The organism is Salinicola lusitanus (assembly GCF_003206045.1).
Classification (GTDB): Bacteria; Pseudomonadota; Gammaproteobacteria; order Pseudomonadales; family Halomonadaceae; genus Salinicola; species Salinicola lusitanus.
On sequence record NZ_PZJM01000002.1, the window covers coordinates 57,672 to 113,925 of the forward strand.

53 protein-coding genes and 1 tRNA gene (2 of these 54 only partly in view) are annotated in these 56,254 nt (G+C 65.8%); 35 read left to right on the forward strand and 19 right to left on the reverse strand.

Annotated elements, in window-relative coordinates:
• From DOM45_RS02065 to minC, 5 genes are all read right to left on the reverse strand, one after another.
• Positions 1-228 carry the beginning of an autotransporter outer membrane beta-barrel domain-containing protein gene (locus DOM45_RS02065; protein ID WP_110597867.1) on the reverse strand. 3,084 nt of this gene lie to the left of the window's left edge, so the window shows 228 of its 3,312 coding nt (coding positions 1-228); it begins with the start codon at positions 226-228; its stop codon lies beyond the left edge, outside the window.
• Between the two features lie 116 nt (positions 229-344).
• On the reverse strand, positions 345-1,838 hold the full coding sequence (sbcB, locus tag DOM45_RS02070) for an exodeoxyribonuclease I (protein WP_110597868.1): 1,494 nt from the start codon (positions 1,836-1,838) through the stop codon (positions 345-347).
• 90 nt (positions 1,839-1,928) lie between these two features.
• Positions 1,929-2,198 (reverse strand): cell division topological specificity factor MinE, encoded by a 270-nt coding sequence (minE, locus tag DOM45_RS02075; RefSeq protein ID WP_110597869.1) that lies wholly within the window; start codon positions 2,196-2,198, stop codon positions 1,929-1,931.
• On the reverse strand, positions 2,195-3,016 hold the full coding sequence (gene minD, locus DOM45_RS02080; protein ID WP_110597870.1) for a septum site-determining protein MinD: 822 nt from the start codon (positions 3,014-3,016) through the stop codon (positions 2,195-2,197). The genes minE and minD overlap by 4 nt, the downstream gene beginning before the upstream one ends.
• Positions 3,017-3,062: 46 nt before the next feature.
• Complete coding sequence (gene minC / locus DOM45_RS02085; RefSeq protein ID WP_110597871.1) at positions 3,063-3,803, reverse strand: septum site-determining protein MinC; 741 nt, start codon at positions 3,801-3,803, stop codon at positions 3,063-3,065.
• A 245-nt stretch (positions 3,804-4,048) separates the two neighbouring features.
• Between minC and DOM45_RS02090 the strand changes: the two genes are divergently transcribed.
• Positions 4,049-6,808, forward strand: a complete 2,760-nt coding sequence (locus DOM45_RS02090; RefSeq protein ID WP_110597872.1) for a DUF349 domain-containing protein — start codon at positions 4,049-4,051, stop codon at positions 6,806-6,808.
• 28 nt (positions 6,809-6,836) lie between these two features.
• Positions 6,837-6,913: transfer RNA gene (locus tag DOM45_RS02095), tRNA-Met, on the forward strand.
• Positions 6,914-7,039: 126 nt separating this feature from the next.
• Here DOM45_RS02095 and DOM45_RS02100 read toward each other — a convergent pair.
• Positions 7,040-7,846 (reverse strand): DUF3750 domain-containing protein, encoded by an 807-nt coding sequence (locus DOM45_RS02100; protein WP_110597873.1) that lies wholly within the window; start codon positions 7,844-7,846, stop codon positions 7,040-7,042.
• Positions 7,847-7,952: 106 nt separating this feature from the next.
• Here DOM45_RS02100 and DOM45_RS02105 point away from each other — a divergent pair, with 106 nt between their 5' ends.
• On the forward strand, positions 7,953-8,888 hold the full coding sequence (locus DOM45_RS02105) for a tetratricopeptide repeat protein (protein ID WP_110597874.1): 936 nt from the start codon (positions 7,953-7,955) through the stop codon (positions 8,886-8,888).
• 81 nt (positions 8,889-8,969) lie between these two features.
• On the opposite strand, the gene DOM45_RS02110 is transcribed toward DOM45_RS02105, so the two are convergent.
• The gene (locus tag DOM45_RS02110) at positions 8,970-10,121 is read right to left on the reverse strand and encodes a MalY/PatB family protein (protein WP_110597875.1); all 1,152 of its coding nucleotides are present in this window, start codon (positions 10,119-10,121) and stop codon (positions 8,970-8,972) included.
• A gap of 39 nt (positions 10,122-10,160) precedes the next feature.
• Here DOM45_RS02110 and DOM45_RS02115 point away from each other — a divergent pair, with 39 nt between their 5' ends.
• Positions 10,161-10,607 carry a hypothetical protein gene (locus DOM45_RS02115; protein WP_110597876.1) on the forward strand — a complete coding sequence of 149 codons (447 nt, stop codon included), beginning with the start codon at positions 10,161-10,163 and terminating at the stop codon, positions 10,605-10,607.
• Positions 10,608-10,613: 6 nt separating this feature from the next.
• Here the strand turns inward: DOM45_RS02115 and DOM45_RS02120 are convergent, their stop codons facing one another.
• Entirely contained in the window at positions 10,614-10,946 is a 333-nt protein-coding gene (locus tag DOM45_RS02120) for a hypothetical protein (protein WP_110597877.1), read from the reverse strand.
• Positions 10,947-11,031: 85 nt separating this feature from the next.
• On the opposite strand from DOM45_RS02120, the gene ybaK reads away from it, so the two are divergent.
• Genes ybaK through DOM45_RS02140 form a run of 4 tightly spaced genes read left to right on the forward strand, consistent with a single transcriptional unit; the run spans position 11,032 to position 12,957 of the window.
• Positions 11,032-11,520, forward strand: a complete 489-nt coding sequence (gene ybaK / locus DOM45_RS02125) for a Cys-tRNA(Pro) deacylase (protein ID WP_110597878.1) — start codon at positions 11,032-11,034, stop codon at positions 11,518-11,520.
• An 8-nt stretch (positions 11,521-11,528) separates the two neighbouring features.
• Positions 11,529-11,858, forward strand: coding sequence for a hypothetical protein (locus DOM45_RS02130; RefSeq protein ID WP_110597879.1), 330 nt, complete (start codon positions 11,529-11,531; stop codon positions 11,856-11,858).
• On the forward strand, positions 11,827-12,348 hold the full coding sequence (locus DOM45_RS02135; protein WP_110597880.1) for a DUF501 domain-containing protein: 522 nt from the start codon (positions 11,827-11,829) through the stop codon (positions 12,346-12,348). The genes DOM45_RS02130 and DOM45_RS02135 overlap by 32 nt, the downstream gene beginning before the upstream one ends.
• 57 nt (positions 12,349-12,405) lie before the next feature.
• Positions 12,406-12,957 carry an LOG family protein gene (locus DOM45_RS02140; protein WP_157958328.1) on the forward strand — a complete coding sequence of 184 codons (552 nt, stop codon included), beginning with the start codon at positions 12,406-12,408 and terminating at the stop codon, positions 12,955-12,957.
• An 8-nt stretch (positions 12,958-12,965) separates the two neighbouring features.
• Here the strand turns inward: DOM45_RS02140 and olsF are convergent, their stop codons facing one another.
• A complete protein-coding gene (olsF, locus tag DOM45_RS02145; RefSeq protein WP_110597881.1) occupies positions 12,966-14,708 on the reverse strand; it encodes a bifunctional ornithine lipid synthase OlsF in 1,743 nt (580 codons plus the stop codon).
• Between the two features lie 116 nt (positions 14,709-14,824).
• Here olsF and DOM45_RS02150 point away from each other — a divergent pair, with 116 nt between their 5' ends.
• A complete protein-coding gene (locus DOM45_RS02150; protein ID WP_110597882.1) occupies positions 14,825-15,796 on the forward strand; it encodes an NAD(P)H-quinone oxidoreductase in 972 nt (323 codons plus the stop codon).
• A 65-nt stretch (positions 15,797-15,861) separates the two neighbouring features.
• Here the strand turns inward: DOM45_RS02150 and DOM45_RS02155 are convergent, their stop codons facing one another.
• Together DOM45_RS02155 and DOM45_RS02160 are read right to left on the reverse strand one after the other, a co-directional pair.
• The gene (locus DOM45_RS02155) at positions 15,862-16,371 is read right to left on the reverse strand and encodes a 3'-5' exonuclease family protein (protein ID WP_110597883.1); all 510 of its coding nucleotides are present in this window, start codon (positions 16,369-16,371) and stop codon (positions 15,862-15,864) included.
• 125 nt (positions 16,372-16,496) lie between these two features.
• Complete coding sequence (locus DOM45_RS02160) at positions 16,497-17,012, reverse strand: tetratricopeptide repeat protein (RefSeq protein WP_110597884.1); 516 nt, start codon at positions 17,010-17,012, stop codon at positions 16,497-16,499.
• 317 nt (positions 17,013-17,329) lie between these two features.
• Between DOM45_RS02160 and DOM45_RS02165 the strand changes: the two genes are divergently transcribed.
• From DOM45_RS02165 to DOM45_RS02175, 3 genes are all read left to right on the forward strand, one after another.
• Positions 17,330-18,367, forward strand: a complete 1,038-nt coding sequence (locus DOM45_RS02165; RefSeq protein ID WP_110597885.1) for an NADP(H)-dependent aldo-keto reductase — start codon at positions 17,330-17,332, stop codon at positions 18,365-18,367.
• A 93-nt stretch (positions 18,368-18,460) separates the two neighbouring features.
• Complete coding sequence (gene yaaA / locus DOM45_RS02170) at positions 18,461-19,243, forward strand: peroxide stress protein YaaA (protein ID WP_110597886.1); 783 nt, start codon at positions 18,461-18,463, stop codon at positions 19,241-19,243.
• Positions 19,244-19,381: 138 nt separating this feature from the next.
• On the forward strand, positions 19,382-20,212 hold the full coding sequence (locus tag DOM45_RS02175; protein ID WP_110597887.1) for a Tim44 domain-containing protein: 831 nt from the start codon (positions 19,382-19,384) through the stop codon (positions 20,210-20,212).
• 104 nt (positions 20,213-20,316) lie between these two features.
• Here DOM45_RS02175 and DOM45_RS02180 read toward each other — a convergent pair whose 3' ends face one another.
• Both DOM45_RS02180 and DOM45_RS02185 read right to left on the reverse strand, forming a co-directional pair.
• Positions 20,317-21,078 (reverse strand): SDR family NAD(P)-dependent oxidoreductase, encoded by a 762-nt coding sequence (locus DOM45_RS02180; RefSeq protein WP_110597888.1) that lies wholly within the window; start codon positions 21,076-21,078, stop codon positions 20,317-20,319.
• Between the two features lie 133 nt (positions 21,079-21,211).
• The gene (locus DOM45_RS02185; RefSeq protein WP_205909377.1) at positions 21,212-21,991 is read right to left on the reverse strand and encodes a sulfite exporter TauE/SafE family protein; all 780 of its coding nucleotides are present in this window, start codon (positions 21,989-21,991) and stop codon (positions 21,212-21,214) included.
• A gap of 302 nt (positions 21,992-22,293) precedes the next feature.
• Here DOM45_RS02185 and DOM45_RS02190 point away from each other — a divergent pair, with 302 nt between their 5' ends.
• Positions 22,294-23,610 carry an aspartate aminotransferase family protein gene (locus DOM45_RS02190; protein WP_110597889.1) on the forward strand — a complete coding sequence of 439 codons (1,317 nt, stop codon included), beginning with the start codon at positions 22,294-22,296 and terminating at the stop codon, positions 23,608-23,610.
• Between the two features lie 128 nt (positions 23,611-23,738).
• Here DOM45_RS02190 and pdxR read toward each other — a convergent pair whose 3' ends face one another.
• Positions 23,739-25,289 carry a MocR-like pyridoxine biosynthesis transcription factor PdxR gene (gene pdxR / locus DOM45_RS02195; RefSeq protein ID WP_240612262.1) on the reverse strand — a complete coding sequence of 517 codons (1,551 nt, stop codon included), beginning with the start codon at positions 25,287-25,289 and terminating at the stop codon, positions 23,739-23,741.
• A 159-nt stretch (positions 25,290-25,448) separates the two neighbouring features.
• Here pdxR and DOM45_RS02200 point away from each other — a divergent pair, with 159 nt between their 5' ends.
• The 8 genes from DOM45_RS02200 to DOM45_RS02235 all read left to right on the forward strand — a co-directional run bounded on the left by DOM45_RS02200 (position 25,449) and on the right by DOM45_RS02235 (position 33,842).
• Positions 25,449-26,852 (forward strand): sodium/glutamate symporter, encoded by a 1,404-nt coding sequence (locus DOM45_RS02200; protein ID WP_110597890.1) that lies wholly within the window; start codon positions 25,449-25,451, stop codon positions 26,850-26,852.
• Positions 26,849-28,477: an amidohydrolase gene (locus DOM45_RS02205; RefSeq protein WP_110597891.1), complete on the forward strand. Its 1,629-nt coding sequence runs from the start codon at positions 26,849-26,851 to the stop codon at positions 28,475-28,477. Before DOM45_RS02200 ends, DOM45_RS02205 begins: the two co-directional genes overlap by 4 nt.
• Positions 28,470-29,426, forward strand: a complete 957-nt coding sequence (locus DOM45_RS02210; RefSeq protein ID WP_162302589.1) for a CobW family GTP-binding protein — start codon at positions 28,470-28,472, stop codon at positions 29,424-29,426. The genes DOM45_RS02205 and DOM45_RS02210 overlap by 8 nt, the downstream gene beginning before the upstream one ends.
• 206 nt (positions 29,427-29,632) lie before the next feature.
• A complete protein-coding gene (locus tag DOM45_RS02215; RefSeq protein WP_240612263.1) occupies positions 29,633-30,544 on the forward strand; it encodes a transporter substrate-binding domain-containing protein in 912 nt (303 codons plus the stop codon).
• A 97-nt stretch (positions 30,545-30,641) separates the two neighbouring features.
• Positions 30,642-31,283 (forward strand): amino acid ABC transporter permease, encoded by a 642-nt coding sequence (locus DOM45_RS02220; RefSeq protein WP_110597893.1) that lies wholly within the window; start codon positions 30,642-30,644, stop codon positions 31,281-31,283.
• Between the two features lie 23 nt (positions 31,284-31,306).
• Entirely contained in the window at positions 31,307-31,972 is a 666-nt protein-coding gene (locus DOM45_RS02225) for an amino acid ABC transporter permease (RefSeq protein WP_110597894.1), read from the forward strand.
• Positions 31,965-32,804, forward strand: coding sequence for an amino acid ABC transporter ATP-binding protein (locus DOM45_RS02230; RefSeq protein ID WP_110597895.1), 840 nt, complete (start codon positions 31,965-31,967; stop codon positions 32,802-32,804). The genes DOM45_RS02225 and DOM45_RS02230 overlap by 8 nt, the downstream gene beginning before the upstream one ends.
• A gap of 81 nt (positions 32,805-32,885) precedes the next feature.
• Positions 32,886-33,842 carry a D-2-hydroxyacid dehydrogenase family protein gene (locus tag DOM45_RS02235; RefSeq protein WP_240612264.1) on the forward strand — a complete coding sequence of 319 codons (957 nt, stop codon included), beginning with the start codon at positions 32,886-32,888 and terminating at the stop codon, positions 33,840-33,842.
• A gap of 110 nt (positions 33,843-33,952) precedes the next feature.
• Here DOM45_RS02235 and DOM45_RS02240 read toward each other — a convergent pair whose 3' ends face one another.
• Both DOM45_RS02240 and DOM45_RS02245 read right to left on the reverse strand, forming a co-directional pair.
• Positions 33,953-34,639 (reverse strand): glutathione binding-like protein, encoded by a 687-nt coding sequence (locus DOM45_RS02240; protein WP_110597896.1) that lies wholly within the window; start codon positions 34,637-34,639, stop codon positions 33,953-33,955.
• A gap of 130 nt (positions 34,640-34,769) precedes the next feature.
• Entirely contained in the window at positions 34,770-35,480 is a 711-nt protein-coding gene (locus DOM45_RS02245) for a glutathione S-transferase N-terminal domain-containing protein (protein ID WP_110597897.1), read from the reverse strand.
• Positions 35,481-35,715: 235 nt separating this feature from the next.
• Between DOM45_RS02245 and DOM45_RS02250 the strand changes: the two genes are divergently transcribed.
• The 6 genes from DOM45_RS02250 to DOM45_RS02275 all read left to right on the forward strand — a co-directional run bounded on the left by DOM45_RS02250 (position 35,716) and on the right by DOM45_RS02275 (position 44,824).
• Positions 35,716-38,067 (forward strand): FdhF/YdeP family oxidoreductase, encoded by a 2,352-nt coding sequence (locus DOM45_RS02250; protein ID WP_110597898.1) that lies wholly within the window; start codon positions 35,716-35,718, stop codon positions 38,065-38,067.
• Between the two features lie 343 nt (positions 38,068-38,410).
• Positions 38,411-40,108, forward strand: a complete 1,698-nt coding sequence (locus DOM45_RS02255; RefSeq protein ID WP_110597899.1) for an L-lactate permease — start codon at positions 38,411-38,413, stop codon at positions 40,106-40,108.
• A gap of 188 nt (positions 40,109-40,296) precedes the next feature.
• Positions 40,297-41,796, forward strand: coding sequence for a glycolate oxidase subunit GlcD (glcD, locus tag DOM45_RS02260; RefSeq protein WP_110597900.1), 1,500 nt, complete (start codon positions 40,297-40,299; stop codon positions 41,794-41,796).
• Between the two features lie 36 nt (positions 41,797-41,832).
• Positions 41,833-42,999, forward strand: coding sequence for a glycolate oxidase subunit GlcE (glcE, locus tag DOM45_RS02265; protein ID WP_110597901.1), 1,167 nt, complete (start codon positions 41,833-41,835; stop codon positions 42,997-42,999).
• Positions 43,000-43,014: 15 nt separating this feature from the next.
• The gene (glcF, locus tag DOM45_RS02270; protein ID WP_110597902.1) at positions 43,015-44,292 is read left to right on the forward strand and encodes a glycolate oxidase subunit GlcF; all 1,278 of its coding nucleotides are present in this window, start codon (positions 43,015-43,017) and stop codon (positions 44,290-44,292) included.
• A 130-nt stretch (positions 44,293-44,422) separates the two neighbouring features.
• Positions 44,423-44,824 (forward strand): GlcG/HbpS family heme-binding protein, encoded by a 402-nt coding sequence (locus tag DOM45_RS02275; RefSeq protein WP_110597903.1) that lies wholly within the window; start codon positions 44,423-44,425, stop codon positions 44,822-44,824.
• Positions 44,825-44,833: 9 nt separating this feature from the next.
• Here the strand turns inward: DOM45_RS02275 and rluF are convergent, their stop codons facing one another.
• Positions 44,834-45,898 carry a 23S rRNA pseudouridine(2604) synthase RluF gene (gene rluF / locus DOM45_RS02280; RefSeq protein WP_110597904.1) on the reverse strand — a complete coding sequence of 355 codons (1,065 nt, stop codon included), beginning with the start codon at positions 45,896-45,898 and terminating at the stop codon, positions 44,834-44,836.
• Between the two features lie 348 nt (positions 45,899-46,246).
• Between rluF and DOM45_RS02285 the strand changes: the two genes are divergently transcribed.
• Complete coding sequence (locus tag DOM45_RS02285) at positions 46,247-47,239, forward strand: Bug family tripartite tricarboxylate transporter substrate binding protein (protein WP_198655686.1); 993 nt, start codon at positions 46,247-46,249, stop codon at positions 47,237-47,239.
• Between the two features lie 92 nt (positions 47,240-47,331).
• Here DOM45_RS02285 and DOM45_RS02290 read toward each other — a convergent pair whose 3' ends face one another.
• Positions 47,332-47,997 carry an IclR family transcriptional regulator gene (locus tag DOM45_RS02290; protein ID WP_110597905.1) on the reverse strand — a complete coding sequence of 222 codons (666 nt, stop codon included), beginning with the start codon at positions 47,995-47,997 and terminating at the stop codon, positions 47,332-47,334.
• A 131-nt stretch (positions 47,998-48,128) separates the two neighbouring features.
• On the opposite strand from DOM45_RS02290, the gene DOM45_RS02295 reads away from it, so the two are divergent.
• The 6 genes from DOM45_RS02295 (at position 48,129) to DOM45_RS02320 (ending at position 54,784) form a co-directional block, all read left to right on the forward strand.
• The gene (locus DOM45_RS02295) at positions 48,129-49,289 is read left to right on the forward strand and encodes a CaiB/BaiF CoA transferase family protein (RefSeq protein WP_110597906.1); all 1,161 of its coding nucleotides are present in this window, start codon (positions 48,129-48,131) and stop codon (positions 49,287-49,289) included.
• Between the two features lie 14 nt (positions 49,290-49,303).
• The gene (locus DOM45_RS02300; protein WP_110597907.1) at positions 49,304-50,143 is read left to right on the forward strand and encodes a citryl-CoA lyase; all 840 of its coding nucleotides are present in this window, start codon (positions 49,304-49,306) and stop codon (positions 50,141-50,143) included.
• Between the two features lie 67 nt (positions 50,144-50,210).
• Positions 50,211-51,215, forward strand: coding sequence for a TAXI family TRAP transporter solute-binding subunit (locus DOM45_RS02305; protein ID WP_110597908.1), 1,005 nt, complete (start codon positions 50,211-50,213; stop codon positions 51,213-51,215).
• An 18-nt stretch (positions 51,216-51,233) separates the two neighbouring features.
• Complete coding sequence (locus DOM45_RS02310; RefSeq protein ID WP_110597909.1) at positions 51,234-53,135, forward strand: TRAP transporter permease; 1,902 nt, start codon at positions 51,234-51,236, stop codon at positions 53,133-53,135.
• Entirely contained in the window at positions 53,132-54,064 is a 933-nt protein-coding gene (locus tag DOM45_RS02315; RefSeq protein ID WP_110597910.1) for an SMP-30/gluconolactonase/LRE family protein, read from the forward strand. Before DOM45_RS02310 ends, DOM45_RS02315 begins: the two co-directional genes overlap by 4 nt.
• Before the next feature lie 30 nt (positions 54,065-54,094).
• The gene (locus DOM45_RS02320; protein WP_110597911.1) at positions 54,095-54,784 is read left to right on the forward strand and encodes a glutathione S-transferase family protein; all 690 of its coding nucleotides are present in this window, start codon (positions 54,095-54,097) and stop codon (positions 54,782-54,784) included.
• A gap of 135 nt (positions 54,785-54,919) precedes the next feature.
• Here the strand turns inward: DOM45_RS02320 and DOM45_RS02325 are convergent, their stop codons facing one another.
• Complete coding sequence (locus tag DOM45_RS02325) at positions 54,920-56,041, reverse strand: NADH:flavin oxidoreductase (protein ID WP_110597912.1); 1,122 nt, start codon at positions 56,039-56,041, stop codon at positions 54,920-54,922.
• Between the two features lie 99 nt (positions 56,042-56,140).
• Here DOM45_RS02325 and DOM45_RS02330 point away from each other — a divergent pair, with 99 nt between their 5' ends.
• A protein-coding gene (locus tag DOM45_RS02330; RefSeq protein ID WP_110597913.1) for a winged helix-turn-helix transcriptional regulator crosses the window boundary here: on the forward strand, positions 56,141-56,254 show its 5' portion. Its footprint extends 315 nt past the window's final position; 114 of the gene's 429 nt are visible here — the first part of the coding sequence; the start codon lies at positions 56,141-56,143; the stop codon falls past the right edge of the window.

Here is a 56,254-nt window from a genome sequence, read left to right on the forward strand (position 1 = left end):
CCCGTGCCACTCGATCGCCGTATCCCTGTCGGTGTCGAGCACGGCCCCGGCCTCGACGTTCACCCTATCCGTGCCGGTCACACTGCGAGGTGTCGCTTCGGTATGACCGCTGGCGATGGCGTAGACGTCGGCCATGCTCGCCCCGGACACCAGCGCCGAAAGCGTCGCCGCCGACAACGACACCGCCCTCAGCGCCGCGCCGCGACGCCGTCCGATCTCGCTTCCCATGAAGTTCCCCTGATCCAGACTTGTTGGTTGTGATCAAGGGAATGCAGGCTAGGCAGCGAGTGTGACAGGGCGATGACGCGCGACGGCTGCGCGCCGACTGTCAGGCAGGGGATATCTCAGTAGGCGTCGAAGGCCTGCTCCGGCATGATCGATTCGACGTACATCACCAGCTCCTCCAGCACCTGGCGTTCGCGATCCCCCAGCGGGGTCTGGTTGAGCCGTTCGATCTCGCGGGCGAACTCCTTGAGGGTGAAGGCGCCGCTCTGCGGGTCGTTCATGCGCGACCAGCGGAACGCATCCCACTGCGCCTTCTCCTCGCTCTCCAGCGTCTCGGGATAGCTGCGCGCGCGCATGCGGAACAGCATCTCCTCCAGCCGCGGATCCTGGAAGGCGAAGCCGGTCTGCCCCAGCTCATCCGGCGGCGTGGCGTGGACCCGCTCCATCGCCTGACGGTCATGCGGCGAGAAGAAGCCGCCGGAATAGAGCATCAGATCGGGGTCCCGCGGTGGATCGGCGGGAGGCTCGGCGAAGGCCATCGCCGCCTTGCGGGAGGACTCCGGATTCTGCACCAGCGCCTGCCAGTGGCGCTCGCACAGCGGCCGGTCGAGCCCCAGCCGCTGGGTCACGGTCTCGTCGGCCGTGGCGATCGGCAACAGCACCGGGCTACGGTTGAGGTGAACCACCTTCAATGGAATCCGCGTTTCGCCTTCGGCCAGCTCGCTGTCGCTGACGAAGATGCGCGCACGAATCTCCTCGGGCGTCAGCGAGAACAGCGGTGCCGGATCGACCGCGAGGTCATAGACGATGATCCCGTTGGGGTTCGAAGGGTGCGCTGCCAGCGGCACCACCAGCGCGCTACAGCCGCGACTGGCGGGATAGCGCCGCGAGATGTGAAGCATCGGCTTGCGCGCCTCGACATCGAGCAGCCCGGCCACCCGGCGCTTCTGACGCAACGACAGCAGGTAGTCGAAGAACTTGGGGTTCTGCGTCCGCAGCAGCCGCGCCAGGCCGATGGTGGCCCGCACGTCCGCCAAGGCGTCGTGCGCCCCCTCGTGCGCGATGCCGTTGGCGGCGGTCAGATGCTCGAGCTTGAAGCTGGGCGCGCCATCCTCGCGCTTGGGCCACTCGATACCCTCCGGGCGCACGGCATAGAACGCGCGCACCGCGTCGATCAGATCCCAGCGCGAGTTGCCGTTCTGCCACTCCCGGGCATAGGGGTCGAAGAGGTTGCGGTAGAACAGATGACGACTCACCTCGTCGTCGAAACGCAAACTGTTGTAACCCAGCGAGCAGGTGCCGGGCACGCTCATCTCGGCCTGGATACGGGCGGCGAATTCCACTTCGGGAAGACCGCGACGCATGGCGGCCTGGGGGGTGATGCCGGTGATCAGGCAAGCCTGGGGCGTGGGCAGGTCATCGTCGGCCGGGCGCGCGTAGAGCGTCAGCGGCTCGCCGATTTCGTTGAATTCGGCATCGGTGCGAATGGCCGCGAACTGCGAAGCACGGTGCCGACGAGGATCGGCGCCGAAGGTCTCGTAGTCGTGCCAAAGGAAGGTGGGTTCTGCCTGAGGCTGGGCTTTGCTGTTACGGACCGCTCCGCTGTTGGCCATTCCGCTCTCCGGCTGCGCAAAAGGCCAAGCCTAGCACAGCCGGTGGTGCGACTCATGCACCGCCAACCAGCGACTAATGCATCGTCGGACCTAGCCTTTGACGGTCTCGCCCTCGTTGGGCAGCGTGACGTTGAGTTCGAGCACCGAGCAGTCGTTGTCGCTGTCGAGACTGATATTGATGGCGTCCTGGTCGACCTTGACGTAGCGCCGGATCACTTCGAGCAGCTCCTGCTCGAGCATCGGCATGTAATCGGGTTGTCCCCGATGCCCACGCTGGTGCGCAACGATGATCTGCAGCCGCTCCTTGGCGACGGATGCGGATTTCTTGCGTTCGCCCTTGAGAAAATCGAGTAGCCTCACCGGCGGCCTCCTCCTCCGAACATGCGTGCGATCAGCCCGCGTTTCTGCACCGACTGGAAACGAAGCGGCACGTCTTCACCCATCAGCCGGGACACGGTGTCAGCGTATGCCTGACCGGCGTCGCTCTTGTCGTCGTGAATGACCGGCACCCCCTGGTTGGAGGCGCGCAGCACCGCTTCCGACTCCGGGATCAGGCCGACCAGATCGATCGCCAGGATCTCGCGGATGTCTTCCAGGTTGAGCATGTCGCCGTCATCGACCCGGTTGGGGTTGTAGCGCGTGACCAGCAGGTGCTCCTTGATCGGGTCCCGGTTCTGCTCGGCACGACGCGACTTGGAGGAGAGCAGCCCGAGGATCCGGTCGGAGTCGCGTACCGAGGAGACTTCCGGGTTGGTCACCACCACTGCTTCGTCGGCAAAGTAAAGCGCCAGCTGGGCGCCCCGCTCGATGCCAGCGGGCGAGTCGCAGATGATGTAGTCGAACTCCTCGGAGAGGTCCATCAACACCTTCTCGACGCCCTCGAGCGTCAGCGCATCCTTGTCTCGCGTCTGGGAGGCGGGAAGAATATGCAGGTTCTCCGAGCGCTTGTCGCGAATCATGGCCTGCTTGAGTCCGGCCTCGCCCTGGATGACGTTGACCAGGTCGTAAACGACACGACGCTCGCAGCCCATGATCAGGTCCAGATTTCTCAGACCGACGTCGAAGTCGATGACCACGGTCTTGTTGCCGCGCAGGGCCAGGCCCGTGGCAATGGCTGCCGCGCTGGTCGTTTTACCGACGCCACCTTTACCGGATGTTACAACGATGATCTTGGCCAAGATGAACTTCCTGTTGCCCGATAACTATTGATCGTTCCCGCGCCAATCAGGTCAGCGCCGAGATCCTTAACTGGTCTTCCTTGAGTTGCACCTGCACCGAGCACCCCAGCATCTTTGGATCGATATCCTCGAGGCGCTTGTAGGTACCCGCCACGGAGAGCAGTTCGGCATGCAGATCATGGCAGAAGATACCGGCTTCGCGATCACCGTGGATACCGGCCAGGGCCCGCCCCCGCAGCGACCCGTAGACATGCACGCTGCCCGCGGCCAGCACCTCGGCGCCGGGATTGACGGCGCCGATCACGACCAGATCGCCTTCCGAGGCGGAGATCTGCTGACCGGAACGCACCGTCCCGCGATGGATGCGCCCTCCCGCCTGCACGGTCGCCTCCGGCGGCGGCACTGGCAGTTCCGCCTCGACCGCGGCTTCCACGGGTCGGGTGTCGACGGCTCGCGGGCGGCTCTCCTGCGGCGGAAACCAGCCCAGCCCCAGCGCCCAGGCCGACTGCTTGATCGGGTCGGAACCACCACGCACCGCTACCGGCAGCAGCTTGTGCGCGCGGCACACGGCGCAGATTCGCTCGAGAGCGAGATGGGGTTCGTCGAGCTGCTCGACGCCCAACACCACTGGAGTATGCTGGAAAAAGGCCGGTGCCTGACTGACCTTGCCGGCCAGTTGCGCGCGAATGCGCTCCGGATCGCCGCTGGCCAGTTCCATGACTGTCATCGGCAACATGCCGCCTTTAAACGTAAAGGCAGTGTCTGCCCGATCCCTGTTGAGACTCATGACCGAACTCCGCAGCGGGGGAAATGGCGTTTACAGGCCCTAAGCTAAGCGAGGGCGAACGCCGCTGCAACCGATCATAAGGCTCCTCAGACCTTTTGTCAGGTGTCGCCACCCACCGACGCCACCGGCGAAACGGGCTTTTACCACCGGCCGTCAGATGGTTAGATAGACAGTTGCCGTCGATTCCGCGAAATTGCGTGATCGACCTCTGCCAGCCCGTCGTTTTTCAGGATGCCACACCGGCCATGCCAGGACTTTTTCAACGCCTGTTCTCTCCCCGTTGGCGACACAAGGATCCCGCCGTCCGAGCCCAAGCCGCGTCGCAGCTGAGCCCGGATGAGCTCGACACACTCCGCCGGCTCGCTCTGGACGAATCGGCCCACGTCCGCCAGGCGGCGCTGGCTCGGGTGCAGGATCTCGACTCGCTGTTCCAGTGGCATGGCCAGTCGCCCAGCGAGGAGTCTTTCCAGCGTCTCGTCGATCTTCTTGGCGGCCGGGTCTCGCCCAGCCCGGACCTCAACACCCGCCTGGCGAAGGTCGAAGCGCTGCAGGATCTCGCGCTGGTCGATGCGCTGATCAGCCATGGCGACAACCTGACCCTGCGCTTGTCCGCCCTGGCCCGTATCGACGACGAGGACCGCCTGATTCACCACGCCTGTGAAAACGGCATCACGGCGGTGCGTCATGCCGCGGCGGAACGCGTCACCTCCCCCGAGGGACTGGCGCTACTGAGCAAGCAGGCTCGTCGAGACAAGCAGGTCGCCCGCCTGGCCCGCGAGCGGCTGGCGAGTCTGCGCGCCGATGCCGAGCAGCAGAGCCGGGAAGAGGCCGAGCGCGAAAAGTTGCTGGAGACGTTGGAAGCCCAAGCCCACCGTCCCTGGGAGCCGATGTTCGAGGCGCGCCTGAAACACTGGATCAAGGGCTGGGAGACGCTGACCGGCAACGCCGACGACACCCAGCGCGCGAGGTTCGATGCCGCCGTGACACGCTGCCGCCAGCGAGTCGCCGAACACGAGCATCAGCACCGCGAGATCGAACGCGTCAAGCGCGAGAAGTCCGAGGCGCAGACGACCCGCGAAGGCATTCTCGACGCCCTAGACCAGGCGTTGAAGATTGCCCTGGAGGCAGAACGCCTGACTCCCGAGGTGCTGCAAGCCTTGCAGGGTAAATGGCATCTGCAGGAGGAGCGCTGGCAGAGCATCTCGGACCACTACGGCGTCAGCAAGGCGTTCCAGCAACGCTATCTGGCCCTCGATCATCGCGCGCAGTCGATCTGGCAGGCCTGGGAGCGACTTCAAGCCGAAGCGCCCGCCCTGCGCGCGGGCCTGAAGGGCGAACAACCGCTATCGCCGATCCTCGACCGGTTGGCGTGGCCTGACGAACTGCCGCCGACCGAACTGGTGCTCGACGCCCAGCGCCAGGTGGCAGCCGACCAGCGCGGCGCGGACGCGGAGAACGCCGCCAAGGATGAAAGCCGCTGGCCGGATGAGGAGGTCGAGGCCCAACTCGAGGCACTGACGCAGGAGCTCGATCAGGGCCGTTATCGGCCGGCCTCGCAGTTGCATCGCCATATCCGCCAGTATCTGGAAACCAGCGGCCAGAGACTGACGCCAGCTCATGACCAGCGATACAAGCAGCAGACCGCCCGTCTTGCCGAGTTGAGGGACTGGCGGGGATTCGCCGCTGCGCCGAAGCGCGAGGCCCTGCTGGCCGCCATAGAAGCGCTGGCCGAGGCGCGGGAACGCTCCGATGGGGAGCGCCATCGCCACCATCAGCAACTGATTCGGGAATGGCGCCAACTCGGCGACGCCGCCGCGACCCGCGAACTGGCCCAGCGCTTCCGCGCCGCCTCCGATGCCCTCCACGAGCAACTGGCGGACTGGGAAGCCGAGCTCGAATCGCGGGAACAGGATAACCTCGCCGCCCGCGAGGCCCTGTGCGAGCAGCTGGAGGCCTTGCTGGCCAATCCCTCCGCCGATGCCGACCCGGATGGACTGCGCAAGGTCCGCGATGCCGCCCAGGAGCAGTGGGACCATCACTGGCCGGTGCCGCGGCGCCAGGCCGCCTCGACCGGCCGCCGCTACGCGCGCCTGCGCCGCCAGTTGCAGTCGCTGATCGATGAACGCGCCGGCGACGTCGCCGGACACAAGCGCGACCTGGTCGAGCAGGCAAGGCGGCTGGCGGAAGATTCGGCCCCGGCCAGCCAGCGCGCCGAGCAGGCCAAGTCGCTGCAACAGCGCTGGCGGGAGCTTGGCCGCGCCCCCAAAGGCATCGAGCAGACGCTGTGGCGCCAGTTCCGGAGTCATTGCGACGACATTTTCGCGGCCCGCGACGCCGCCCGCGGCGAGCAGCAGTCGCGTCAGCAGCAGCGCTTCGACGATATGCAGGCGCTGATCGATCGCGTGGACGCCTGGCAGCCGAATTCCGCCGGAGAGCGTGATGTACTGGATGCGGCCCTGGCGGAAGCGCAACGGCTGGCACCGCTGCCCCGAAGCCGGCGCAGCGAGGGCATGGAAAAGCGCTGGCAGGGCATCGTCCATGCCCGCGAGATCACGCTGGACCGTCTCGCACTGGTGGAAGAAGCGAAGCAGTGGCCGGACTACCGCCACTGGATGCGTCAATCGCTCCAGGGCGAACTCGACACCCGCCAGCTCGCCGGGGATCTGCGCCAGGCCATCGAGGGCCGGAACGAGCTGCAGTCACCGGCCCAGGCCGAGGAGACCCTGCAACGCTGCCTGGTCCAACTGGCGCTGCTGGCGGGGGACGCCATTCCCGAGGCCCTGGAGCCACTGCGCCTCGAGGTGCAGGTCGCGCGTCTCAACGATGCCCTCGGCCGCCCGCCGACGCCCCCCGAGGAACTCCGGCAGACCCTGCTGCGCCTGATGGCGACGGCGCCGCTGACGATGGAGATCTGGGAGCGCTACGAGCCCGCTTTCGATGGGGTGATGGCGCATCTGGGACAAAATGGTCGCCATCATGATGCAAAGGCCATTGACAGCGCCTAATCCATACGTATAATACGCCACACATTGATGCGGGGTGGAGCAGTCTGGTAGCTCGTCGGGCTCATAACCCGAAGGTCATCGGTTCAAATCCGGTCCCCGCTACCAAATTATTTAACCGGTGCCTTCCCCAGGCGCCGGTTTTTTTTGCCTCGACTTTCGCCCTACCCAGCGCCAGACAACGCCGTCCCCTCTTCGCTCAGGCCTGCTCACCGAACGAGCCCCCTCCCGTGATCATGGGATGTCCTGATCGACGCTCTCCTCTCCCGAACTCCCCGTCGGCTGGGCCATGCCGACACGGCCGATACCGGGCAGCTTCAGCGCCGGCGACTGACCGTCGAATCCGACCGTCAGCCCCAGCACGTTGAGTTCGAAGCCCTCGTCCCGGGCCAGCATCAGCCCGAACAGCCCGCCCAGCGAGAACTGATAGCCAGTGTGGGTGGGTGTCTGCGCCACGATCCGGCCCGGCAGATAGTCCTTGCCGATGGCGTTGGGCGGAAAGTCCACGGAGAGTTCCGGGACCTGTCTCACGACCCAGGCGATGAACGTATTGCTGTTGGGGCCCGGCCAGATCCGATAGCGATCGGACTCCGGATAGGCGGGCACGACCTCCTCGATCCCATCGATCGCTCGCGCCGCCCTCTCGCCCCGTAGCTCGGCGAGCAGCGTCGGCGGGTTGCCGTACCAGCGGCGGTCCGGCGGCGCATAGCCGGACTCCACCGTGGGCCGGCGCCAGCTCATCACCTGATAGACGCGATAGCGTTCGGCACCCTCGGCCTTGGTCGCGATCCAGGTGTGCACGCCGAAGGCGCCCCGCCATTCGAAAGCGCGCGCCGCGTAGACCTGGACCACCGCCTCGCTGACCTCGCCCGGATCGGGAGCCAATCCACTGGAGGAACGATCGGCATCGTGCCAGTTGGCATGCACCGGCACCTGCTGGGAGGCGAGCATGTAGGCCGGCCCCGACAGCAGGGCCAAGATCAGGACGATCAATACCGTCACGCTTGCCAGAACGCGCTTGAGTGGACGGGGAAGAGGCATCGAGGAGGCAGGTTCCGAAGCTTAAGTCGATCGCTGGGGTTGAATCGATACGGGACAACCCGCATAACAGTCCCCAATCTCGAATCGAACATCAAGGGTTTTTCGCATGGCTATCGTCGATCCTCGCACCGGGCAGCCGCTGACCGGCCCGGAAGAAAGCAGTCACAATGGCGCCGGCAGCAGTGTCGCCCCGGAAGACGTCATCGTCGACGTCACGCTGGAGAACTTCCAGCAGGTCGTGCTCGAAGGTTCGATGCAACATCCGGTGCTGCTGCAGAGCTGGGCGTCCTGGTGCGAACCGTGCAAGAACCTCAAGCCGGTGCTCGAGAAGCTGGCCCAGGAGTACGCCGGGGCGTTCGTGCTGGCCCGACTCGACATCGAGGCGTTCCCGCAGATCGCCTCGCAGTTGGGCGTGCGTTCGGTGCCGGACGTCAAGCTCATCTCCCAGGGCCAGCTTTACGACCAGTTCCAGGGAGCGCTACCGGAAAAGCAGGTACGCGAATGGCTGGGGAAATATCTGGAAGCGCCCGCAGAGGCATCCCAGAGCCCGGAAGAGATGGCAGAGGCAGCGCTGGCCTCCGGCGACAACGAGACCGCCCAGGCCATCTATCGGGAACTGATTCAGCAGTACCCGGAGTATTACGACTACCAGATCGATCTGGCCGGCGCGCTGGTGGCCGCGGGTCAGGTCGACGATGCCAAGCGCACTCTGGACGCGCTGCCGCCGGAACATCGCGACGCCGCCAAGGCCCGCGGCGTGCGGGCCCGCATCGAGTTTGGCGAGGAAGCCTTGAGCCAGGCCGAGATCGACGCTCTCGGGGAGCGCGACGACAGCGAAGCGCGCTATCAACGCGCGATGCGCCGGATCGCCGACGGTGACTATGAAGGCGGCCTCGAGGCACTGCTGGCGATCATGAAGAGCGACCGCGCCTACGGCGAAGACGCCGCCCGCAAGACGCTGCTGCGCGTCTTCGATGCGTTGGGCGCGAATCACCCGCTGACGGTCGCCTATCGCCGTCGCCTGTTCGCCATGCTCTATTGATCGACGCTGGCAACGGATGGCAGAACGCCCGGCGCCGAGGTCATCGGCACCGGGCGTTTTGCTGCCCGCCCCCGGGGAAAACTAGTCGGCCAGTAGACGGTCCAGGCGCAGCAGCGCCTCCTCCAGCCAGCTTCGCGGCATGCCGAAGTTGAGCCTGACAAATCCAGGCCAGCCGAAAGCCGCCCCATCGGAAAGCGCGACACGGGCCTCCTCGAGCAGCCGCTGCTGCGGGGCGTCGGCCAACGCACTCCGGCGCAGATCCAGCCACGCCAGATAAGTCGCCTGCGGCGTCGACATCGTGACCCCCGGCCAGCGCGAGACGTGCGCTTCGACCATGGCCAGATTCCCGCGCAACTCAGCGAGAAGCGCCTGGCGCCACGCTTCGCAATCCGCATAGGCCGCCAGCGATGCACTGAGCCCCAGCACGTTGACGCTGGGCAGGAGACCGGCCGCCGCGGCCTGGAACCGATGGCGCAGCGCATCGTCGCTGATGATCGCGCAGGCCGAGGACAAGCCCGCGATATTGAATGTCTTCGACGGCGCCCAGAACGTGATCAGTCGCGACGCCAACGCCGGGCAGAGCTGTCCCAGCGGCCGGTGTGGCAACGACGGATCGAGAATCAGATCGCAGTGCAGTTCGTCGGAGAGCACGATCAGGTCATGGCGCTCCGTCAGTTCGGCCAGGCCCTGAAGCTCGTCGGCACTCCAGACCCGCCCGGTCGGATTGTGCGGATGGCACCACAGCAGCACCCGCGTATTCGGCCTGATGGCGGCTTCGAGCGCTGCGAGATCGAGCCGCCACGGCTCGCCCGCCGCCGCCGGCTCCGCCAGCTCGAAGGTCTGGGCCTCGCGCCCGGTGTTTTTCGCCACGCTCAGGAAGGGCGGATAGATCGGTGTCGCCGTGAGCACGCCCTGCCCCGGCTCGCTGAAGGCCATGGCGGCCAGATTGAGTGCCGGTACCACGCCGGGCACCCAGTACTGCCACCCGGCTTCGATCGGCCAGTCGTAGTGATGCCGACTCCATTCGCAAAGGGTTTGCTTCAGCGCGGCGGAAACATCACCGTAGCCGAACACGCCGTGCTCGACGCGGGCCTCCAGCGCGGAGAGAATCGCCGGTGGCGAACGGAAATCCATGTCGGCCACCCACAGCGGCAGCACGTCCTCCTCATACTGCTGCCACTTCTTGGTCGGATGCTGGCGGCGATCGATACGCGTGGCAAAATCGAAATTCACGATAGTGATCTCATCATCGAAATGAATGGATTGACGAACATGTGCGAGCGGCCTGACGAGACTTCTTCCCGACCGTTCTACGCTCGGGTCCTGGCCGGCAGTTCGAAACTGGTCGGCCACTGGCTGATGCTGGGCCAGGCGGACCCGGACCGTCTGGCCATGATTCTGGCCGATACCGCGCGCATCGCCAAATTGGGCGAACCCGAGTCGACGCCGGACGGCGTGACGCTCACCCACTGGAGCGGTGACGCCACCCCGCCGCGCTGGGCGGCCAGAACGGCGCTGTTCCTGCTGGTGCAGATGCCCGCCAAGCCGCTGCCCCGGGATCACGACGAAGCCTGCGCCTGGGCCTACTGCTGGCTGCACAATCGAGAGTTCGAGGCCTGCGAGACGGCGCATGCCAGCTTGCCGGAGCACTTGCGCGACTGCCTGGCGGCGCCGCTGGCCGAGGCCTGGCAGGACTATCGCGGCCTGCGGCTGATTTGATGCCGGTCAGCGACCGGCACCGCGCGGCGGCGACTTCGGCACGAAACCCGCGGGCTTGCTGCCCAGCCATTCGGCGAAGGCACGAATATCGGGATGCGACAGCAGCGCCTCACGACTCGCATAATGGTCGGCGAGCTCGCGTTCGCTCAGCGTGCGGTGGAGATGGGAATGACACGGTCGGCAGACCCACAGCACCGCCGCGCGCATCCGCTCGAGGCCATGACGCTTGCGATAGCGCGGCTTGCGGTGCAACGTTCGGGGAATGAGATGATGACGCGTCAGCGGCGCGGCACGCTGGCACAGTGCGCAGCGCTCTATCATCCCGGCATCCATTACCATCGACAGGGAGTCTCCATAGCGTGATCAGCTTAGAAACCTCCGCTGGCTTCTCGCAACCCGTCCCGGCAACAGTGGCCGTCGCGCCATGACCCCCGCGATCCGCCTGCTCGAGTCACGCGGTGTGGCCCACCAGGTCACCAGCTACGAACTGGCGAGCGACGCCGACACCGCCGCCCAGGGCGCCTACGGCCTCAATGCCGCCCGGGCGCTCTCGTTACCACCGGCCAGCGTGTTCAAGACGCTGCTCGCCCAGCTCGACGACGACCGCCTGGTGGTCGCCCTGGTGCCCGTCGATGCCACGCTGGATCTCAAGGCGCTGGCCAAGGCCGCCGGCGTCCGCAAGGCGCGGATGGCGGATGTCCCGGTGGCCGAGCGTGCCACCGGCTACCTGGTCGGGGGCATCAGCCCGCTGGGCCAGAAGAAGCGCCTGCCGACCTTTCTCGACGAAAGCGCCTTGAAGCTCGAGACGCTGCACGTCAGCGGCGGCAGGCGCGGGCTGGAACTGTCGCTGGCGCGCCACGACCTGATCGCCCTGACCGCGGCCCGCACCGCGGATCTGGCGCGGCGCGGGTAGCCCTTCGCATGTCGATCGACTTCGACCTGTGGATCGACCCCGACGACCTCGATCGCCATCGCGCCGTCGAGCGCGTGCTGGAACACTACTTCATGGAGCGCCTGGCCGATTATCCCCATCTGCGTTTGCCGGGTCCCGACCCCTACGACTATGATGCGCCGTTCAATCGACTGCACACCGTGCTGGTCGAGCGCGCCCGCGACTATCTGCTGCGCGAATACCTCTACTCGCCCACGCCGATGCAACTGAGCCAGGCCTTCTACCGCGCCGTGGCTCGTTCCAACAAGGTCATACTGGATTCCCCCGATGGTGATTCACACCGATCAGAACCCGACTGACGCCCAACTGGCGATCATCGCCGAGCAGCTGGGCCGCCCGCCCCGCGGGCTCGAGGCGGTCGCCGCCACCGATGGCCAGGGGCGCCCGCTGGTCCTGCGCATGGCGCCGATCGTCGACGACGCGCCCTTTCCGACGCTCTACTGGCTCTCCTGCGAGCGCCTCAAGGTGGTGCTGTCACGCCTCGAAGCCAGCGGTGTGATCAAGGAGCTGGAGGCGCGTCTGCAGCAGGACCCCGAATGGCTCGCCAGCTACCACCAGAGCCACGCCGATTACGTCCGCCAGCGCTGGTCCTACATGACCGCCGAACAGCGCGCGGAGATCGAGCGGCGCGGCTTCACGCAACTGATGCGCGAACGGGGTGTCGGTGGCATCACCAACTGGGATCAGGTGCGCTGCCTGCATACCCAGTACGCCCACCACCTGTGCGGCGACAACGCCATCGGCCGCTGGCTCGATGCCGAGCACGACGTGGCCGCCAGCATTCCCTGAGCGGGGATACTGGCGGTACCTTTACACTTTCCATCGGTTTTTCTCAGGAGCGATAGCGTGCAGATCTGTGTTTACCTGGGTTCACGTGAAGGCAATGACGACCGCTTCGCCGCGGCGACGGAAGCGCTGGGTGCCGCGATCGCCAGACGCGGCTGGGGGCTGGTCTACGGCGGTGCCCGCAACGGTTTGATGGGCAGGCTGGCCAACGCCTGTCTCGCCGAGGGCGGCGAGGTGATCGGGGTGATGCCCGAGCACCTGGTCCAGCGCGAGGTCTCGCACCACGGTCTGACCCGGCTGATTCGGGTCGACAATATGCACGAACGCAAGGCCGCCATGGCTGCCCACGCCGATGCCTTCATCGCCCTGCCCGGCGGGATCGGCACGCTCGAGGAGCTGTTCGAGATCTGGACCTGGCGCTACCTCGACCTCCATCACAAGCCGATCGGCGTGCTCAATGTCGCCGACTTCTACTCGCCACTGCTGACCTTTCTCGATACCACCGTCGAACATGGCTTCCTCGATGCCTCGACCCGGCGCGTGCTGGTCGCCGACGCCGATATCGAACGCTTGCTGGACCGGTTGGCGGCGGATCGCGTCCCGGCCGCCTGACGCCGGGCTCAGCCCGCGCTCAGCGCCGGCGTCACCGCGTCGGCGCCGACATAGCGGCGCCGCTTGTCGGGCTTGAGCCGGGTGACGTCGACCACCACCAGGCCATCCACGCAGAAGCCGAAGTCGGTGTCCACGCCGAACCCCAGAAAACGCACCGCACCGGGTTCGGCGACCTCGCAGTACTGCTTGTAGAGCACCGGCACGCTCACCCCCATCGCCTCCAGCTGCTCGCGCAGGCGGCGGAAGTCCTCGTCGCGATCGCCGCCGTCGAACAGCCGCTCCGCCTCCAGCCGACCGGCGTCGGAGAGCACGAACGGGGCCCGCGGCCGCACGCCCTCCTCGGGATCGCCGTAGTAGTGGCGGTAGTAGCTGATCAACAGCTCGCGGGCGCGTAGCGGCAGCGTGGCCGAGAGCGAGACCGGGCCGAACAGCCAGCGCACCTGCGGATGATGGCGCAGGTAGGCGCCCAGCCCCTGCCACAGATAGTCCAGGCTGCGCCGCCCCCAGTAGCGCGGCTGGACGAAGCTGCGACCCAGCTCGAGCCCGTGGCGCAGCTCGTCCCAGGGTGCCGTCTCGAGGTGGAACAGGGTCGCGGCGTAGAAGCCGCCGGGGCCGTGGGCGTCGAGAATCGACCCCGCCTCGCCCAGGCGGTAGGCCCCGGCGATCTCCAGGTCACGATCGTCCCACACCAGCAGGTGGCGGTAGTAGTCGTCGAAGGCGTCGAGATCGCGCCGCCGACCGGTACCCTCGCCGACCCGGCGGAAGGCGATCTCGCGCAGCCGACCGATCTCGCGCAGCACCACCCCGTGGGGCGGCCCCTCGACCAATAGAATCTGCTTGCCATCCTTGGTTTCGCCCAGCCGGCGCGCCTCGCGCAGCGCTTCACGCAGCGCCTGCCGGCTCTCCGGATGGGCGATCGCCGCCTCGCCGCGGAACAGCCCCTTGCGGCCCTGCCCCAGCCGATAGACGTGCTTGCGCAGCAGCTTGAGCGTCGCCTCCGAGCGCAGGCCGCCGCGGGCCAGTTGCTCCAGCGGCAGCAGGTCGCCGATACGCACGCGGAGCTGGCGATCGCGCTGGCGAAACATCTCGTGCGGCAGCAGCAGGGTCCCGATCTCGTCGCGCAGGGCCGCCAGGGCGTAGAACAGCCAGGAGTTGCGTCCACCCACATGCAGCGGCAGCAGTGGCGCGTTGGTACGGCGCGCCAGATGGAGGACCCCGGCCTGCCAGCGGCGATCTCGAATGCCCCGCGGCCCGGCCCGCGAGACCTCGCCGGCGGGAAACACGATCACCGCCTCCTCGCGGTCCAGCGCCGCCTCGATCGCAGCCAGGCTGCGCCGATAGCCGCGCCGGTTCAGGTTGTCCAGCGGCAGCAGACAGGGCGCCAGCGGCTCGATCTGGGCCAGGATCGAGCTCGCCACGATGCGCACGTCACTGCGTACATCGGCCACCAGGCGCAGCAGCGCCAGGCCGTCGAGCGCGCCCAGCGGGTGGTTGGCGACGATCAGCACGCGCCCGAACACCGGGATGTTCTCGCGCTCCCGCGAAGAGACGGCGTAGCCGAAGCGGAAGTAGTCGAGCACCTGTTCGACGAAGGCCAGGCCACGGGTCTCGCGGTGGCGCGCCAGGAAGTCGTTGATCTCGCGCTCGTGGATCAGGCGACGCATCAGCGCCGTGGTGCAGTGCCGCAACCAGCCAGGCAGGCGACGAAAGCCGCCGAGGTGTCGTTCGAGCAGCGTGCCGGTGTCGATCATGAGCCATCCCCTCTCTCACTTGGGAGGCTGCCAGCATGGCGCTGACATATGACAACGGCGTGGCCATCGCCGGGCTGCTAGAGTGAGGGGATGCCACTATCGAGGAGAGCAAATCGATGCACGCCATCGCTATCGAATCCGGCCAACTGATCTGGCGCGAGCACGACGATCCCGGCGCGCTGGGCGCCAGTGAAGTGCGCATCGAAGTCGCCTGGGCAGGCATCAACCGGGCCGACCTGATGCAGCGTGGCGGCAACTATCCGCCGCCGCCGGGTGCCTCGGAGATCCCGGGACTGGAGGTCAGTGGAACGATCATCGAGATCGGTCGCGGCGTCGAGCGCTTCCGGCGTGGCGATCGCGTCTGCGCGCTGCTTGCCGGTGGCGGCTATGCCGAGCAGGTGGCGGTGGACGAGGCCCAGGTGCTTCCCATTCCCCAGGGCCTGGGTCTGCGGGAGGCAGCGGCCCTGCCGGAAGTCTTCGCCACCGCCTGGCTCAATCTCTACATGGAGGGCGCGGTGCAGAACGGCCAACGGGTCCTGCTGCACGCCGCCGCCAGTGGCGTTGGCACCGCCGCGATCCAGCTCTGCAAGGTCTTCGGCAACCCCTGTTTCGTCACCGCGGGCAGCGCCGACAAACTGGAGACCTGCTACCAGCTCGGGGCCGATGCCGGCTGGAACCGTCACGACGGCAGTTTCGTCGATGCGGTCAAGGCCTGGGGCGGTGCCGATATGATTCTCGACCCGGTCGGCGGCGATTACATCGCGCAGGATCTGGCCGTTCTCAACCCCGACGGCCGTCTGGTGCTGATCGGGCTGATGGGTGGAGTCGAGGCGCAGGTCAACCTGGGACGCATGCTGATGAAGCGCCAACGCCTGATCGGCTCCACCTTGCGCTCGCGCTCGGCCAAGGCCAAGGGCGCCATTCTCGATGCGCTCCATGCCCATGTATGGCCCAAGCTGGCCAGCGGCGAGATCAAGCCCCTGATCGCTGGCACCTGGTCGGTGCAGGAAGCGGAGAAAGCCATGCAGCATCTGTCCGACAACGCCAATACCGGCAAGATCCTGCTGAGCGTCAGCGGCGAGGGATGAACCGGCGAGGTACGCCAGAGCGGGTACGAAGCGTCGGCGAGCAAGGGCAGTGTTCGTGCCCGCCGCTAGTCGACGCCCAGCGTCGCCTTGTAGGTCAACTGCAGCAGCCGGGCGTCGTCGCCGGCACGATGGCGGCGGATGTCGTGCTCAGCAGCGATCCGCTCCTTGGTCTGGGCCCAGCACTCGGTCTGGGCCTCGCTCAGCAGGCGCCGCAAGGCCTCCAGCCGAAACCGCGGCAGCATGCGAGCCTGATCGAAAAGCAGCGATAGCCAGGTATTGTCGTAGCCCCAGCTATCGCTGTAGGCGATGCCGCTCGCCGCCAGTTCGTCGTTGAGCCAGCGTGCGACTTCGATCGGAGGATAACCCTCGCGGATCAGGCGAGCGCGGGATATCCCGTGCAGCAGTTCGGCCTTGGGGTCCCAATGGGTCCACTCCTGCACCGGCTGGATCAGGAATGCGCAGCGGCTGCCATCGGGTCGGGCCAGGCCGACCTCGATGGGATAACTGCCGCGGCCAAAACCGGAGGCCTCGATATCTAGCAGGGTGGGCAGCAACACGTCACGGGCTCCTTCCATGATGCCGTCTCATCTTGCGACGCCGATGATGCGCCATCATGACAGTGTTGAAGCGCGACTTCATCCCGCCACCAGGCTGCAGGAGAGGTCACGCGGCGGTAGGCCCGGATTAGGTGGCGTGCGTCTCAGTGCGCCGCGAGCGCGGCGGGTGCCTCGCCGGCGGGGCTCTCTTCGCTGAGCTGGCGGGTCCAGCGCTGCCAGTCGTCCGCACGAGCGGGATCACGGGGCAGGCCCAGCTCGCCGTGCCGGTAGGCATCGGCCAGCCGCTTGGCGGCCTGGACATGACCATTCTCCCCCGCGCGGGCGTACCAGGTCACCGCGTGATGCTCGTTGGGCTGGTACTGCGAACATCCCAGCTCGTAGATGCGTCCGGCCTGGTACTGCGCATGACGATCTCCCTGCTGGGCCGCCTGCAGGACGTAGCGCGCGCCAGTGGACTTGTCACGGGGAGAGATACCCCGGTGCATCAACACCCGCCCGTAGAGCGATCGCGCCGGAACATGGCCGGCATCGGCACAACGCTTGAACCAGCGCAGCATCAATCGCTGCTTGCCCGGCGACCGCGTCATCCAGCGCGTATGGCTGAGTTGCGTGGCCAGACGGAACTCGAATCGCGTAAAGAAAGAAAACGTCTGTGGCATAACTGACAGTGACCCTGGAGACTGGGACCCGTTAACGGTCCGAACTACCGTGTCGATCTGGACGCATCTTGTTTTCTATTACCGCAACACCAGGCAACGCTCTATGGCGCGTCGGAATCGACTCTTCACAGGCGCGCTCGGCCGAGGGCCGGGCGGCGAAAGGCCGCAAGGATACGCCTGCCCGCGTGGCGACTCAACCCCCCGCGCCCAGAGCCGGTTTGCCGCTTTCCGACGGCGCCAGTAACATACGATTTCCAACGGCTTTTTCGTGACGCCTCAGGCTCTTCAACATCCGTTTTCCCCATCTGGAGCGCAACATGCAGCGACGCCCCCTTGGCAAGACCGACATGCAGGTCTCGCGCCTGTGTCTAGGCACCATGACCTTCGGCGAACAGAACACCGAGGCCGAGGCGCACGAGCAGCTCGATCGCGCCATCGCCGCCGGCATCAACTTCATCGACGCCGCCGAGATGTATCCGGTGCCGCCGAAGCCGGAAACCCAGGGCCGCACCGAGGCCTATATCGGCAGTTGGTTGAAGCAGCGCGGCAAGCGCGACGAGCTGATCATCGCCAGCAAGGCGGCGGGTGCCGGACGCGGCATGGCCCATCTGCGCGGTGGTCCGCGACACACCCGCGAACAGATTCACCAGGCGCTGGATGCGAGCCTCCAGCGACTGCAGACCGACTACCTCGACCTCTATCAGCTCCACTGGCCGGACCGTCACGTCAACTGCTTCGGCCAGCTCGGCTACCTGCCGGGCGACGATAGCGACGCGACGCCGCTGGAAGAGACCCTGGGCGCACTGAAAGAGGCCGTCGACGCCGGCAAGATCCGCGCCGTCGGGCTCTCCAACGACACACCCTGGGGCGTCATGCGCTGCCTGCATCTGGCCGAGACCCAGGGCCTGCCTCGCGTGGCCAGCGTTCAGAACCCCTATAACCTGCTCAACCGCAGTTTCGAGATCGGCCTCTCCGAGATCGCCCACCGCGAGTCCGTCGGCCTGCTGGCCTACTCGCCCCTGGCCTTCGGGGTGCTGTCAGGTAAATATCTCGACGGTCAGAAACCGCCCAAGGGCCGGCTGACGCTGTTCGAGCGCTTCTCGCGTTACACGTCGGACCTGGCGCAGGAAGCAACCCAGGCCTACGTCGATATCGCCCGCCAGCACGGCCTGGACCCGGCCCAGATGGCACTGGCCTATGTGACTTCCCGGCCTTTCGTCACCAGCAACATCATCGGTGCGACCACGCTCGAGCAGCTCGATGCCAATATCGACAGCGATGGACTCGAGCTGTCCGCCGAAGTCCTCGAAGCGATCGAGGGGGTGCATCGACGAATTTCCAACCCCTGCCCATGAAACTCGGCCCTGAGACTCGTTTTCGAAACTCGGTCCTGATGGTCGCCGCCAACGACGACCGATAACGCCACCTCCAACACGGGTAAGCGCGCCATGCTCAGCATCCTCTCTCCGGCCAAGACCCTGGATTTCGAGACGCCCCCGACGACCCGGGACGTCACCCAGCCCGATTATCTCGACCTGAGTCGCGAACTGATCGACATCCTGCGCGGCTATTCCCCCCAGCAGCTGTCGGAGCTCATGGGCATCAGCGACAAGCTCGCCGGGCTCAACGCCGCCCGTTACGCCGACTGGAAGACCCCGTTCTCGCTGGATAACGCCAAGCCAGCGGCGCAGGCCTTCCAGGGCGATGTCTACGTCGGGCTGGAGGCGACCACCTTCAGCCAGGCAGACAACGCCTTCGCTCAGGATCATCTACGGATTCTATCCGGGCTCTACGGCATGCTGCGGCCGCTGGATCTGATCCAGCCCTACCGCCTGGAAATGGGCATCCCGCTGGACAATGCCGCCGGCAAGGATCTCTACGCCTACTGGCGGGAGCGGCTGACGCCCGATCTGGACCAGGCCGTCGCCGCCAGCGGCAGCTCGACGCTGGTCAACCTCGCCTCCAACGAATACAGCAAGGCGATCGACTTCAAGAAACTCCAGGCCGACGTGGTCTCGCCGGTATTCCAGGACGAGAAGAACGGCCAGTTCAAGATCATCAGCTTCTATGCCAAGAAGGCTCGTGGCCTGATGGCCGCCTGGCTGATTCGTGAACGAATCGAGGACCCCGCGGCATTGACCGGATTCGATGTCGCCGGCTACCGCCATGCACCCGACGAGTCCAAGCCGGGCAAACCCGTCTTCCGCCGCCGCGAACGGGATCGTGAGTAGAGACACACACGACCAAAGAATCGGAGCGAAGGTCACGCCGTTCAGCTTCCATTCACGCCCGTCTGCAACAATGCCCGCAGCAACGAGTGCGCGACGTCGTCACTCGACCCGCAATAACGCTGATTTCAGGAGAACGCCATGCGTCATCTGCTCGTCATGTTGATGGTCGGTATGCTCGGCTTTGCCGCCGCCGTCGACCACGCCGAGGCTCGCCGTATGGGTGGCGGCAAGAGCTTCGGTTCTTACTCGCGCTCGGTGCAGCAGCCAACCCCGACCACGACGCGCACCAACGCATCCGCCCCGCCCCGCCAGCCCAGCGCCGGACTGTCGCGCTTCGCCGGCCCGCTGGCGGGAATGCTCGCGGGTGGCCTGCTGGCGTCGCTGTTCTTCGGTGGCGCCTTCGACGGGTTCCGGATGATGGACTTCCTGCTGATCGCACTGGTCGCTTTCATCGGCTTCCGGCTGCTGGCGGGCCGTCGACGCCACGCCCCGGCCGGCCATCGCGATGACGCTCAGGCGCATCATGACACCAGCGCCCAGCCGAGCCCGTTCATGAGCACCGGCGGGTCGGGCACGAGCACCGGCGGCATCGCCTCCGAGCCGGAGTGGTTCGATCGGGAACGCTTCCTGGCCGGCGCCAAGGAGCACTTCACCACCCTCCAGCGCGCCTGGGACAACAACGACCTGAGCCGGATCCAGGAGTACGTCACCCCCGAGCTCTACAACCTGCTGAAAGCGGAGCGCATGGAGCAGCCGGCCAACAACCGCACCGAGATCGTGCGCCTGTTTGCCGAACTCGGCAGCGTGCAGGAGTTCAAGGACGAAGCCGAAGCCACGGTGCTGTTCCACGGCATCCTGGAGGAGAATGGCGAGGAGAACGAGTTCAACGAAACCTGGCACCTGAAGCGGGCGCTGCGTGACGGTGCACCGTGGTACGTCCAGGGCATCGAGCAGAATCCGAACGTCTGACAAGTTTCGCCCCATCCTCAACGAGAAGACCCGAGCCCTGCACTGACAGGCTCGGGTCTTTCTCATGGTGGCGCCATCAGCGCCGGGATGGCGACGCGCTCCCCTCAGTCGTCGCGATCGATCGCGAACGCCGACCAGGCCTGGCGTGTCGGCATCACTTCCAGACGGTTGAAGTTGATGTGCGGGGGCAGCGTCGCGATGTAGAACATCTGCTCCGCGATGTCCTGGGCAGTCAGCGCCGTCGTGCCCCGATAGAGGTTGTCGGACGCGGTCTGATCGCCGCCGGTGCGCACCAGCGTGAATTCGGTTTCGGCAATACCCGGGGCCAGGTCGGTGACCCGCACGCCGGTACCCAGCAAGTCGCAGCGCAGGTTATAGCTGAACTGCTTCACGAACGACTTGGAGGCGCCGTAGACATGGCTGCCCGGATACGGCCACTGGCCGGCGATGGATCCCACGTTGATGATCGTCGCGCCTTCTCCCACCTCGATCAGCGTCGGCAGCAGCGCATGGGTCACGTTGACCAGCCCGGTCACGTTGGTATCGATCATGGTGTGCCAGTCCTTCAGCGCGACCTTCTGGGCCGGCTGAGGCGCCAGCGCCAGGCCGGCGTTGTTGACCAGCGTGCGCACCCGCTTGAAGCCTTCGGGCAGATCGTCGACCGCCCTCTGCACGGCTTCGTCGTCGCGCACGTCGAGCACGATGGTATGCACCGCCACCTTGTCGGCCAGCTCCGCCTCGAGTGCATCGAGGCGTTCGCCACGACGCCCGGACAGCACCAGCGACCAGCCGGCTTCGGCGAAACGATGGGCCGCGGCACGCCCGAACCCGGAAGTGGCACCGGTAATGAAAGCAACATCGCTCACAGCATTCTCCTTGTCTGACTTCGAGTGACCGGACGCACGACCGCGTCCTTCGTTAACGACTGAAATTCATCCTGACACCCCCTCGCCACGCAGGGTCTACCCTGCGATCACGAGACGCGGGTGGCGGCCAGCCCTACAGGATTTCCCGGGCCAGCACCCATATCGATAGCACGATCAACAGCGGCGCCACGGTGACCTTGAGCGAGCGCGGCGGTGAACGCTCGAAGGCCCACTGCCCCAGTCCATTGCCGAGCAGGGCTGGCACCAGCAGCCACGCCGCCCGAGACAGCGTCGTCCCGTCCAACCCTCCGGCCAGCCCGAGCCCGATCAGCGACGCACCACTGCTGGCAGCGAAGAACAGGATAGCCGTCGCTCTCAGTGCCACCGGACGCATCCGCTGGTGCAGCAGATAGAGCATCAACGGTGGGCCACCGGAGGAGGCCAGGGTCATGCACAGCCCGGATATCCCCCCGGCGGCGATGCTCGATAGCCGACCGGGCGGCGGCGTTGCCCCCCCGCTCGTCGCAATATCGGTGGCCGCGAGCGCCTGGGACGGTTCACGACGCCACAGCAGCGCCAATGCCCCCGCCAGTGCCAACAGGGCGATCGAAATCCGCATGGGTGAAGCCGGGATGGAAGTGATCAGGCTCACGCCGACGACGGTCGCGACCAGCATGCCAAGCAGAAGGCGACGCAGGCGTGGCCAGTCGGCGAGACGACAAGCTCGCCGCCACAGCCCGACACTGGTGATCAGATCGAGCAGCAGCGCCAGCGGCACGGCCTCGATCGGCGGCAAGAACAGCATCAGCCCCAGCGCCATCAGCATCGCGAAACCGAATCCGCAGTAACCTCTGACGAGACCGGCAAAGCATGCCAGGGCGACGGCCGGCCACAACAGGGGCATCGATGACATCGGCGGAGCTCCCTCCTGTTGGCCGCAGGCAACCTTTCGACAAGGCAGCAACCATACTCAGGCGCTCCCGCTCTGGGTAGGGCCAGTTTCCCCGCCACCACGGGACATCCCGATGCGTCTGTCACGAGACCCGACACATTCTGGCTCTAAGAGATTCGTATGACGCCCCTTAGTCTCTGGGCTGTCGGCGCCTGGACTGTCGCTCGTAGCCGAGCGCTCACGGCTGACGGCTCGTCATCCCGACACTCACTTCAACGCCCACTCACGCGCCGCCCTCCGGCACCGATAACAGGAACCCTGCCATGACCGACATTTCCAACGACATCGTCCAGCAACTCGATCGCCAGCACGTGTTTCACTCCTGGTCGACACAGGGCAGTCTCTCGCCGATGGTGATCGCGGGAGGCAAGGGCTGTCGGCTGTGGGATTACGCGGGCAAGGAGTATCTGGATTTCAGCAGCCAGCTGGTCAACACCAACATCGGTCACCAGCACTCCAAGGTCATCGCCGCGATTCAGGCCCAGGCGGAACAGCTGACCACCGTCGCCCCTGCCCACGCCAACCTGGCCCGCGGCGAAGCCGCCAAGCGCATCCTGGCCCGGGCGCCGGCGGGTTTCGGCAAGGTGTTCTTCACCAATGCCGGCGCCGACGCCAACGAGAACGCCATGCGAATGGCACGCGCCGTCACCGGTCGCGACAAGATCCTCTCGGCGTATCGCTCCTATCACGGCAATACCGGTGCCGCGATCGTCGCCACTGGCGACCCGCGCCGCGTCCCCAATGAGTTCGCCCGCGGCCACGCGCACTTCTTCAACCCGTTCCTCTATCGCAGCGATTTCTGGGCGGGCAACGAGGAAGAGGAGTGCCAACGTGCCTTGCAGCATTTGAAGCGGGTGATCGAGTGTGAAGGGCCGAGCGCCATCGCCGCCATTCTGCTGGAGTCGATCCCCGGCACTGCCGGCGTGCTGATCCCGCCCAAGGGTTATATGGAAGGTGTCCGCAAGCTGGCCGACCAGCACGGCATTCTGGTGATCTTCGACGAGGTCATGGCGGGTTTCGGTCGCTCCGGCAAATGGTTCGCGTTGGAGCACTTTGCCGCCAAGCCGGATCTCATCGTCTTCGCCAAGGGTGTCAATTCCGGCTACGTCCCCGCTGGCGGCGTCATCATCTCCGACGAGATCTGTCGCCACTTCGACGACCACATGTTCTTCGGCGGCCTGACCTACTCCGGGCACCCACTGGCGATGGCGTCGATCGTGGCCACGCTGGATGCGATGAGCGAGGAAGGCGTCGTGGAAAATGCCGACCGGGTCGGCAACGGCCCGCTGGCCGCCGGCCTGCAGCAGCTGGCACAGCAGCACGCCGTCGTCGGTGAAACCCGTGGCCTGGGCGTTTTCCATGCGCTCGAACTGGTCAGCGATCGCGCCACCCGCGCGCCCCTGCCGGCCGCCGAGATGGGCAAGATCAAGAGTGCGCTGATCGCCAAGGGCCTGCTGCCGTTCGTGGTCGAAAACCGTATCCACGTGGTACCGCCGTGCATCGTCAGCGAGGCGGAAGTGGCCGAAGGGCTGGCGATTCTCGACACGGTGCTTGGCGAGGCCAGCGCTCGACTCGCCTGATCGTCCCTCAGTCCCGGTTCCAACGACAGACCGCCGTGGCCATGGCCACGGCGGTCTGTCGCGTTGCGGCGATCGATTGGCCATCACGCGTTGCCCCACCGGCCGAGCGGCCGGCGCTCGCGCCTCGTCTAGCCGAAAGCCCGCGCCAGGGATCGAATCCCCGGCTCGATTCGCTCGGCATCGATAGCGCCGAACCCCAGGCGCATGTAGTTGCGCGGCGGCGCCTGGTCGAAGAAGTGCTGGAACCCGGGTTCGATCAACACGCCATGCTGGGCGGCCTGCCATGCCAGCCGCTGAGTATCGACAGCCTCGGGCGCCTCGAGCCAGAACACGCTGGCATGGTCGCCGCCCACTCGGCGGCAATCGGCCAGCTCGCGGCCGATGGCGGCGTTCATGATCTCCCAACGCTGGCGCATCTCGTCGGCGAACAGCCGCAGATAGCGATCGTAGTGCCCCTGGGAGAGAAACTGCGCCAGCTGCTGCTGAAGGCCGGACGGCGGATGTCGATACATCAGTCTTCTCAGCGCGCGCAGTTCCTCGATGAGTTCCGCGTCCGCCACGACATAGCCCAACCTCAGCCCGGGCGAGAGCGGCTTCGACAGACTGCTCATGTAGATCACGCGGGAACCCGCTCGGCTCGCCTTCAGCGCCGGTTGGGCATGGCGGTCGAAGTTGACCTCTGCATCGTAGTCGTCTTCCAGCACGATCTGGTCGCGACGCTGGATCTGCTCGATCAACGCCTCGCGCCGGCGTCGGCTCATGGTCACGCCGGTCGGCCCCTGATGGCTGGGCGTCACGTAGAGATAATCGCTCTTCGCCGCCGCCGCATCCAGGCACATGCCCTCGCTGTCGATCGACTGATAGCGTAACTGCGCCCCTTGGCGCAGGAAGACGTTGGCGGCCTCGCGATAGCCGGGGTTCTCCATCGCAACCCGGGTTCGCGCATCGAACAGCAACTGGGCGATCAGGAAAAGCGCGTTCTGCGAGCCCAGCGTGATCAGGATCTCGTCACTGCGCGCATGGATGCCCCGCTTGGGCAGCACCCGGGTGCGTAGTTGCTCGATCAGCATCGGGTCGTCCTGATCGTAACGATCGCTCAGCCAGTGCCGCTCACGCCGGCCGCCCAGCAGCAGGCGTGAGGTTTCCCGCCACTGCTCCAGCGGAAACAGGCGCGTATCCAGTTGGCCGTAGACGAAAGGAAATTCGTAGTGCATCCAGTTGCTGGGCCGGAGAACACCCTGCAAATGGCTCGGTCGATGGGTAAAACGACTGCCCCAAGCGGGTGCATCGACGACCTCGTCGCGGGAACATCCGCCCGTTTCCGGTGCATCCGGCTCATGGTACGCGTCGTGGAGGTAGTAACCGCTACGCGGCCGACTGACCAGATACCCATCCTCCACCAACCCTTCGTAGACGAGCGCCACGGTGTTGCGCGAGATACCCAACTGCAGCGACAGCTTGCGACAGGAGGGCAGCGCCTCTTCGGTGGGGATCGTGCCGGTATGAATGGCATCCAGCAGCGCCTCGCGCAGCTGCTCCTGCAGGCCGCGCTGAACATCGAAATCGAGATGGAAGTAGTGGTCGAGCATGCCGAGCTCCCGCTGAAAGACGACATACCACTCCTGCAAGATTCGCGCCATCGCCGGCAGCGACGCGGGCGGGGAAGGTAGAGGCACCATCAACTGTCTCGACCACGGGGAGAATCTGTCCTGTAGCACCACGGTGACGGACTTTAGTATGACATCCACAACGTCACCCAGCCGACGCCGGGGTCATCGCAGCGCCGCCGAAGTGGCTCGGATATCCGACATAACAACATCAATCACGAGGACAAGATCATGGGCAGTACCTTCCACGGCGTCATCGCCTTCGCGCTGATCGCCGCCCTGCTGGTCGCCGGCAGCCTGCTGCGCAGCCGCCTCCCGTGGCTAAGAGCGAGCCTGGTCCCGGGCAGTATCGTCGCCGGCATCCTCGGCTTTGTCTGCCTCTCCACGGGGCTGATCCCCGGCTACGGGCCTTCCGACTTTACCGCCCTGGCCTTCCACTTCTTCACCCTGAGCTTCATGTCGCTGTGTCTGACGGGCAGCCCCAAGCCGGCGGCGGGCGAAAAACGTCACGGCATCGTCGGCGGCGGGCTGTGGCTGACGCTGATCTGGACCGCCAGCCTCGGGGCGCAGGCCGTGATCGGTTACGGCGTGATGGCGGGCTACGATCTGATCACCGGCAGCGATCTCAGCCCGCTGCTTGGCGCCATCGTCACCCACGGGTTCACGCAGGGGCCAGGGCAGGCGCTGACCTACGGCACGATCTGGGAGAATGACTACGGGATCGCCAATGCCGCCCAGGTCGGCGTGATCTTCGCGTCGCTGGGCTTCGTGGCCGCCTTCGCCGTCGGCGTACCCGCCGCGCGCTACTTTCTCAAGCGCGGCCTCAACGCCAATCGCACCTCGACGCTCGACGACGACTTCATCCGCGGTTTCCACACCCCGCGGACCCAACCCTCCGCCGGCAAGCAGGTCTCGCACTCGGGCACCGTGGACTCGCTGGCCTGGCATCTCGGCCTGCTGGGCGTGGCCTACGTCGTCACCTACGCCTGGCTGACCATGATGCAGCCGCTGGTGGCGGGCAACCAGGTGCTCTCGGTCTTCTTCAGCTACAACCTGTTCTTCATCCACGGCCTGACGGTGTGCGTGTTGATGCGCATGGCGATCGATCGCTGCGGCTGGACGGACAAGGTCGATGACGACACGCTCAAGCGGATCACCAGCGGCTCGGTGGATTTCATGGTCGTCGCCACGTTGATGAGCATCCAGATCGCGGTGCTCTCCGCCTTGCTGATCCCGATCCTGCTGGTCGCGGTGGTCGTGACGCTGGTCACCTTCCTCGGCGCGATGGCGATCGGCAAGCTCAGTGGCCGGCTCGGACCGGAGCGTGCCGTCACCGCCTTTGGCTGCTGCTGCGGCTCGACCGGCACGGGCCTTTTGTTGCTGCGCATGCTGGACGCGGACTTCAGCACCTCGGTGCCCAAGGAGCTGGCGTTCTTCAACATTGCCATCATCGTGGTCAATATCCCGACGCTGTTCTTCGTTGCCCCCATCGCCCCGACGCTCGGCACCTGGAGCTATCTGGCGATCTTCGGCGGCTACCTGCTGCTGATGCTGATCTGCATCCCGCTGCTGCTGAAATGGCAGCGCCGCCGGGACGACCGGACACCTTCGGTTCAGGAGCCGACTCCCTCATGAAGCCTCGTATCTTCTCCGCCCGGCGCATTCTGACCATGAATCCCTCACTGCCGGAGGCTACCCACGTCGCGGTGCGAGACGGTCGGATTCTCGGCGTCGGCTCGCTGGAAACGCTGGCCGATCTGGGCGAGTGCGAGCTCGACGAGCGCTTCGCCGACAAGGTGATTCTGCCCGGCTTCGTCGAGGGCCACAGTCACGCCCTCGAAGGAGTGCTGTGGGAATACCCCTACGCGGGATTCTTCCCACGCCAGGATCCCGACGGCCACACCTGGCCGGGACTGACCGATATCGCCCGGCTCCAGCGACATCTCCAGGAACAGCTGGCCAAGCTCGACGACGCCACGCCGCTGATCGCCTGGGGCTTCGATCCCATCTACTTCCCGGATCGGCGCCTGGATCGCAACGACCTCGACGCCGTCGACGACCAACGGCCGATCGTCGTGATCCACGCCAACCTGCACATGATGACCGTCAACAGCGCCATGCTGCGTCTTTCCGGACTCGAGTCTCATGCCGATATCGAGGGCGTGGTCACCTTCGACGACGGCCGCCCCAACGGAGAGCTGCGCGAGATGGCGGCGATGTTCGCGATCTTCGACACGCTCGACCTGGATCTCTTCGATCGCGGCAGCGAAGCGGCGACGCTGGAACGCTACGCGCGCATCGGCCAGCGCCACGGGGTGACCACGCTGACCGACCTCTATAACCCGCTCAGCGAGACCGGCGTCGAGAGCATGCAGCGCACCTGCCGCCGGGACGACGTCCCGATGCGTCTGGCGCCGGCCATGAGCGCACTGACCTATACACCGGACGATGGCATCGAACGGGTGCTGGGCTGTCGCGAGAAGAGCAGCGACAAGCTGCTGTTCGGCCTGGTCAAGCTGATGACCGATGGCTCCATCCAAGGCTATACCGCGCGCCTGAAATGGCCGGGCTACCACGACGGCTCGCCGAACGGGATGTGGAACGCCGAGCCGGAGCGACTGACCGAGATCGTCCACCGCTACCATCAGGCCGGGCTGCAACTGCACATCCACACCAACGGCGACGAGGCTGTCGAGCTGATGCTGGATGCCATCGAGTCGGCGCTGGAGCTCTGGCCCCGTGCCGATCACCGCCACACCCTGCAGCACTGCCAGATCATCAGCCACGCCCAGTTGAAGCGCGCGGCACGGCTCGGGGTGTGTCTCAACATGTTCGCCAACCACCTCTACTACTGGGGCGACATTCACCGCAGCCGCACGCTGGGGTTCGAACGCTGCCAGCGTCTCGAACCGCTGGCCTCGGCGGACCGCCTGGGTATCCCCATCGCCGCCCACTGCGATGCCCCGGTCACGCCGCTGGCGCCGCTGTTCACGGCGTGGTGCGCCGTCGCACGCCAGACCGCCGACGGCGAGGTGCTGGGGCCCAACGAGGCGCTGAGCGTGGACCGCGCCCTGCGCCTGATCACGCTGGATGCCGCCTACACCCTGAAGCTCGACGATCGCGTCGGCAGCCTGGAAGTGGGCAAGTTCGCCGACATGGCCGTGCTCGACGAGGACCCACGCGACGTCCCGCTGGATCGGCTGGCATCGATCCGCGTGGCGGCCACGGTCGTCGGCGGTCATGTCTTCGACAATGTCTGAGCCGACCGCCGACCCGATACCGGTGACCCTGATCGCCGGCTATCTCGGCGCCGGCAAGACCACCTGGCTCAACGCTCACCTGCGGGACGGCGTGACGCCCGGAACCCTGGTCCTGGTCAACGATTTCGGCACCATCAACGTCGATGCCGAGCTGATCGACTACGCCGGAGAACGGCTGCTCAAGCTCAGCAGCGGCTGCCTGTGCTGCTCGCTGAGCGACGAGCTGGGAACCCAGCTCTCGCGCATCGGCCGCTGGCCGGAACCGCCTGCCGCGCTGATCATCGAGACCAGTGGCGTGGCCCGGCCGCACCGGATCGCCGACATGATTCGGGTGGCCCGTCGCTTTCGCCTGGCGCGCACCGTGACCCTGGTCGATCTGGCAAGCCTTGGCCAGCGCCTCGCCGATGCGCGAGTCGCGGACCTGGTGGCCGGCCAGATCCAGAGTGCCGATCTCCTCTGCACCAATCGCGGCGAGCGCCTCGACGCCGACGAGCGGCAATGGCAAACGGATCGACTCCGCGCCCTCAATCCCGCGGCCCCCATCGCGTCCGGTCAATCTCTTCCAGCACGGGAGACGCCGAAGCCTTCCTCCGCGCCCGATCGAGGTACCTCAGCCTCGACGTCGGATCGTCACCCGGCGTGGCAACGCCGCCCCACCGGCACCAGGGTCCACGGCAACGAACCCGAGTGGCAACGTTTTGCGATCGACCTTCCAACGTCGCTGTCGCGTTCGGCGTTGGAGGCCATCCTGGCCGATCATGCCGTCGGCCTGGCCCGGGCGAAGGGATTTCTCGAGGCCGATGGGCGCCACTACGTCTTCCAGTGGAGCGGCGGTCGCGCCGAGTGGACGCCGACAACGCCACGGCCGGGCACAGGCACGCTCGTGGGCATCGGCTTCAGGGGTGAAGCCTTCGCGACCTTGATCCAGGCCCTGAAAGCGCTCGACTGATGGGCTGACGACAACGCCAATCTGGCCAGACGACTGTCGCCAACTGGCTCTATAGCCACCGCCTCGGGATTCTTTAGGGTGGAACCACGATACGCCGCCAAGGCGCCATGCCATGGCGTGTCCGGCCGATCAGCGATCGACACGGACCCGCGATCCATCAACTCCAACAACAATAGCGTTCAACAACAACATAGAGGGTGACCTACATGATGCGATTCTCCGCCCGCAAAACGACTTCCGGTTCGCGCCTGTCCCGGATGGCCGCGAAAGCCATGGCCGGCTCGCTGTTGGCCGTGTCACTGTCGAGCCTGTCGCTGACGGCACTTGCCGCCGACCTCCCGGAGATCGAGAGCCGCGGCAGCCTGAGTGTCGCGACCGAGGATAACTACGCGCCCTTCAACTATATCGAAAACGGCGACCCCGTCGGCTTCAATGCCGACATGCTGGAAGAACTGCGCCAATACGCGGACTTCGACGTCGATCAGGACATCCTGCCCTGGACCGGCCTGCTCGCGGCCGTCTCCACCGGCCAGTACGACATGGCGCTGACCGGCGCCTCCGTCTCCGACGAGCGCCTGCGCGTCTTCAACTACACCGCGCCCTATGCCTCGGCGCAGCACTTCGCGATCACCCGAGCCGGCGATGACAGCATCCAGAGCGTCGCGGACCTGAGCGGCAAGAAGCTGGGCGTGCAGGCCGGCAGCGTGCTGCTGTCCCGCCTGCCCGAACTCGAGAAGATGCTCAGGGAGAGTGGTGGCGAGCTGGGCGAGGTGGTGCAGTACGAATCCTACCCGGAGGCCTTCGCCGACCTGGCCAACGGCCGTCTCGACTTCGTCATCGACTCCGCCGTACCGGTCAATACGCTGGTGGCGTCCAAGCCGGATGTCTTTGCCAAGGGGCCAGCGGTGTCCGGTCCCGGATACGTCTCCTGGCCGATGCCGAAGTCGAGCCCGGAGCTGCTCGAGTACATGGATGGTTTCCTCGACCACATGCGTGACACCGGCCGTCTGGCCGAGCTGCAGGAGAAATGGTTCGGCGAGAGCTTCCCCGACCTGCCCACCGAGCCGCTGACCAGCGTCGACCAGTTCCACGAGCTGCAATTCAGCAACATGAAGTAAGCCATCGGCTCGTTGCGCCATCGCCAACGAACCACCGACATGACGCTGCGGCGGGCCCGCGGCGTCATTGGCTTCGAAGTCTCGTGGAGGATGCCTCATGAACGCCAGTGCCTGGCAAATGCTGCTGGACGGTGCCTGGACAACGATCTGGATCTCCGGCGTCTCCATCGCCATGGGTGTGATCGCAGGACTGCTCATCGCGCTGATCCGGATAGCCAGGATCCCCGTGGTCGACCAGATCCTGGTGCTCTACATCAGCCTGGCGCGGGCCACACCGCTGGTCACGCTGGCGCTGTTCATCTTTCTGAGCGCACCGACCTTCGGTCTCAGTCTCAATCGCAACGTCGCCGGCATTCTCGCCCTGACGCTCAACACCACCGCGTTCAACGCCGAGATCTGGCGCAGCGCGTTCCGCAACTTCTCCCGGGAACAGCGCGAAGCGGCCATGGCCACCGGCATGACCCCCTGGATCACCTTTCGTCGCATCATGCTGCCCCAGATGATGATCACGAGTCTCCCTGGGCTGATCAACGAAATGTCGTTTCTGATCAAGGGCAGCCCGGCGATCGCGGTGATCGGTATCGTCGACCTGACCCGCGTGACCAACCGCATTTCCGCGGTGACCTATGAACCTCTCCCTCCCATCCTGGTGGCCTGCGCGCTCTACATGGCGATCATCGGCTGCCTGGTCTGGCTGCAGCGGCTCGCCGAGCGCCGTGCCAATCGACTGGCCATGTGACCGGACAACGCCAAGGAGCGATCATGAGCAACTGGGAAATTCTGTGGGGCGCGCGGGAGCAGTTCTGGTCCGGTTTCGCCAGCACGATGGAGATCTTCGGCCTGTCGATCAGCGCCGCGTTCGCGATCGGCTGCGGCATGCTCTATCTGCTGGAGGGCAGTCGGCCCCGGCTCACCGTGCCGGTCCGGGTATTCATCGACGCCATGCGCATGCTGCCGTTCCTCATCCTGGTCTATCTGCTCTACTACGGCCTGCCGGCGTTCGATATCCGGCTGGACGCCTGGTGGTCCGGCGTAGGCGCGCTGGCGGTCTACCACGGCTGCTACTTTGCCGAGATATTTCGCGGCGCGCGGCTGACCTTCCCGCCCGGCCAGGTCGAAGCCGCCAAGGCCCACGGTTTCACCAAGGGCAAGATGTTCTTCCGCCTGATCCTGCCGCAGATCGTGATGCAGACCCGGCCGCTGCTCGGCAACCAGTTGATCTATGCGCTCAAGGACACCGCCTTTCTGGTGATCATCACCGTCCAGGAACTCACCGCCGCGGCCAACAGCCTGTCGGGAACCTATTTCATTCCCACCGAGGCCTTCATCGTGGTCATCGGCTTCTACTGGGCGGTCAGCGTGGTCATGGAAATCATCATCAAACAGTGTGGCCGCTTCAGCGCCAAACGGGGATTCGACCATGTTTGAGAAAAGCACGCCGGAACCTGCCGGGTCTGGACAAACCACGCCCGAACAGAGCGCGCCCGACGACACAGCTCGCAGCGACCGGATCGCGGTCTCGATTCGCCATCTTTCGAAGAGCTTCGATGGCGTCGAGGTCCTGCGTGACGTGGACCTGGAGGTGCGCGAGGGCGACGTGGTGACGATCCTGGGCTCCTCCGGCTCCGGCAAATCGACGCTGCTGCGCTGCATCAACTGGCTGGAGCGCCCCGACAGCGGCAGCATCCATATCGGCGGCCAGCGCATCGGCGTCAACGACGCCGGCCGGCCGATGCCGGTGCGCGAGCTGGCCAAGGTTCGCGCCCGCACCGGCATGGTGTTCCAGAGTTTCAACCTGTGGCCGCATCTCAACGTACTGCACAACGTCACCGAGGCGCCGATCCACGTGCTCGGCAAGTCGAAAGCCGAGGCCGAAGCGCTCGCCCGCGACCTGCTGGAGAAGGTCGGCATGTCGCCCAAGGCCGATGCCTATCCCAGCACCCTCTCGGGCGGGCAGAAACAGCGCGTGGCGATCGCTCGCGCCCTGGCGATGCAGCCGGAGGTGATGCTGTTCGACGAGCCGACGTCGGCGCTCGACCCGGAGCTGGTCGGCGAAGTACTGGCGGTGATCAAGGATCTCTCCGCCGAGGGCTACACCATGGTCATCGTCACCCACGAGATGGCCTTCGCCCGCGCCGTGTCCGATCAGGTGGTGTTCCTCGAGAAGGGGCTGATCATCGAGCAGGCCGACCCGGAGACCTTTTTCACCAACGCCAGTACCGAGCGGGTGCGGCAGTTCCTGGAGCGCAACGAGGGTTGAATCCAGGCCGCGAAAGCGACTCGACAGCCGACGGCGAAAGTGCCAACAATGCGACAACGCCATCATTTCGAGGGAGCTGCCATGTCGATAACGGTTACGGTCTTGGACGACTATCAGGGATGCTGTGCCTTTCTCGACGCCGCCCACGAACTCGACGGCAGCGATGTGCGCCTGGACATCGAACATCGGCATCTCGACGCCGAGGCGCTGCCCGCCCGCCTGGCCGCTAGCGACGCCATCATCCTGATCCGCGAGCGCACCTCGCTGACCCGCGAACTGCTGGAACAGCTGCCCAACCTGAAGCTGGTGGTCCAGACCGGGCGGCTCTCCTCGGCCATCGACGTCGCCGCCTGCGAGGCGCTGGGCATCGCCGTTCGCGACGGCGGCGGCTCCCCGGTCGCGCCGGCAGAGCTCACCTGGCTGCTGATCATGGCCGGCTGTCGACGCCTGGGCGGCTATCTCGCCCGCCAGGCCGAAGGCGACTGGCAGCGCACCAACGAGCGCCTGGAGGCGGAGTCGCTGGGCCACGCCGTCCATGGGCGTACGCTGGGCATCTGGGGCCTGGGCAAGATCGGCAGCCGGGTCGCCGGTTACGCCCAGGCGTTCGGCATGAACGTTGTCGGCCACGGTCGCGAAAGCAGCGCCGGGCGCGCCTTCGAGCTGGGCGTCGAATTCGAGCCCGATCGACACGCCTTTCTCGCCCGCTGCGACGTGATCACGCTGCATCTCAAGCTCAACGACGACACGCGCGGCATGATCACGCCGGCGGACCTCGCCGCGATGCGCGCCGACGCCCTGCTGGTCAACACCAGCCGCGCCGAGCTGATCCGACCGGGGGCGCTGCTCGACGCGCTAGACGCCGGCCGCCCCGGCGCCGCCGCGCTGGATGTCTGCGAGAACGAACCCGACGGTGCCACCGCCTATCAGGCCCACCCCCGCGTGCTGGCCACACCGCATATCGGCTTCGTCGAGAAGGACACCTACGAACTCTATTTCTCGACCGCGTTTCGCCAGGTCCGGGAATTCTTTTCACCCTGATCGGGCAAGTCAGAACCGATGGCCCAGAAACGACCCTCCCGGCCGCAGCCGGGAGAGTCGTGATCGAGTCGGATGCCTGACCGACCGGGTCGAACGCAGCGGCGTCGATATCACCGCCCGAACAGGTGCTTGCGCGCCTCGTCGGTCATCTCGACATTGTTGGCGGGATTGATCTCCTCCGCCTTGGCGTAGGCGCGTCTCACCGCATCGCGTTCGCCGACCTGCTCGAACCAGCGCTGCAGGCTCGGGTAGTCCTCCATGTCCTGGCCCTGCTTCTCGAACGGCTTGATCCACGGCCAGATCGCCATGTCGGCGATGGAGTAGTCGTCGCCGGCCACGTAGTCGTTGGCATCGAGCTGCTTGTCCAATACGCGGTAGAGCCGCGACGTCTCGTTCATGTAGCGCTCGACGGCGTAGTCGATCTTCTTCGGCGCATAGTGGCGGAAATGATGGTTCTGCCCCGCCATCGGCCCCAGCCCGCCCATCTGCCAGTGGAGCCACTGCAGCACGCGATAGCGCTGGCGGCCGCTCTTGGGCAGAAACTTGCCACTCTTGTCGGCCAGATACTCGAGGATCGCGCCGGATTCGAACAGCGACAGCGGCTGCCCGCCGTCGGCCGGGGCGCGATCGACGATCGCGGGGATGCGGTTGTTGGGGGCGATCTCGAGAAATTCGGGCGTGAACTGCTCGCCCTTGCCGATATCGACCGGATGGATACGGTAGTCGAGCCCCGCTTCCTCGAGGAACAGCGTGATCTTGTGACCGTTGGGGGTCGTCCAGTAGTAGAGATCGATCATCACAGGCTCCTGTCGTGACGCCCGGCGATAAGCCGGATGCTGTCAGGATAGGCTTTGCGGGGGGCGGCGTCTCGCGCGACGTCGCCCCAGGCGGTTCAAAAGCGCCTGCTCTATCGGTCAGCGCCCTAGATCAACTGGCGTAGGCGCCATCGACATCGACGATCCGCGTGGCGTTGCGGCCGACGCCATCATGGAGATCCAGCATGCGCTGGAACCAGGCGTAGACGGGATCGGCGTTGGAGACCAGGTCGGCGGCGGAGGTCACCCTCGCCCACATGAACGCGCCCACCACCAGATAGTCCGCGGCGCCGGCCTCGTCGCCGTCCAGGAACGGCGATTCGTCCAGTCGCCCGCGCATCGGCTCCAGCGCACGGTCGAGCATCGACAGCCCCTGGCTCGGCGAATGCATCTCCTCCAGGGTGCGACCGAACACCTTCTCGCGCGAGGTGCGGAAATAGTCGCGGTCGTCCGGGTGAATGGCGTTGAAGACATCCATCAGGATCGTACGCATGACGCCCGGCGCCAGCGAACGCTCGGCGTAGAACTTGAAGAACCGCGCCCGGGCTTCGGCCGTGGCATCGCCCAGTAGCGGCTTTTCCGGGTAGGCACGGTCGAGATAGCGGAAAATTTCATAGCTATCGACGACCGTCTGGTCACCGTCGACGAAGACCGGCACCTTCGTCTGGTCCGAGAAGGCGATCGCCTCCTTGTCGGTGAACTTCCACGGCACGAATTCGCAATCGAGCCCTTTATGCGCCAGCGCATACCTGACCCGCCAGCAGTAGGGCGAGAATCGCAGTCGCTCGTCGCGCCCGCACAGATCGAACATTTTACGGCTCATGCCACACTCCTCGTTGGATACGGCTATCACGGCTGCAGTGCTCGCAGCATGTCCAAGGGAGGGGAAACCGTCAAACCCTGAACATGTACTCGCACGGTCCAGATTGCCTCGGCGCGAATCGGAAATCGTTGCCATACTGTTACGGATAGCAGTCATACCGTGAGCCTGCGAGTCACCTTTTCCAGCAGGAGCACGGCGGGTTTACCACCTCAGATCGATCACGAAGGAGTGGATCATGGTACGCCGACTCAAGGACGACGAACTGCACGGTAGCCAGGGCAAACACGATGCACCCGGCGGCGGCTGGCAGTCGATCCAGGCCACCGAGGCGCATTTCCTGCGCGAGAAGGTGCCGTTCAAGGGCAACGGCCTGATGTTCAAGATCAACCACCCCGATGGCGGGTTCGAGTGCCCGAGCTGTGCCTGGCCCAACCCGGCCAAACCCGGCCCGGCCGAGTTCTGCGAAAACGGCGCCAAGGCGGTCGCCTGGGAAGCCACGGCGGCGCGGACCACGCCGGAGTTCTTCGCCAGCCACACCGTTGCCGAGCTGCTCGACTGGTCGGATCATGCCCTCGAGAAGCAGGGCCGCCTGACCCATCCGATGCGCTACAACCCGGCCACCGACAAGTACGATCCGATCGACTGGACGACGGCGTTCCGCGAGATCGGCGAGCGGGTGAAATCCTATGACCCGAAACGGGTCGAGCTCTACACCTCGGGACGCACCTCCAACGAAGCGGCATTCCTGTGGCAGCTCTACGGCCGGATGCTGGGCACCCACAACTTCCCCGACTGCTCCAACATGTGCCACGAGACCACCACCGTGGCCCTGCCCCAGAGCATCGGCGTGGGCAAGGCGACCACGGTGCTGGAGGATTTCGAACACGCCGACTGCATCTTCCTGTTCGGCCAGAATGCCGGCACCAACAGCCCGCGGATGATGGGCCTGCTGCACGAGGCGCGCCTGCGCGGCGCCGAGGTGATCACCTTCAACCCGCTGCGCGAGCGGGCGCTGGTCAAGTTCGCCAATCCGCAGACGCCCCGGGACATGCTGACCAACCACGGCGTGCCGATCAGCTCGCAGTATCATCAGGTCCGCATCGGCGGCGATATCGCCGCGATCCAGGGCATCTGCAAGCGTATCCTCGAGGTCGACGACGAGGCCCGCGACAGCGGCGGCGAGCGCGTCATCGACCACGACTTCATCGCGATGCACACCGACGGCTTCGAGGCGTTTGCCACTCACTGCCGCAACCTGCCGTGGGAGCGAATCGAGCGCCACAGCGGTCTCGAACGGGCGGCGATCGAGCAGGCCGCCGAAGCGTGGATCCGTGCCGAGCGGGTGATCTGCTGCTGGGGGATGGGCATCACCCAGCACATCCGTGGCGGCGACAACATCCACCAGATTCTCAACCTGCTGCTGATGGGCGGTCACATTGGCCGTCGCGGTGCCGGCGCCTGTCCGGTGCGCGGCCACTCCAACGTCCAGGGCGATCGCACCGTGGGGATCTTCCACAAGTCCGGCGAGGCGTTCCTGTCGAAGATGGACGAGGTGTTCGGCATCGAATGCCTGCGCGAGCACGGCCACGACGTGGCGCTCTGCTGCGAGGCAATCCTGCGTGACGAGGTGGATGCCTTCCTCGGCATGGGTGGCAACTTCTTCCGCGCCATCGCCGACCAGGCTCGCATCGCCCCCCACGTCGAGAACATTCCGCTGACGGTGCAGATCGCCACCAAGCTCAACCGCAGCCACCTGATTCACGGCAAGGCGGCCTACCTGCTGCCGGCGCTGGCAAGAACCGAGAAGGACGTCCAGGCCGGCGTCGAGCAGACCATCACCATCGAGGACGGCATGTGCAACGTGCAGGGCTCCAAGGGCGCGCTCGAGCCGGCGTCAGAGCACCTGCGCTCCGAAATCGCCATCGTTGCCGGCCTCGGCAAGGCGACGTTCGCCCCCAACCCCAAGGTCGACTGGGAGTGGCTCGCCGAGGATTACGCCCGCATCCGGGACAAGATCGAAGCGACCCAGCCGGAGACGTTTTACGCTTTCAATCAGCGACTGAACGACCAGGGCGTGTTCCATCTCGATATCGCCGCCCGCGATCGTATCTGGAACACCGACTCCGGCAAGGCCCACTTCCTGTTCCCCGCCGACCATCTCACCGAGGATGCCTCCGAGCCGGGGGACGCCCATTTCCAGCTGCTCTCGATCCGCGGCCACGATCAGTTCAACACCACCGTCTACTCCTACGACGACCGCTACCGGGATGTCTACGGGACCCGCATGGTGCTGATGATGAATCCCGCCGACATCGAGAAGCACGGTTTCGAGGCCGGCAACAAGGTCACCCTGAAAACGGTGAGCGACGATGGCATCGAGCGTCAGGTCTCGGGCTTCAAGATCATCGCCTACGATCTGCCGGAGAACTGCCTTGGCGCCTACTATCCGGAGGTCAATGACCTGATCCCCGTCGGCAACCGGGACAGGCAGAGCAATACCATCGCCGGCAAGTCGATCCCGGTGACACTGGCGTTGATGAGCACGGAGGCGGTGGAAGCGGAGACCGGCATGCTCGCCACCGGCTGATGCCGCCCCCTCACCCGACTCCCCCCTCCAGCCCCGTCGCCGCCTGCCCTCCGGTAGGCGGCGATGTCCATTAGTCGCAACGCCGTCCCCGTAAACGCTCGCTATCGTCCCTCCAGTCGACCTGAAAAGGCTTCACACTCAGCCACTTGGCCAACACCGGCACCACCTGACGGTCATTGGTAATACCATTTACCCATGATTGGCAGCCCCTCCGTCTGTGGTTATCTTCCGAGTCAATCGCCGCGACCGGCCTGCGAAGCGGGACGACCGGTGCCGTCGCCACCCGGCGACGACCTTCCTGGCGACGAACGAAGCCGATAATAACGACTCAGGGGCTCTCGATATGGATCACACGCTTCTCTCTCTGTTTGCCTTCCTGCCGCTGGTGCTGGCAGGCGTCCTGCTGATCGGGTTCCGGATGGCGGCACGAACGGCGATGCCGATCGTGTTCGTCGTCGCGGTACTGATCGCGCTGCTGGTCTGGGACATGACCGCGACCCGCGTGCTGGCCTCCACGCTGCAGGGCCTGATCATGACCGTCTCGCTGCTTTGGATCATCTTCGGGGCCATTCTGCTGCTCAACACGCTGAAGCACTCGGGCGGCATCATGGCGATTCGCAACGGCTTCTCCGGCATCAGCCCGGATCGCCGCGTGCAGGCGCTGATCGTCGCCTGGCTGTTCGGCTGCTTCATCGAGGGCGCCTCGGGCTTCGGCACGCCGGCCGCCGTGGCCGCGCCGCTGATGGTGGCGCTGGGCTTCCCCGCCCTGGCCGCCGTGGTCGTCGGCATGATGCTGCAGTCGACGCCGGTGTCGTTCGGCGCCGTGGGCACGCCGATCGTGGTCGGCGTCACCGGCGGCGTGAACCAGTCGGCGATCGCCGAACAGCTCACCGCCAACGGCTCGACCTGGGAGACCTATTTCCGCCTGATCACCTCCGAGGTGGTCATCACTCACGGCATCATCGGCGTGTTCATGCCGCTGATCCTGGTCGTCGTGATGGTGCGCTTCTTCGGCGAGAATCGCTCCTGGACCGAGGGGCTGTCGATCACGCCGTTCGCACTGTTCGTCGGCGTCTGTTTCGTGGTGCCGTCGATGCTGGTCGGCGTCCTGCTGGGTCCGGAGTTTCCGTCGCTGCTGGGCGGCCTGATCGGCCTGGCGATCGTGGTGCCGGCCGCGCGCAAGGGCTTTCTGCTGCCGAAGGACACCTGGGATTTCCCGGAGCGTTCGAAGTGGCCCGCCGAGTGGCTGGGCACCATCGAGATCAAGGTCGACGACGTCGCCGGTCGCGCGCCGATGTCGACGCTGCGAGGCTGGCTGCCCTACGTCATCGTCGCCATTCTGCTGGTGATCTCGCGCACCATTCCTTCGGTCAAGGCAGGCCTCTCCTCGATCAGTACCGGCTGGAGCAACATCCTCGGCGAGCAGGGCATCTCCGGTAGCGTCGAATGGCTCTACCTCCCCGGCGGCATCATCCTGATCGCGGTGATCTGCACGATCTTCCTGCATCGGATGCGCGGACCGCAGGTCACGGCGGCCTTCGCAGAGTCCTCCAAGACCATCTTCGGTGCCGGCTTCGTGCTGCTGTTCACCATCCCGATGGTGCGAATCCTGATCAACTCCGGCGTCAACGAGTCCGACCTGGTCTCGATGCCGGTCGCCATGGCGCAACTGGTGGCCGATGGTGTCGGTCAGATCTACCCGCTGTTCGCCCCGGCGGTCGGCGCACTGGGCGCCTTCATTGCCGGCTCCAACACCGTCTCCAACCTGATGCTGGCGGCGTTCCAGTTCAACGTCGCCGAGGTGCTCGGCGTCTCCACCGCGATGATGGTCTCGCTGCAGGCCGTGGGGGCCGCCGCCGGCAACATGATCGCGATCCACAACGTGGTGGCGGCCTCGGCTACCGTCGGCCTGCTCGGCCGCGAGGGCACCACGCTGCGCAAGACGATCCTGCCGACGCTCTACTACTGCCTGTTCGCCGGCATCATCGGGCTGCTGGCCTTCTACGTCTTCGGCTTCACCGACCCGCTCATGAGCGGTTGAATCCATCCTCCCGACTGCGGCCGGGAGGATCTCTCTTTTGGTCTGACCATTTTCCTGCCCATTGGGCTTTTGGCTAATAGTCGTCACCGGCGGCCTTCCACAGAATGACCGCATCGCATTGTGGAAAGACCTTCCACAAACCGGATCTTCACCACCGCCAGCGGCACCCGCCCCAGCGAGGAGACGCCATGGAACTGCTTTACGACGAGCGCATCGATGGCGAGATCGCCACCGTCGACAAGTCCGGCCTGATGGCGGCCATCATGGCGGTGGCGCCCAGACTGACCCTGCTCGACCGCGAGGAGGACCTGCGCCCGTTCGAGTGCGACGGACTCTCCGCCTATCGCGTGCTGCCGATGCTGGTAGCCATGCCGACGACGCTGGCCGAGGTCGAGGCGTTGATGCGGGTCTGCTACGAGCATGCCGTACCGGTGGTGACACGAGGTGCGGGCACCGGGCTATCCGGCGGCGCGTTGCCGCTGGAAAAAGGCGTACTGCTGGTGATGTCGCGGTTCAACAAGATCCTGAGCGTCGATGCCGATGCCCGCCTCGCCCGGGTTCAGCCAGGCGTCCGCAACCTGGCGATCAGCGAGGCGGCCGCACCCCATGGCCTCTACTACGCCCCCGATCCCTCCTCGCAGATCGCCTGCTCCATCGGCGGCAATGTGGCTGAGAACGCCGGCGGCGTTCACTGCCTGAAGTACGGCCTCACGGTCCATAACGTGCTGAGCGTCGAGATCGTCACCATCGAGGGCGAGCGCATGACCCTCGGCGGCGAGTCGCTGGACACCCCAGGCTACGACCTGCTGGCGCTGTTCATGGGTTCGGAAGGCATGCTCGGCGTGATCACCGAAGTGACGGTGCGACTGCTGCCGAAGCCGGAGGTGGCCAGGGTGCTGATGGCCTGCTTCGACGATGTCGAACGGGCCGGCAAGGCGGTGGGCGACATCATCGCCGCCGGCTGTATCCCAGGCGGTCTCGAGATGATGGACAACCTGGCGATTCGCGCCGCCGAGGATTTCGTCCACGCCGGCTACCCGGTCGACGCCCAGGCGATCCTGCTGTGCGAGCTCGACGGCGTGGAGAGCGACGTCCAGGCCGACTGCGAGCGAGTCCGGCAGCTGCTCGAGACCGCTGGCGCGTCTCAGATCCGGCTCGCCCGGGACGACGCCGAGCGCCAGCTGTTCTGGGCCGGTCGCAAGGCCGCGTTTCCGGCCGTCGGCCGCATGTCGCCGGACTACTACTGCATCGACGGCACCATACCCCGCCGCGAGCTGCCGCGCGTGCTCAAGGGCATCAACGATCTCTCGGCCCAATACGGGCTCCGGGTCGCCAACGTCTTCCACGCCGGCGACGGCAACCTGCATCCGCTGATCCTGTTCGACGCCAATCAGCCCGGCGAGCTGGAGTCCACGGAAGCGCTCGGCGGCAGGATTCTCGAACTCTGCGTCGATGCCGGCGGCAGCATCACCGGCGAACACGGCGTCGGCCGCGAGAAGCTCAACCAGATGTGCACCCAGTTCGCCGCCGACGAGATCACCCTGTTCCACGCGGTGAAATCCGCCTTCGACGAACGCCGTCTGCTCAACCCCGGCAAGAATATCCCGACACTGGCACGCTGCGCCGAGTTCGGCGCCATGCACGTCCATCACGGCGAACTGCCGCACCCCGAACTGCCGCGATTCTGATGTCGGCGACGGCATGAGAAGCGCAAGGAGATCGCCATGACCCACCTGCAGGACCAGCGGCCGGAGTACACGCCGCCGAGCGAGTCCGGCCCCGATGCTCCCGCCGGCCGAGACGACAGCGAAGCCCTCTGCGAACAGGTGGCGCGCGCCCAGGCCGAGCGCGCCACGCTGCGCATCGTCGGCGGCAACACCAAGGCGTTCTACGGGCGCCGGGTCGAAACGGCGCAAGCGCTCTCCACTACCGGCCATCACGGCATCGTCCACTACGATCCGGTGGAGCTGGTCGCCACCGTACGCGCCGGCACGCGGCTGCGGGATCTCGAGCGAGCACTTGCCGACAACGGCCAGCGCCTCGCCTTCGAGCCGCCACACTTCGGCGATGACGCCACCGTCGGCGGCATGGTCGCGGCCGGGATTTCCGGCCCTCGTCGCCCGTGGGCCGGCGCCGTGCGGGATTTCGTGCTCGGCGTGCGAATCATCACCTCTGATGGCAAGCAGTTGCGCTTTGGCGGCGAAGTCATGAAGAACGTCGCCGGCTACGATCTCTCCCGGCTCATGGTCGGCGCCCAGGGCACGCTCGGGGTGCTGACCGAAGTCTCGTTCAAGGTGCTTCCCACTCCTCACGCGCACGCCTGCCTGCGCCTGGAACTGCCGCTGACCGAAGCGCTCGAGCGCTTGACGGCCTGGGGCCGCGAGCCGATGCCCATCACCGGCGCCGCCCACGATGGCGAAGCGCTGCACCTGCGCCTCGAAGGCGGCGAGGGCTCCGTCTCGGCCACGCGCCAACGCCTCGGCGGTGAAACGGAAGATTCGCGGTTCTGGTCGCAGCTGCGCGAGTTGCAACTGCCCTTCTTCGACGGCGCCTTCGATAACGACGCGCATGTCCTGTGGCGTCTGTCGCTGCCGGCGCTGGCGCGCACGCCGGCGCTCGAGGGTGACTGGCTGATCGACTGGGCCGGTGCCCAGCGCTGGCTGAAAAGTGCCGAGGGATGCGGTTTCGAGGACGAACCGCGGGCCGACGCCCACATTCACGAGGCCGCCATTGCCGCCGGCGGCCATGCCACGCGCTTCACGCCGGACGCCAACGGCGCTTCGCCTTTCACGCCTCTGCCACCGGTGCTGGCCAAGTACCACCGCCAGCTCAAGCAGCGGCTCGATCCGCAGGCGATCTTCAACCCTGGCCGGCTCTACGCCGAGTGGTGAGGAGACCTCTACCCCATGCAGACCCATTTTTCCGAGGCCGCCCGTGCCAAGCCCCATATCCACGAGGCCGACCGCATCCTGCGTACCTGCGTGCATTGCGGCTTCTGCAATGCCACCTGCCCGACCTACCAGTTGCTGGGCGACGAACGCGACGGCCCGCGCGGGCGCATCTATCTGATCAAGGAGCTGCTGGAGAGCGACGACGGCGACGATCAGGTCACCCAGGAGACGCAGTTGCACCTGGACCGCTGCCTGAGCTGCCGCAGCTGCGAGACCACCTGCCCCTCCGGCGTGGAGTATCACAAGCTGCTGGATATCGGGCGTGCCGAAGTCGACCGTCGGGTCGGTCGCCGGCCCGGCGAGCGAGCCCTGCGACTGGGGCTGCGCGTCGCGCTGGTCGAGCCCAAGCGGTTCCAGGCGCTGCTCGCCCTGGGGCAGACGTTCCGCCCGCTGGCGCCTCACGACCTGCGCGACAAGATCCCCCCGCGCCAGCAACCTCGCCCGTCCGATCGCCGGGCGCGCCCCGACCCGACCCGGCACGCCCGTCAGATGCTGATTCTGGAGGGCTGCGTCCAGCCCGGTCTGGCGCCCAATACCAACGACGCCACGGCACGGGTGCTCGATCGTCTCGGCATCGGGGTGAGCCCCGCCCCGGAAGCGGGCTGCTGCGGCGCCATCGACTTCCACCTCAACGCCCAGGCCGCCGGGCGTGATCGCATGCGCGCCAATATCGATGCCTGGTGGCCGCTGATCGAACGTCGCGGCGAGACCTCCTCCTCGTCAGCCGGAGTGGAGGCGATCATCCAGACCGCCAGCGGCTGCGGCGCCTTCGTCAAGGAGTACGGCGAGATGCTCGCCGACGATCCCGAATATGCCGCCAAGGCCAGACGCGTGAGCGAACTGGCCAAGGATCTGGTCGAGATATTGCGCGAAGAGGACCTGGAGTCGTTGGGTAAGAGTGACGCGTGCGCAGGACTGGCGTTCCACTGCCCCTGCACGCTGCAGCATGCCCAGAAGCTGGGGGGGGCCGTCGAAGGCGTGCTCGCCCGGCTGGGATTCGATCTCGCCCCGGTGCGGGATTCACACCTCTGCTGCGGCTCCGCCGGCACCTATTCGATCACCCAGCCGGCCCTGGCCCGGCGCCTGCGCGACGACAAGATGGACGCGCTGGAAGCGTCGTCGCCGCAGACCATCGTCACTGCCAACATCGGCTGCCAGAGCCACCTCAACGGCGCCGGGCGAACCCCGGTAAGACATTGGATCGAGGTCGTCGACGAAGCGCTCACGGCCTAGCGCCGGCGACTCGCTCACGACCACACAAGGCCAGCCCGCTGCGGTACCCGGCAGGTTGGCTTCTCACGTTATCTCGCAGCTCGCAGCGCTTAGCTCGACGCTGCCCTGACGATGGAACTGGAGTCCCACCATGCAGACCAAAGCCGCACTCGAACTCAACGATGTCAATGCCATCCTCGATGCCGCCCAGACCGAAGCCGAAGCCCAGGGCTGGGCAGTCACCATCGCCGTCGCCGACGATGGCGGCCACCTGCTAGGCCTGCGAAGGATGAACGGTGCCGCCCCCTTCAGCGCCGGCGTCGCCACCGAAAAGGCGCGCAACGCGGCGATCGGCCGCAAGGAGACCCAGGTCTTCGAGGAGATGATCAACAATGGCCGCACCGCCTTCGTTACGGCACCGATGACCGCGCTGCTCTCTGGCGGTGTGCCGGTCATTCACGACGGCCAGGTGATCGGCAGCGTCGGTATCTCCGGGGTCAAGCCGGAGCAGGACGTGCAGGTGGCCAAGGCGGCGGTCAAAGCCATCGGCTGAGCGCCTGAGCTAGCGCTTCTTGCCGCTGCCGCGCGTGCGCTTGGCGGCGGGCGTGCTCGGCTTCCCGCCGCGCCCCTTGGCCGCGGGCTTGGCCCCCGGCTTGCCCTTGGTGGCAGGGCGGCCCTTGGCACCGGGTTTACCCTGGCCGACCGACTTGCCCTTGGCGGCCGGCTTGCCCTTGGCGGCCGGCTTGCCCTTGGCGGCCGGCTTGCCCTTGGTGCCTGGCTTTCCACCACCGGCCACCCTGGCCTTGGGGTGAGGCTTGCCGCCTGCCGACTGACGCCCCTTGGCCGCCGGCTTGGCGCCTTTGCCGCTGCGCGCGGGCTTGGCCGCCTGCGTCGGCTCGGCCTCGCCGCCGGAGTCGCGGGTCAGCGCGATCAGGGTCTCGATCTCCTTCGGCGAGAGATCCCGCCAGTCACCCAGCGCCAGCCCCTTGAGCGAGACGTTCATGATCCGGGTGCGAATCAGCTGCGTGACCTCGTAGCCGAAATACTCGCACATGCGGCGGATCTGGCGATTGAGCCCCTGCACCAGCGTGATGGTGAAGACGAAGGTCGACTCGCGGCTGACCTGGCAGCGCTTGGTCACCTGACCGAGGATCGGCACCCCCTGCTGCATGCCCTCGATGAAGTCGTCGGTGATCGGCTTGTCGACGGTCACCCGATAGACTTTTTCGTGATGGTTGTGTGCGCGCAGGATCTTGTTGACCAGGTCGCCATCGTTGGTCAGCAGAATCAGCCCCTGGGAATCCTTGTCGAGCCGGCCGATCGGGAAGATACGCGCGCCGTGCTTGACGAACTCGACGATATTGTCCTTCTCGCTGGACTCGGTGGTACTGACGATCCCCACCGGCTTGTTCAGCGCGATCAGGACCAGATCCTCAGCCTCCCGCGGCTCGATCTCCTGGCCATTGACCTTGACCCGGTCCCCCGCCGTCACCTGGTCACCGGTGGTGGCACGGCGACCGTTGATCCATACGTTGCCCTGCTCCACGAAGCGATCGGCTTCCCGACGGGAGCACATCCCGCTCTCGCTGATGTACTTGTTGATCCGGGTCGATTGTCGTAACGCCATAAAGGGTCGTCCAGCCAGAGGAAAGGTGACTCAGCATCCGGCCGCAACCGCTGGGCCAGCACGCTGCACCAAGGGGATGATGCACCCGAATAGTTTGACGCTTCCTCGATAACGTTAAAACCGGCCGACGTTCAAAAACCACCTGATGCCCCATCGCCGGGGCGGAATTCGGTCTCCGACCGGGACGGTCTCGCTGGCCCCTCGCTTTGAGTTCTGCCAAACAGAACAATATATCTACTGACGATATTCTTTAGTCGCAATTGACGGCGTCGAGATTGACCCGACACCTCGGCGGCCCTAATTTCTACTGTCGCAACACGTTCTACAAAAGAGAATAACGGAGACGCCATGAAACTGCTGTCCTTGAAGCCTTCCGCGCTGTGCCTCGCACTCTCGCTGGCGGCGCTGCCGATGCTGGTGCAGGCCGCCGGCCCGAGCGGCAAGATCGACTGCATCGCCCCTGCCAACCCCGGTGGCGGCTGGGATTTCACCTGCCGCAGCGTGGGTCAGGTGCTCAGCGAGATCGGTGCCATCAACGGCAGCGTACAGACCACCAACATGCCGGGCGCCAGCGGGGGTGTCGCGTTTTCCCACGTGGTCACCAAGCGGGCCGGACAGAACGACGTCATCGTCTCGGCGTCGACCTCGACCACCACCCGCCTGGCCCAGCATCAGTTCCCCGGCCTGAACGCCGACATGGTCAACTGGGCCGGCACCGTCGGTGCGGATTATGGCGTGATCGCCGTGAGCAAGGATTCGCCCTACCAGACCCTCGAGGAGTTGCTGAGCGCCATGGAGGAGAAACCCTCCAGCGTCAGCTTTGCCGGCGGCAGCGCCAGCGGCGGCTGGGATCACCTCAAGGTGCTGATGATGGCGCGCGCCGACGGCATCCAACCGCTGAACAAGATCAAGTATCTGCCGTTCGACGGCGGCGGCGAGGCGATGACTCAGGTCGTCGGCGGCCATATCGACGCCTTCTCCGGAGATGCCTCGGAAATCCTCGGCTTCGTCGAATCCGGCGACCTGCGGGTGCTCGCCGTGCTTGCCGACGGTCGTCTACCCGGTACGCTGAGTGAGTTCCCCACCGCCAAGGAACAGGGCGTGGATGTCGAAGGCATCAACTGGCGCGGGTTCTACCTGCCGCCGAAACTCTCCGACGAGGATGTGGCCTGGTGGGAAGAGACCCTGCACAAGGTCTACGAGAGCCCGGAGTGGAAGGAGGTCATGAGCAAGAACGGCTTGATCCCCTTCGACCGCAGCGGCGAAGCCTTCAAGACGTACGTGCATCAGCAGATCGCCGATATCGAGGAGATCTCCAAGGAGGTCGGCCTGATCCAGTAAGCCGGCACCCGCGCCTCGGGTGGCTCATCGCATCGAGCCATCCGAACCCCTGGTGCTCACTCGCGGGCGCGGACGGCCCCAGCCCCGGTCTCTCAGGAAGCCCGCAACGCACGCGGCCACTGGCGTTCGAGACGCGGCCCGTACTGGGACAGCAGGGGGACATGGCGATCCTTGGCCGCCAGGTTGAAGCGTTCGCTGGGGCCCGATAGTGCCAGCGCGCCCATCAGCTCTCCCTCGCCGTTATAGATACCGATGGCCGCCGCCGACAACCCGGCCTGGCGCTCTCCGCTCGACACCGCCACCTGACCGCGTGGGGTTTCGTAATTGAGCACCCGCCCGGCGGCACCGCGCCCCAGCGGCAGCCTCACGCCCTCTTCCAGGTGGTGCCTGACCTCCAGCCGGCCGTTCTCGCGCAACCGACAGATCCGGTGATCGCCGTCGCGGACATAGAACGACGCCGTCTCCTCGCTGGCATCGCGCAGCGACTCGAGGATCGGGCGCACCAGATTCTCGAGCTGCGGCCCGTCACCCGCCAGCGGGGCCAGGCGCGAGACCGCCGGGCCGACCCGGTAGATGCCGCGTTCGTCGCGGGTGACATAGCCGAAGTGCTCCAGCGACGCCATCAGCCGCAGGATGGTGCTCTTGTAGAACCCCGAGGCGTTGGCGAGTTCGGTCAGGGAGAACTCTCGCCGCTCCTGGGAGAAGGCTTCGAGCAGCGTCAGCGCTCGCTCGACGGCTTCGACACGTCGCTGGGCCATGGAACGCTCCTTTCGATCAGGGTCAGCAGGACTTGAACTAATGGCGAATGTTGCGACAGACAAAACGGTATTGCAACTCGCCCAGCCGAATCATATTCTCTCTAAAAGAAACCGTTTCACCAGGAGAAACAATGTCATCACCACTGACCGGTTATCGGGTGCTCGATCTGACCAATGTGCTGGCCGGGCCTTTCTGCTGTCACCAGCTGGCGCATCTCGGCGCCGAAGTGATCAAGGTCGAGCGGCCCCAGGGTGGTGACCTGGCGCGTCAATTGGGCGCCGATCCCGCACTCAATCGGGAGCTGATGGGGGTCTCGTTCCTGGCCCAGAACGCCGGCAAGCGTTCGGTGACCCTCGACTTCAAACGACCGGACGATCGTGACGCCTTCCTGGCGCTGGTGGCGACGGCAGACGTGGTGGTCGAGAACTTTCGCCCCGGCGTCATGCAGCGGCTCAGGCTCGGCTTCGAGACGTTGCGCGAGGCCAACCCCGAGCTGGTCTACTGTGCGATCTCCGGCTTCGGCCAGGATGGGCCGCTGGCCAACTATCCGGCCTACGACCAGATCATCCAGGGCATGGCCGGGGTGATGAGCATTACCGGCGCGCCGGACAACGCGCCCTATCGGGTCGGCTATCCGCTGGCCGATACGGTCGGCGGTCTGACCGCAGCGATGGCGATCAATGCCGCCCTGGCCGAACGACCGCGCAAGGCGCACTTCATCGATATCTCGATGCTCGAATCGGTGCTGGCCACCATGGGCTGGGCGGTCTCCAACCTGCTGATCGCCGGCAAGCCGCCGCAGCCCCTGGGCAACGACAACGTCACCGCCAGCCCCTCCGGCACCTTTGCCACCGCCGACGGGCTGATCAACATCGCCGCCAACAAGCAGGAGCAGTTCGAAGCGATCTGTCACCTGCTCGAACACCCTGAGTGGCTCACCGACCCGCGCTTCGCCCAGCGCCAGGCGCGCCTGGAGCATCGGCGGGCATTGAGCGACTGCCTCGAGGCGGTGCTGAAACGGCAGACGACCGAGTACTGGTGGCCACGGCTGGTCGAGGCCGGCGTGCCCGCCGGCCCGGTCTACAGCGTCGCCGAAGCCCTGGCGCATCCCCAGGTGCGTGATCGTGGGCTGATCGAGCGCTTCGACACCAGCACCCTCGGGCGGCCGCTGGAGGTGGTCAGCGGCGGTTACCGTTTCGACGGCCAGGCGCCTCGCGTCGCCTCGCCACCGCCCCGGCTCGGCCAGGACAACGACCTTCTGCTGCCCACCCACGCCGCCAACGACGAATGAACCGGAGAGACCTCATGAGCGCTAGCCAGACCCCGGAATATCAGGCCCAGCAGTGGTGGAAGACCGACATCATCGACATGCGCCCCGGCGAGATCCGCTATCGCGGCTATCCCATCGAGGAGCTGATCGGCAACGTCGGCTTTGCCGACATGGTCTGGCTGATGACTCGTGGCGAGCTGCCCAGCCGCGCCCAGGCCGCGCTGCTGGAAACGGCCCTGATGAGCGCCGTCGACCACGGCCCGCAGGCGCCCAGCATCGCCATCGCCCGGATGGCGATGACCTGCGGCGGCAGTCTCAACAACGCCATGGCCTCCGCGGTCAACGTGCTCGATGACGTCCACGGTGGCGCCGGCGAGCAGGCGGTCGAACTCTACCAGTCGATCCTCGAGTACCAGATCGGCGGGCACCCGCTGGAGATCGCGGTTGAGGAAGGCATCGCCACCTGGCAGCGCGAGCGCACCCGGATCATCCCCGGCTTCGGCCACCGCTTTCATCCGGTCGACCCCCGCGGGCCACGACTGCTGCAACTGGTCGAGGAAGCCGCGGAACGTGGCGAGGTGGACGGCAACTTCGTCGCCATTGCCCGAGAGGTCGAGCGCCAGCTCATCGCCATGAAGGGCAAGCCGATTCCGCTCAACATCGACGGCGCCACCGCCGTCATCTACGCCGAACTGGGCTTCCCGGCCCCGCTGGCCCGCGGCTTGTTCTGTCTCTCCCGCTCGGTGGGCATCCTCGCCCACGCCTGGGAGCAGCAGTGCCAGGGCGGGCGCAACAAGGGCCCAATGCCCAAGGGCTGGCTATGGCCCTACGGCGGCCCCGCGCCGCGCCCGGTGCCCGGAAGAGACCGTCCCTGAAGCCATATCCATTTCTCCTGCATCGAACCGCATACAACACCCGCACTGCAGAACCGGAGAGACACTCATGAACACCAGCCTGACCCTACGCTCGCTGATGGCGGCTACCGTTGCCATTGGCCTGTCCACCGCGACCGTGCACGCGGACGATTTCGTCGTCAGCGCCACCTCGCAGACATCCGACGATTATGCCTTGGCCGTTGCCTGGTCCAGCGCCCTGGCCAAGCAGAGCGATGAAGACCGTCTGACCGTCGTCGACAACGGCAGCGTCAATGGCTTGCGGCAGCTCGCAGCGGGCAGGCTGGACATCGCCGTCATCGGCGCCCCCCACTACCTGGATGCGGTCAACAAAAGGGGCAACTTCAGCGAAGACCCCGACCGGCTGACCGAGGCGTATGCCGGCCTGAAGAGCCTGTTCGCCATCAGCACGAGCGCCGGCCAGTACGTCGTGCGAGAGGAGAGCGGCATCAACTCCTTCGCCGACCTGAAAGGGCACAGCCTGGCCATCGGCCGCCCCGGCGGCAATGCCGGCCGGGTCAGCAGTGCCTTCCTCGAGGCTTACGACCTGGATCCCGAGGAGAGTGTCGATACGCAGTACATCGATTACACCGATGCCTTCAATCAAATGTCCAACGGCAGACTGGACGGCACCTTCGTCTGGGGCGGCCTGCCGCAAGCCGCCATCGACAACGCCTCCCGCACCATGAAACTGCGCTTCATCTCGCCGGACGAGGCTCACATGGCTGCGTTTCGCGAGCATATTACGGCGGGAGAGCACTATCGTCTGAAGCCGGTTTCGCGACAGGAAATCACCGCAGCCTACGAGGATCGCGTTTCCTCGGACGAAACGACCCATTTCTGGAGTTTTCCATACATGTTCGTCGTCAGTGGCGATATGGATGACGACACCGCCTATGAGCTGACAAAAGCGCTCTGGAGCAATCTCGATGCCATCAAACGCACCAGCGCGGCGCTCAACCTGCTGCGGCTGAACGAGGCCACGACAGGTCTGACCGCGGATCTGCACCCGGGCGCGGCACGCTATTTCCGAGAGATCGGATTGATCGAATAACGCTCGAGGGACAGTACGATGCCACGGATAACATCACTCGCATCGGGTCGGCCTCTCGAGACGCTGGGGTTGGCTGCCTGCGCCGGTCTGACCCTATTCATCATCTGGACGACGCTTGGCGTACGCTATCCGGCCCAGATCATGTATGGCGTAGCCTTGCTGCTGGGGTTGGTCGCGACGTTTGCCCTGAAGGCCGGCCCCCTGGCCCAGCGAGCCCCGAAGCTGGACCGAGCCCTGAGCGCCGTGCTGATACTGCTGGCAATTGCCACCAGCGGATACTATCTCGTCGAATATCACGCGATTGCCGCCTATCGAGAGGGACTTCCCAACCATTGGGACATGCTCTGCTACGGCGTGGGCACGCTGCTGGTGCTGGAAGCGGCGAGGCGCGTCGAAGGCTGGACGCTGGTCGCCATTACCGGCGGCGCACTCGCGTACCTGCTGTGGGGACACTTCCTGCCGGGCGCCATCGGCCACCGAAAGCTGTGGCTCGATCAGGTTCTCGAGGTCAGCTACGGCTACCAGGGGATCTACGGTATCGCCCTGGGTGCGGTGGTGGATGTCGTGCTCATGTTCGTCATTCTTGGCGCAGCATTGCGCCATACTGGTGCCGGTGACTTTTTCAACTTCCTGGCGCTACGCTTGGCCAAGGGCCGCCGCTCCGGCGCCGCGCAGGCTGCCATCATCGGGTCGGCGCTGTTTGGCTCGGTCAACGGCTCGGCACCCGCCAACGTCATGTCCACCGGGGTTCTGACCATCCCGATGATGAAGCGCGCCGGCTATCAGCCGCGCTTCGCCGGTGCCGTCGAAGCGGTCGCCTCCTGCTCGGGCCAGTTGATGCCGCCCATCATGGGGGTCGGCGCCTTCATCATGGCCGAAGTCACCGGCATTCCCTACCCTACCATCGTGCTGGCGGCAGTCATCCCGGCCTTTCTCTACCTGCTCGCGCTATCGGCCGCAGTGGCGTTCGAGGCCGGTCGCCTGGACCTGGCCCCAGAAGACACCGGGAGTGAGCCATTCGACTCGCGCCGCCGTGCCCAGGGCATCGTGCTCGTCACGGGATTCGCGACCCTGATCGGATTGCTGCTGGCGGGCTACTCGCCAACCTGGTGTGGCATGTCAGCGGCCGCCGTGGTGATGGTCGTCGCGATGCTACTACCCGGCACCCGGCTGGGTATCCGCGGCTGGACGTCCGTCATTGTCGACGGAGGCCGCGACGGGCTGGCCGTGCTGATCTCATGCGCCGCCATCGGCATCGTCATCGGCGCAGTCAATGTCACCGGACTTGGGGTCACACTGAACCAGGCCATCGTCAGTCTTGGTGAAGGCAATCTACTGCTCGCACTCATTCTGGCCGCCTTCTGTTCGATTCTGCTGGGCATGGGGTTGCCCACCGCTGCCTCTTATCTCATGGTGATCTTCGTGGCGGGGCCGGCGATTCTCGACCTGGGCGTCGACAAGTTGCAGACCCACCTGTTCGTGTTCTATTACGCCGTGCTTTCGGCCATAACGCCGCCGGTGGCCCTTGCCGTTTTCGCCGCCGCCGCCATCACCGGCGCGCCCACCCTCAGTATTGCGATGAGCGCCCTGCGCCTTTCGCTGGTTGCCTTCCTGCTGCCGTTTGCCTGGGTCTATCACCCCGAGATCAACCTGGAAGCGGTCAGTTGGGCTTCCCTGCCAGCATTAATGGCCACCGTTGGCATGATGATACTGGCGACCATCGGCATCAGCGCCGCCAACGTGGGTCACTATCGCCGATCGCTGCATCCGCTCGAACGCTTGATCATGCTGTTCGCCGGCATCATCGCTCTCACCCAGGGTCTGCTGCTGTCAGCCATGGCTTCGCTGGTCATCGTCGTGCTGATGATGCGCGCCCGTGGCGGGTTGCACTCCTCGACACCCAGGAGCCAGATTCCATGAGCCTGTATCCACCACCCGAAACGCGCCGGTGCGACGTCTATACCCGAATCCCCGAGCATCTGAAGCGATACGATGCCTCCTCCGAATGGATCGCCGCCAACAAGCCGGGGCAGTCGGTACCGAGCTTTCTGGAGGGCCCGCTCTTCGATGGCGACGGCAACCTGTTCGTTACCGATATCCCTCATGGCCGTATCTTCAGAATCGACGAGCAAGGCGGGTGGGAAATCATCGCCGACTACGACGGCTGGCCCAATGGCATGCGCTTCGGCCCGGACGGCCTTTTATGGATCGCCGATTACCGGCACGGCCTGATGACCCTCGACCCGGCAGGTGGTGAGCCGCAGCCCTTGCTGACCCATGTGGGCAGCGAGAGGTTCAAGGGGATCAACGATCTGTTCTTCGATCACCGCGGCCGGCTCTACTTCACCGACCAGGGTCAGACGGGGTTGCAGGATCCCTCGGGTCGCGTCTACCGCTATGACCCGGACACGCGGCACCTGGATCGTCTGATCGATAACGGCATCAGTCCCAACGGGCTCGTCACCGACCTGGAGGAAAAGGCACTCTTCGTCGCCATGACCCGCGGCAACGGGGTCTGGCGAATTCCGTTGAAGGATGACGGCCCGGCTGGGAAAGTGGGACTCTTCGTGCCATTGGCCGGGGGCGTGTCGGGGGCGGATGGCCTGGCGCTGGATGAAGCGGGCAACCTCTTCGTATGTGACGCAGGCAATGGCTGCGTCTGGGTCTTCGATCGATACGGGCAGCCGCTCTGGCGGCTGCTATCCCCGACCGAAGGCCGCACGCTGACCAATCTGACGTTCGGCGGGCCGGACCGCAAGACGCTCTACATGACCGAATCGGCGACGGGGACTATCCTCACGATCGACATGGAGGTTCCGGGTCGCGCTCCGACCTACCTGTCTTGCTAAGCCCCACGAAACTCGCGTCCGGAGACAGCCATGGTTTATCGACTCTTCATCGCCAACAAGAACTACTCATCCTGGTCGATGCGGCCCTGGGTGCTGCTGCGGGCGCTGGACCTGCCCTTCGAGGAGGTCATGACCCCGTTCGAGGGTGACGGCCAGCAGAGCGCCTTCGCGACGTTCTCGCCCACCGCCAAGGTCCCCTGCCTTCACGATGAAGCAGTGGTGGTGTGGGAGTCGCTGGCGATCGTGGAGTACCTGGCCGAGGCGCACCCGAGCGTATGGCCGGCCGCCAGCGCTGCCCGGGCCTGGGCCCGCTGTGCCAGCGCCGAGATGCATGCCGGTTTTGCCGCCCTGCGCGACGAGTGCTCGATGAACTGCTCGCTGAGCATCGACCTGGGCGCGCCGAGTGCGGCGCTGGGGAAAGATCTGGCTCGGCTCGACGCGCTGTGGCAGGAAGGACTGGATACCTTCGGCGGCCCATGGCTCGCCGGTGACGCCTTCACTGCCGTGGACGCCATGTTCGCCCCGGTCGCGGTGCGCATCCGCGGTTACGGCATCGAACTCGGCACTGCGGCCATGGCCTACACCGAGCGCCTGCTCGCGCATCCGGCGGTGACCGAATGGATCGAACAGGGCATCGCCGAGCCGTGGATCGACGGGCCGCACGAAGCCGACTGCATTCGTGGCCGGCGTGTCATCATGGATCGGCGCCAACCAGCCTGAAGCCGATCCTTCGAGGGAAGACCCCGTTAGCTCGAGAGCTTTCGGGGCCGGATTGCCATGCCAAGATCTCGCGCGCCGACCGGCTGCTGGACCACCCTGCGACGTTCCGAGCCCGCTGCGTAGATCAAATGCGGGTCAGTACAGCTCGGCCAACGCTTCCTTGGTGAAGTCGGTCAGCGATGTCTCATCGCGGGCATGCACTTTCTTCACCCACGCCGGATCGCTCAGCAAGGCGCGACCGACGGCGATCAGATCGAACTCATCGCGTTCCATCCGGTCCACGAGCTTGTCCAGGCTGGCCGGGGTGGAACTTTCTCCGCTGAAGGCCCCCATGAAGTCGCCGGACAAACCGACCGAGCCGACGCTGATCGTGGGTGCACCCGTGAGTTTCTTGGCCCAGCCGGCAAAATTCAGACCTTCGGGCCCATCGAGTCCCGGATATTCCGGCTCCCAGAACCGCCGCTGCGAGCAGTGCAGGATATCCGCGCCGGCCTCCACGAGCGGGGCCAGCCAGTCGGTCATCTCATCCGGCGTGTTGGCCAGACGTACGTCGAAGTCCTGCTGTTTCCACTGGCTGACGCGCAGGATGATCGGCAGATCGGGGCCGACGGCATCGCGCACGCTCTTGACGACTTCCGCGGCGAAGCGGGAACGCTCCTTGAGCGTGGCGCCGCCGTAGCGATCGCTGCGCTGATTGGTGGCCGCCCAGAAGAACTGATCGATCAGATAGCCATGGGCCGCGTGAATTTCGACCGTGTCGAAACCGAGCCGCTTGGCGTCGGCCGCGGCGCGGGCATAGGCATCCAGCGTATCGGCGATAGCCTCTTCACTCATCGCCTCGCCGCGCGGCTGACCGGGCGCGACCAGACCGGACGGGCTCTCGACAGGGACGTCCTGCACCCAGTCCGTGAGAAAACTGGCGACCGAGCCCACGTGCCAGATCTGAGGCCCCATGCGGCCACCCGCCTCGTGCACTCCATCGATGACATGTTGCCAGCCAGTCAGCGCCGCTTCGCCATGAAAGAACGGGATGTTCGGTTCGTTGCGCGCCGCCGGCCGGTCGATGGTGGTGCCCTCGGACAGGATCAGGCCGACCTCGTTCTCGGCCCGCCGGCGGTAGTACGCGGCGACGTCATCGCCGGGTATGCCGGCCGGCGAAAACGACCGCGTCATCGGCGCCATGACGATACGATTCTTGAGCGAGAGGGATTTCAGTTGAAAGGGCCGAAACAGCGCGTCGACATTGGATGAGGCCATGACAATGCTCCAGGTGATGAGTTGGGAACCGTGGTATAGAATTTATACCTGATATCCACCGGCCACTTTCAACTCACCAGGTATCCTCGAGGAAACCGCATGCTCGACTCATCGTGTCCGACAGCCGCGGCCAATTGCCCCAGCCGCGTGATTCTCGATCAGATCGCGGACAAGTGGTCCGTGCTGGTGCTGGCCGCCCTGTGCCACGAACCG

Excerpts from the sequence above, each read along its gene's own strand:
- DOM45_RS02250 (WP_110597898.1), top strand. The coding sequence starts at position 35,716 with ATGGTACGCCGACTCAAGGACGACGAACTGCACGGTAGCCAGGGCAAA.
- DOM45_RS02165 (WP_110597885.1), top strand. The coding sequence starts at position 17,330 with ATGCAGCGACGCCCCCTTGGCAAGACCGACATGCAGGTCTCGCGCCTG.
- DOM45_RS02275 (WP_110597903.1), top strand. The coding sequence starts at position 44,423 with ATGCAGACCAAAGCCGCACTCGAACTCAACGATGTCAATGCCATCCTC.
- DOM45_RS02105 (WP_110597874.1), top strand. The coding sequence starts at position 7,953 with ATGGCTATCGTCGATCCTCGCACCGGGCAGCCGCTGACCGGCCCGGAA.
- DOM45_RS02160 (WP_110597884.1), bottom strand. The coding sequence starts at position 17,012 with ATGCCACAGACGTTTTCTTTCTTTACGCGATTCGAGTTCCGTCTGGCC.
- DOM45_RS02235 (WP_240612264.1), top strand. The coding sequence starts at position 32,886 with ATGTCGATAACGGTTACGGTCTTGGACGACTATCAGGGATGCTGTGCC.
- DOM45_RS02285 (WP_198655686.1), top strand. The coding sequence starts at position 46,247 with ATGAAACTGCTGTCCTTGAAGCCTTCCGCGCTGTGCCTCGCACTCTCG.
- DOM45_RS02210 (WP_162302589.1), top strand. The coding sequence starts at position 28,470 with ATGTCTGAGCCGACCGCCGACCCGATACCGGTGACCCTGATCGCCGGC.
- DOM45_RS02315 (WP_110597910.1), top strand. The coding sequence starts at position 53,132 with ATGAGCCTGTATCCACCACCCGAAACGCGCCGGTGCGACGTCTATACC.
- DOM45_RS02300 (WP_110597907.1), top strand. The coding sequence starts at position 49,304 with ATGAGCGCTAGCCAGACCCCGGAATATCAGGCCCAGCAGTGGTGGAAG.
- DOM45_RS02090 (WP_110597872.1), top strand. The coding sequence starts at position 4,049 with ATGCCAGGACTTTTTCAACGCCTGTTCTCTCCCCGTTGGCGACACAAG.
- pdxR (WP_240612262.1), bottom strand. The coding sequence starts at position 25,289 with ATGGTGCCTCTACCTTCCCCGCCCGCGTCGCTGCCGGCGATGGCGCGA.
- DOM45_RS02135 (WP_110597880.1), top strand. The coding sequence starts at position 11,827 with ATGGTGATTCACACCGATCAGAACCCGACTGACGCCCAACTGGCGATC.
- minC (WP_110597871.1), bottom strand. The coding sequence starts at position 3,803 with ATGAGTCTCAACAGGGATCGGGCAGACACTGCCTTTACGTTTAAAGGC.
- DOM45_RS02255 (WP_110597899.1), top strand. The coding sequence starts at position 38,411 with ATGGATCACACGCTTCTCTCTCTGTTTGCCTTCCTGCCGCTGGTGCTG.
- DOM45_RS02175 (WP_110597887.1), top strand. The coding sequence starts at position 19,382 with ATGCGTCATCTGCTCGTCATGTTGATGGTCGGTATGCTCGGCTTTGCC.
- rluF (WP_110597904.1), bottom strand. The coding sequence starts at position 45,898 with ATGGCGTTACGACAATCGACCCGGATCAACAAGTACATCAGCGAGAGC.
- DOM45_RS02220 (WP_110597893.1), top strand. The coding sequence starts at position 30,642 with ATGAACGCCAGTGCCTGGCAAATGCTGCTGGACGGTGCCTGGACAACG.
- DOM45_RS02190 (WP_110597889.1), top strand. The coding sequence starts at position 22,294 with ATGACCGACATTTCCAACGACATCGTCCAGCAACTCGATCGCCAGCAC.
- ybaK (WP_110597878.1), top strand. The coding sequence starts at position 11,032 with ATGACCCCCGCGATCCGCCTGCTCGAGTCACGCGGTGTGGCCCACCAG.
- DOM45_RS02205 (WP_110597891.1), top strand. The coding sequence starts at position 26,849 with ATGAAGCCTCGTATCTTCTCCGCCCGGCGCATTCTGACCATGAATCCC.
- glcD (WP_110597900.1), top strand. The coding sequence starts at position 40,297 with ATGGAACTGCTTTACGACGAGCGCATCGATGGCGAGATCGCCACCGTC.
- DOM45_RS02310 (WP_110597909.1), top strand. The coding sequence starts at position 51,234 with ATGCCACGGATAACATCACTCGCATCGGGTCGGCCTCTCGAGACGCTG.
- DOM45_RS02230 (WP_110597895.1), top strand. The coding sequence starts at position 31,965 with ATGTTTGAGAAAAGCACGCCGGAACCTGCCGGGTCTGGACAAACCACG.
- DOM45_RS02225 (WP_110597894.1), top strand. The coding sequence starts at position 31,307 with ATGAGCAACTGGGAAATTCTGTGGGGCGCGCGGGAGCAGTTCTGGTCC.
- DOM45_RS02155 (WP_110597883.1), bottom strand. The coding sequence starts at position 16,371 with ATGGAAGGAGCCCGTGACGTGTTGCTGCCCACCCTGCTAGATATCGAG.
- DOM45_RS02120 (WP_110597877.1), bottom strand. The coding sequence starts at position 10,946 with ATGGTAATGGATGCCGGGATGATAGAGCGCTGCGCACTGTGCCAGCGT.
- DOM45_RS02200 (WP_110597890.1), top strand. The coding sequence starts at position 25,449 with ATGGGCAGTACCTTCCACGGCGTCATCGCCTTCGCGCTGATCGCCGCC.
- DOM45_RS02150 (WP_110597882.1), top strand. The coding sequence starts at position 14,825 with ATGCACGCCATCGCTATCGAATCCGGCCAACTGATCTGGCGCGAGCAC.
- DOM45_RS02115 (WP_110597876.1), top strand. The coding sequence starts at position 10,161 with ATGTGCGAGCGGCCTGACGAGACTTCTTCCCGACCGTTCTACGCTCGG.
- yaaA (WP_110597886.1), top strand. The coding sequence starts at position 18,461 with ATGCTCAGCATCCTCTCTCCGGCCAAGACCCTGGATTTCGAGACGCCC.
- sbcB (WP_110597868.1), bottom strand. The coding sequence starts at position 1,838 with ATGGCCAACAGCGGAGCGGTCCGTAACAGCAAAGCCCAGCCTCAGGCA.
- DOM45_RS02305 (WP_110597908.1), top strand. The coding sequence starts at position 50,211 with ATGAACACCAGCCTGACCCTACGCTCGCTGATGGCGGCTACCGTTGCC.
- glcE (WP_110597901.1), top strand. The coding sequence starts at position 41,833 with ATGACCCACCTGCAGGACCAGCGGCCGGAGTACACGCCGCCGAGCGAG.
- DOM45_RS02320 (WP_110597911.1), top strand. The coding sequence starts at position 54,095 with ATGGTTTATCGACTCTTCATCGCCAACAAGAACTACTCATCCTGGTCG.
- DOM45_RS02130 (WP_110597879.1), top strand. The coding sequence starts at position 11,529 with ATGTCGATCGACTTCGACCTGTGGATCGACCCCGACGACCTCGATCGC.
- olsF (WP_110597881.1), bottom strand. The coding sequence starts at position 14,708 with ATGATCGACACCGGCACGCTGCTCGAACGACACCTCGGCGGCTTTCGT.
- DOM45_RS02245 (WP_110597897.1), bottom strand. The coding sequence starts at position 35,480 with ATGAGCCGTAAAATGTTCGATCTGTGCGGGCGCGACGAGCGACTGCGA.
- DOM45_RS02215 (WP_240612263.1), top strand. The coding sequence starts at position 29,633 with ATGATGCGATTCTCCGCCCGCAAAACGACTTCCGGTTCGCGCCTGTCC.
- glcF (WP_110597902.1), top strand. The coding sequence starts at position 43,015 with ATGCAGACCCATTTTTCCGAGGCCGCCCGTGCCAAGCCCCATATCCAC.
- DOM45_RS02325 (WP_110597912.1), bottom strand. The coding sequence starts at position 56,041 with ATGGCCTCATCCAATGTCGACGCGCTGTTTCGGCCCTTTCAACTGAAA.
- DOM45_RS02295 (WP_110597906.1), top strand. The coding sequence starts at position 48,129 with ATGTCATCACCACTGACCGGTTATCGGGTGCTCGATCTGACCAATGTG.
- DOM45_RS02185 (WP_205909377.1), bottom strand. The coding sequence starts at position 21,991 with ATGTCATCGATGCCCCTGTTGTGGCCGGCCGTCGCCCTGGCATGCTTT.
- DOM45_RS02100 (WP_110597873.1), bottom strand. The coding sequence starts at position 7,846 with ATGCCTCTTCCCCGTCCACTCAAGCGCGTTCTGGCAAGCGTGACGGTA.
- DOM45_RS02240 (WP_110597896.1), bottom strand. The coding sequence starts at position 34,639 with ATGATCGATCTCTACTACTGGACGACCCCCAACGGTCACAAGATCACG.
- DOM45_RS02290 (WP_110597905.1), bottom strand. The coding sequence starts at position 47,997 with ATGGCCCAGCGACGTGTCGAAGCCGTCGAGCGAGCGCTGACGCTGCTC.